This is a genomic window from Legionella longbeachae, from assembly GCF_004283175.1.
GTDB classification, from domain to species: domain Bacteria; phylum Pseudomonadota; class Gammaproteobacteria; order Legionellales; family Legionellaceae; genus Legionella; species Legionella longbeachae.
The window spans coordinates 173014-221195 of the sequence record NZ_RXNW01000007.1 but is presented as its reverse complement, the minus strand read 5'-3'; the positions used below and the strand labels follow the sequence as shown (position 1 = coordinate 221195).

Genomic DNA, 48182 nt, shown 5'->3' with positions numbered 1-48182 from the left:
AATTTGCCAAGTGCCTCAAATGAAGAATAGAGACATTCGAGTTATGGCACGGCATATTCATGCCGATTTATTTCAAAAAGTGAAAATTAAAATGGAAACTGAGGAATTTAAAGAAAAATTTCGAGAATGTTTATGGAAAATTGAAGGTGTTATGAATGAATTAAAAAACTATCATTGCCTTTCAAAAGCGAAGTATCGTGGTCTTGATAATATGCAGATCCAGGCCTACATAGATGCTGTAGTGATTAATATTAAAAGACTTGTTAATTTTCTTTTGTTTTCAGTTATATCACATTGCATGATCAAAAATAGCGCATCTTTTACAACAGGCCGGTACCTTATCTATCTCAAAATAATACTATGCTTTTTCTACTTTCAAATAAAATTAATTTGCAATATAGATTAATACTATTTATCATATATCGATAATTGATATACGCTTACATTATGATAATTAATTTCCAGGATAAATTGACCGAAGATATTTTTAATGTGGTAAGCAGCCGGTATTCAATAAAGCTTCCAAGTGAATTACACAAAAAGGCACAACGAAAGTTGGATATGATTCACGCAGCAACACTTAGAGATACATTGAAAATTCCACCAAGAAATAAACTAGCGAAGTTATGTGGCAATTTATCAGAGTATTGGCGAATTAAAATTGATAAACAATGGGCTGTCATTTTCCGTTGGGAAAATGGATATGCTTATGATGTCTGTCTCAGTGATTATCATGACAAAAGAGAAAACAATGTTATCAACAAATAGATCCCCTACTCTCCCAGGTGAAATGCTTTTGGAGAGATTTATTAAACCTATGAATTTAACCCAAAAGGCATTTGCATCCCATCTAGGCTGGACTTATGCCAAATTGAATGAAATCGTTCATGGCAAAAGAGGGATCACACCAGACACAGCTTTAGATTTAGCTGATGCTTTAAATATGGAGCCCGAATTTTGGCTAAATCTTCAAAGAGATTGGGAGCTCTGGCATGCAAAACAAAAACACAAAATAATAGCAAAAATAAATGCAATTAAATAAACTCATGAGTCAAGAGTATAAATAAAAATTAATTAGTTAAAATAACGGAAAAAATTCTATGAAAAATATTATATTTGTTATCAGTCTTGATATCTTATTTATACTATTTTTGCTAATGGGCTTGAGTCTTTTCATAGCGGTAGATATGCCTTCTGCTGCAGATATATTTTTTAGTTTCAAATTAGGTTTACACTCATGGTCTTATAAAATTATTAAATTTGTTCCTTTTATAGAAAACAATGAGGCTGTTGCAGGATTTTCATTGATAATAACAGGTGTTTTTTGTGGCTTTTTCAGCTTTAATATTTTAAAAAAGCAAAAAGTAAATTAATGAGGGGTATTGACCCCACCCGTGTCAAAATTTACGGTTTAAGAAAAAACAAATTAATATCAGTTATCAAAGCCCTCAAAACTGGCTATTCCCCTAATATAATCATGCAGATCTCTAAGATTGTTACTTGTAGGTAATGGGAAATCCTCGCAGGGTAAGGCTTGCGTTAAGCTTGGTATCGAATGCTGTATTGTATTGGAATACGATGAAAATGACAGGAATTATTTCCCAACTTAAAAACAACGTGGGATTGCTACAAGGGGTATGCAAGCGATTGTAGCAAATGGTGTAAACTGCTTCGAGGAACCAAGAAACAAGATTAGTGAAATTGTTACGATACTTTTAGAGTTGCATAAAAGCAATCGATTCGTATCAATCGATTTAAACTCCAAAGCGTATGTACTATTTATAGAAAATTCTGAGCTACCTCAAAAATTCTACAACTTATTGATTTGATAGGTAAATATTAATTAACTCTTTGCTTGAATCACATCCAAGCTTTTCTTTAAGTTGGGCAATATATACCTCAACAGTGCGGTATGATATATCCATCTCACGACCAATTTCTTTTGCTGTCTTGCCTTTTGATAAATATTTAAGACAAATTGCTTGCTGCTCTGAAATACGAATCGGTATATCAGTATTGTATTTAAAGTAGATAAGTTCTTTATCAGTTAGGGCAACGGGCTTCGCTAGATTGAACTCATTCTTCTTCAGGTAATTGATGACCAAATCTATATGCTTATTGACATCTCCTTCGTTTGCAAGCAAAACAAAATCACTTATTTGATTATAATAATCGTCTCGATCGGCATGCAAAGTACTAAATAAATCTTCGTAGTATTTATCCCCAATAAGGGGCTCACAAGTTCCAGAACGTCTGATTTGAGTCTGAACTGACGTATTTAGAAATATGACACATCCATTATTTAAGTATTCTCGCACCTTGGGTGTATTTCCAATGTAACAATCTAGTCCGACTACAATCCCAGACTTTTTAGACAATGCATCTAATATTGATTCCTGTGTACGCTCATAATGTTCAAGGCCAGATTGCCCCAGAATTTCCTTAATGGAGAGGCCCACTTTATGCTCAAGCCCCATATCCGCATCAATAAATTGATAACCAAGTGTATCAGCTAAACTTTTAGAAAAAAAAGCTTTTCCTGCGGCAGGATGTCCTAAAATATAAATGCGCCTTAACTCATTCATTTGTTACTCCAAAATATGTTATTCATTAAAAATAGTATATCGCTCAATTTGATCGAATTATATACGAATAAATACTTATAGAATGCGCCGCCCTACTCTCACAAGACTCTTTTAAACCATCAGCTAATGAACTTATTTAATTAATAATACGGGTTTTAAGGGCATAATTCATCATTCAATTAAATACTGCTATTTATATTATTCTTTAAAGTAATTTAATGTGTTTTTTATCAATTTTCGTATCCATTAGGATTTTACTTACTAAGATAGTAATAAAGTCAACCATGCAGTAGATAAATTTCAGTATGTTGATACAATTCACCATTTCAAATGAAGCCTTAACCTATGGATACACCCGAAAATAAAGCTAGTTCCGTTTCAGCCACTCAAGAGCTAAGAGCACTGTTTGATATAGACAATAACAACAGGCAAGCTGCTTGGTATAATCGTTTCATAACTTGCCTTCCTCACGCTATCTTCACTAGTGGCGAACCTGAAATAATCTTCAACTCCTCAGGTTTCACCTACTATAATCTTGAGATTAGTGAAACCCTCCTTGAGGGCAAGAGAACCATAACAAGTTATGCCATTCCTGGGCTCATCGATACATTCTTGATCAACGAAGGGGTTGGCATAGTCATTGAGGCACGTAATCCAAAACAAGCTATCGATCTCAGCTATGGCGACGTCCTTGGTTTTCATCTCTATCGGACATTTGCTGAACCAGAGGATCATCCATTTAAAACAGATCAACCGCATGCTTCTATTATTCACGAAGGCACTGATATCCTCATCAGTGATGTTCCAGAACAGATATTGCCCACTACCTCAATAAAATTACTCGACGCGATAATCCAGCATTTCGGTATTAACGACGCCCTGGTCAAGCTCGTCTATCTCCCAGAAACTAATCAGCATGAATTAGTCTTCTCAATTGATAAAAATCAATATACCCCCAGCAAAATACAAGCATTGCTCCAAAAACTAGGCTGGTTTTTACCAAGGTATTATTCATATTTGGTTTGTGATTTGAACAACGTATCCCCTGCGGCAGAGACCAAAATATGAACATTTCCGGACTCTATTGTCTTAAAAATAGAAGCTATAATTAAAAGCGAATATAAATACTCTGCAATATGTATATTTGGACTGAGGCGTTATGAATAGGAATATTATATATGAATAAACCTATAAGATCCTTGTTTCTTTTTCATCCCTTTGTTTCACTATCTTTACCCCTTCCATTTTGTTTGCTGATGATACTCTGCAAAGGGTTCAAACCAAATTGACTGCCCTGCAAAAGGATGTGGTTGTTGGTGTGATAAAGATCAAAATGCTAAATGTAAATGTACTCAACCCTTGGATGAAAATAACACTAATATTAAAACTGATAATGATAAATAGGGATAAGTAGATATCATTCTATCTGTGATTGCTTTGATTATGCGGCCTCATTTGTCCTGTTTTCTGAATAGATTAACTGGACAAATACTGATTTCAGTTAAGTCTGGAGAATACTGTTCCATCAATTATGGATGGTTCTATATTAAAATTAAAGGAATAAAAAGAGTTTTAATACCGACGTTAATGTTGTCAACGTTAATCGCTACATCATCATTTGCCAGTTCTGAAAACATCCCGGTTAATAATAAAATAAATACGGTCATTACCCCAAAAATTTTTGAAATGGCAAAACGCAATAAAAATTGGAAACAATCACTTGTGACAGGTGAAAATGCGCAGGTTGTTTTTATGAATATCACACCTAAGACCAACCCCAACAATGAGATTGGAATGGAAACCCATAAATTTGATCAGGTCATATTTGTTGTAGAGGGTAAGGCTAAATCGATTCTCGATGGTAAGAACTCAACTGTCACTTCAGGTGATATGATCTTTATTCCTCAAGGGATTGCTCATAATTTTATTAATCTAAACGCGAAGAAACCATTTAAAATAATAAGCGTCTATTCAGCTACAGATATTCCTAAAAATGCAGTATATAAACACAAATCTGATATGCCACAAGAGTAACTTGGTGGCATATAGACTCAGATCTATTCTTCACATAGAAGTTTTGATTTAATGCACCGTAAAGAGTTGGAATTGTATTAAATTAAATGGCCATAAATATGGCCTCAAGCAACTAAAGCTGTATTTTCCTAGGTAAATGATAAACTTCGCTCATTTTCTGATGTTTGAGTCAAATCATCATGCTTTAGGCATTTTCGAGCCTGCTCCTCGGTTAATAAGCCATACACCAAAGAACGGCCGGTGATAGCAGACCATATGTTATTCCCTAAATTAAATTGCCAGCAGTCCCCAGGGTAATTAATAAAACCTGCTTTTGTAGCTGCTTGGAGAAGTATACTTCTATTTTTTTTCTCTTGATCAGTGAGCATCTCACCTTTATAGTGAGTTGGAGGTGTTTTAGTCCAATCGGTAAAATTAAATCCCATTGGAATAAGTTCTTTTGTATTTAAATCAACGGGAAACAGCTCCACAGCCCCACCAGTAGTATGAGGAGGGGTAATATTATCCCGAACAGGACACATTAGCTTTTCCAATTCTTTTTCAATTTCTTCGTCAGTCTTGGGAGAATTTTGTGCTCTAGCTTCTTCGATCAATCTATCCCTATACTTTAAAAAACGTGCTTTTTGATCCTCTGGTGTTCGATAGGCTTCAAAAATATAAATACCCCAGTTACTTGGTAAATTTTCGGTTAATTGAATGAGCGCGGAGCGCACTTCTGGGCGCATCCAAAGCCTGAACTCAGTATTGCGTAATTTCAACTTTTCGATAATTTCATCTGGAAGTGGTTCGATTCTGTTATGAGGATGTTCTTTTAAATCGATAAGAATACTCTCCCCTACTTCGATTTTTAAACCGCTTTGATATATATCACTTGATAAAGGATAAACGCCGTTTTGAATATAATCAGCTTCTGCATTATCAATCAGTTTCTTAAAATAATTGTTGTCCGAAGCCAATTCGTTTAAATGATCTGAAATAGGTTGGGGTAAAGTATGTGTTGCTTTTCGATTAGGGATGAACATTTTGTACATTTCTACTCCTTAGAAAAAATAATGTAAAAACAATAAATTAGAAGTGCGTAATAATACTATTCTTTAAGATATTGTAAATAGTCAGGCAAGATTCCCAGACAATTGTTCCAGATAATTCTGGCTAGATACCTTCTGCTTGGAAATTGGTAGTGGAAACGGAGAATTTTGGCAGCATAGCGCAAAACAAGAATTGCAATCTAATGTTTGCATTACTGATTTATCCGAAAAGATGTTAGAGGAGTGCAAGCGAAATCTATCAAATGTAAAAATAAAAGCTCACTATCAACTAGCAGATATAGATAAGCTTCCGTTTGGTGGAGAAACATTTAACGGCGTTTTGGCACATAACGTCATTTATCATGCTGAGCCCCCCAAGGAAGCACTTATTAAAATTTATGATATTTTGCAATCAGGTGGTTTTTTGTGTATGTCGGTTTTAAATTATGGTGCAAATAAATCTATTTGGAAAATAGCTAATTCAATTGAATCTCAAGTTCCTGCTCAATCCTTTACCTCTAGATTTACTAATATTGAGGCTGATAACTTCTTGGGTAATATATTCAACCAAGTAGAAAAAAGAGAATACTTTAATACATTGCGATTTGAATCCCCTGAGCCAATTATAAATATGGTTAAATCTTCACCGGCCGTAAAACCATTACGATTATCGGATAACTTGTTCACTTTATTCAACGCAAAGATTGAAGAGCAAATTGAAGATAATGGCTATTTTGAAAGTGAACTTAATGCTAGTTTGTATCTTTGCAGGAAAAATGGATAACTATTTCATGAGTTCAATTAAAAGCAGCGCGAAAAAATAAAATTGACAGACATCTCCACCCTATTCATTTTTGAAAAACAAACTGAGATTCAGGATAAACAATTTTCTTACTGGTTAGGGCTACACATTCTGGATAATATTTACGACTGTGCTTGGAGCCACAACCAAATAACTTTTCTTCATTATAAAAAAAATGGTTCTTACCAAGTTTGATTGAATTGATTGGATCATAAGAATTATTCCCAATGATTTATTAAAGGTATGACATTATTAAATAGCATAATTGTTCTTGATAAACTTCTTATTTGTATCAAAGTGCTGACTTTCGTCTAATATTATTATTGTTTCCAAACTTTAAGGAGAAAGAAAATGAACAAAAAAGGATCTATCTTGTGTACAACACTTCTTTTAACCAGCGCTATGGCTTTTGCTGATACGGGCAGTCAATCTAATGACACAAATACTAATGGTCAAAACGCCACAACATCCCCTTCTCCTGACACCAATGGAACAACGTCTACTTCTGCGCCCTCTCCTGATACCAATGGAACAACGTCTACTTCTGCGCCCTCTCCTGACACCAATGGTACAACGTCTACCTCATCCCCCTCTACTGACACCAATGGTACAACGTCTACTTCTGCGCCCTCTACTGACACCGGTGGTACAACGTCTACTTCTGCGCCCTCTACTGACACCGGTGGTACAACGTCTACTTCTGCGCCCTCTACTGACACCAATGGTACAACGTCTACTTCTGCGCCCTCTCCTGACACCAATGGTACAACGTCTACTTCTGCGCCCTCTACTGACACCGATGGTACAACGTCTACTTCTGCGCCCTCTACTGACACCGATGGTACAACGTCTACTTCTGCGCCCTCTACTGACACCAATGGCACAACGTCTACCTCTGCCCCTTCTATTGATAATACAAATGGTCAAGGAACTTCCAACACAAATATTAACGAATCCAGCAGCAACGCGAGTGCCACAAACGTGGATGTAAATGCCAATGTAACAGAAGTAAATAATAAAGTGAGCATTACTGGAGTAACAACCGCGCCTACTTTTACTAATGTAGAGTTGCGTAATAACCTGTACTACTTACCAGAAACCGTAACTCCTATAAACGGTTTTTATTTCTTAAATATTGATTCTACAGAGCGTGTTTGCAGTCTCAAAAAAGTTACAAAAGTAAAAGTTCTCTCAACCCCAAAAACTATCACTGTTGTGATAAAAGATCATGAACATATTTTATACTGTTATGAGAGACACTATTTTAATTTCTAACATCTATTAATCTATGAAATAGCAACGCCCCTCCTATTAATTTTTCATCAAATTATAGGGGGCTTTTATTCCCTGGTTTTATCAGGAAAAGGCGTGCTTTAAGTTAAAATATCCCATCTTAGCTGCTAACGTATTCGCTCGAGTCCAGCAAAAAGCAAGCTCTTAAACCTGCAGAGCACTTCATACCACGTTCGCTGATATCATTAGATTATTCTAGCTTGTAACCAGCTATTCCAATTGTTCTTATCTACTTCAGGCTTTACACAGGTTGTTTTTTTATACTGTTAGTATATAAGTTTGAACTGGTGAAGCCATTAAATGTAAGTAATGAATGAGCTATTACCACATAAGTCCACTGTAGGAGGATAAAATGAAAGCTCAGCTAGAACAAAAACCTATAATGAGGGGTAAAAGGGAGCCAGTATTGGAGCATGAAGTCTTAAAATCCTCTATTCCTATTGGCGGACGTTCATCTATCCCTAATATGGAGCATTCATTAGTCCCCCAGGTAGAAAGTAGCGTAAAAAGATTAGGTGAGAGTTTTGACTTTTCTTCCTCAACCTCCACAGGTGGTGTAACAGGAAGTACTCGAGTTACACAGAAAAAAACTGATACTAATGAAGAGACGATTTACTTTCAATTAAAACCTTCAATACTCGATAATAAATTTATGCGACGAGTAAAGGCCAATCATACTGATCGTGAAAATTTTGGTGAATTTATCGCTTCATGTATTGGTCAAAGTATTTCTGAAAGTATTGGCAAAAATAACGTAATTCCCAAAGTTTATCTGGTTTATGATACCGAAAGAAAAAGGGCTTTAGTTGCATCCAAGTACTTACGGGGTAATGCAGGCCATGCCGCAGTCACCTTGGATGGTTATATCAAAGCTAAAAATGATCTTCCCCCTGAGAAATCACATGCAACCTTTACTGAGGGAGATCAAGCTCAAGGAGGAAATATTGGTTTAGATGTTCCTTATATGAGTCCTTTAAAAGATACTTTGATCGATGCTATCGTTTTATCAGCTATCTTAGGAGATCACGATATTAATCCAGGCAACATGGTTGTGCTCACTAACATTGAAGATGGCCAGGAAAAAATATATGTAGCTCGAATTGATTTAGGTCATGCATTTAATGATTTGTTAAATGCCCCAGCTGTGATGGGTGGTACAGTGCTTAATCCTAAGCATCCAGTAATTGATTTTATAAATCGTGAAAAAATTGCGGGAGTTAATGGTTCTCCTTCTAAATTATGGCGAGATTACCCAGGAGTTTGCACCCCGAAAGAAATGGCATTGTTTGCTTCAAGACTAGAACAAATTGGGAATACCCATATTGATGCCATCGAAGAAGGGGCTGAAAATGCTCAAATAGCCTTTAAACAACTTATTGCCGATATGAAAGCGAATAAGGATTTTGAGGGAGTTCAACATGTCCTTAAATCCTTAGTCGAAATTCATAATAATATTTCTGCTGAAAAAATAAAACCGCCATTTAATGAAAACCACATTAAAGTAGTTTTGAATAAATGCGCCGATTTTGCCATTAATAATTGTCAAGATGCTTTACACGCTGCGATGGTAATGAAAATTCAATCTTCAGTACACCATTTAAGCGAAGACTCCAACACCAATGAGGTTTTTAGCGAATTAGATGAATTAGCAAAACAATTGGATGAAATTACTTGGATAAAATGTAATGCTAATACTTCTCCAGCAGAAGGAACTTTGAGACAACATATCATTCGAAGCAAAATTCAGGTTCTATGTGAGCAATCAGGAGACTGCAATATTACTAAAATAGCCAAAAACGTACTCTCTTTTATGGATGGATATAAAGCGGATATTAATAGCCAACGTATTGCCAATACTAAAGGATTGCAGAAACTAGAGCAATTAGAACCAAGGATAGAAGATGCTCTGAATGCTTTAGCCAATAAAAACATTAAAGAAGCTATAACCATCATAAATGGTTTAAAGAAAGACTTAAGGGCTAATTTTGGTGACAAAAACTTTATCGGTAAATCTATTGCCCTCGATGCTGTCAACAAAATAGAGCTGGATTTAAAAAAAGTTCAAATGAATGCATATAAAAGAGCTATATCAGAAGGAAGAATGGCATCATTAGAGTTAGATGAGTCAGAGCATCTTCATGCTTCTACTCTTAACTAATATTAATCATTAAAACACAATTTATTTAAATTATTATTTACTATTCCAAGGGGGGTGTAATGTTTCAAGGAAAAACAACAAATCACTATATAACTCAAAGTTTTACTTTATTTTCTAAACCAAGAAATAATGGAGTACATTACTTCTTGATCAGTAATCTTGGCAACAAAAATAAAGACGAGTTTCTTGCAGAATTTAAGGCTATCCCAAGCAGCACTAATCATCTCGATCTGGAGACCAATGATTTGCATATGCATCTTGATGAAACCATAGAGGCATTTTCACTTCTTCCAAGAAACACTAATTCTTTGAATTTAAGTTCTAATTGTTTAGGCGATTTAGAATTAGAAGATAAATTACCCAATCTATTTGCAGCCATTCCTGATCATGTAATCATTCTGAACCTCACAGGCAATTATTTTGCTATTAAAAATGAAGACCAACTTGAAAAGGCATTTCAAGCGCTCCATAAGAAAGTAATTTCAATTGACTTATCATTAAATGACTTTAATGAATATCCAATTGCTAAATTAATTCAACTCACTAATTCACTACCCCCTGCTCTTCAGTCCTTAAATTTATCAGCAAATTATTTAGGTGAAAAATCAGATGAGGAATTAAATGATTTCTTCTCAAAATTAGCAAATCATAAGCAATTAAAGTGTCTGGATCTGCGAGATAATTTTTTTAGTGATGAGCAGATAGATGGAATAAAAAACTCTTTATCTTTTGTAGAAAGGATTATTTTTTTTGATACTGATCTCCACAAGGGGAATGCTCCCATAATTACTATTGAACAATCGTTTGATGCTTGTGAAAAAAATTCGAACATGGTTCTAAGCTAAATAGAACCTATCAGCAAGAGCTGTATAAAAGTACAGCTCTTAATTTGGATCCCATGATCTAAATTTTTATTTAATTAATTGACGTGAAAAGCTATTCCCAATGCCTGTGCTGAGGTAGCAAAAGCAAAGAGCGTAGCATTATATTGGGAAGGCAAAGCATATTCTATCTTCAAAGTTTAATTCTTTATCTTGTGTAAATACCTCTATAAGTATTTAATTTATCTGGTAGCGTCACGACTAATTTATTAAAAGCGAACAAAGCTCTCTCTCTGTAAGGTGAAATCCAATTAGAATACTTGGTCAATTGCATCACTGCATATGTTTCAAAATTAAGGCGAAGTAGAACATCTCGTTTTACGCCATATTTTACTATTAATTCTTCCTGCTCCCGCATGAAAAGCCCCTGGCATAGAGATGTTCTTGATGTGGCAGAATAAAAGCTTATACAGTAAAATTTGTTGGTACATACTCATCCAAAAATATATAATCAATTTTTTGGGCACAAAATATCTTTGTTTCTCGTGATTTATATATGACGTATATTTGCAATTAAGGTATTTATAGGTCATCTCGACTCGATAACATTTGAAACTTTAAAATATTTGTAGCGGAAGTAGAAGAAAACTTTATGAAATATTATACGATTTTGTTGACCATTAACCGATTCATTATAGGCTTACTTACAATACTGTTGGTCGCTTGTACGCATCAGCAATCTAATGGTCCGGATCACTATGTGGTCAGAGGGAAAACATATCATGTAATGAAGTCTGCCAAACACTACAAGGCAAAAGGAGTTGCTTCCTGGTATGGGGCACACTCTCGGCATCAAAAAACATCGACCGGAGAGCGCTACAATATGTATGCGATGACAGCCGCTCATCCAACACTACCACTTGCTACACGAGTACGGGTCAAAAACCTGAATAATGGCCGGTCGATTGTGGTTCGTATTAATGATCGAGGTCCCTTTTTATCAAACAGGCTAATTGATTTATCCTTCGCTGCCGCTAAAAAGCTCGGTATAAATGGCATTGCCCCTGTTGAAATTGAAGTAGTTTAAAAATATCTTACTTAAGCTAAGAACCTGATTTATCCGATTAACTTATTAAATAGTCTAAGATATAGAAGCCCTCCTATTCATCAGGAGGCATTATGACTAGCGCAATTTGGAAAGATGAAATTTCATTTGGGCTCATATCCATTCTTGTTTTTACTAACGCAGAAGAGAAGAATGACTTGAAATGAAATTTCATCTAAAAATTCAGGTATAACCTCTGTCCTCTTTTATTCTACCATATTGATACTTAAGCAAAATTTGGAATAAGCTTTTGCACAGCGGACTTAGCTAATAAATATCTAATGCTTAGAATAGATTGTTTGCGTTCCTTGGAGGTTGGCACTGTAGCCATCTCTGAATGCCTGGAAAGATAATCATGTTGTTTAAAGACATGGAAAGAACTATCTGATGCTTCAGAAAATTCGCAGATAATCTCTTGCATTTCCTCATCAGTTACATGAAGCATATCAACTGGTTTTCTTCCTTTATAATCGAGTGCATCACAATCAGCGCCATGCTTTATCAATGCCTTAATCAACTCTGGGCAGTCACCTCTTAAGCACGCGATATGCAATGGAGTCATTCCATTTCTTAAATGAATGCAATTTACTTCAAGAGCTTTTTTATCAAGCAATGCTTCAATAATTGGTTTTTGCGCCAAGAAATGTTTTCTGGAATCAACATGATTCCACCCTTTACATAAGGCAAGCAAAATGGGGGTATAACCAAACTCCATACTGTAATCGTTGATATAATCACCATCTTCTATATAGTGGAGTGCGGTGTTAGTTCGTGAATTTGCTATATAATATAAAAGCTCTGTTTGCGAACTCATAAGGCCAGCATCAACATTGTCATGTTTAAAGCAACGTCTAGGTATCATTAACGACGAAGTACGCATTAGCGGTGGATGTACTATGACATGTTCATTATAAATCTCACATTCTGGTTGATTGCTATCCACAAGGCCGTGAAGCCTTATTTTCTTGAAATTTGAATCATAAGTGGTGTGGACAATATTTACTTTTTTATTCTTCAATAAATCACAGAAATATAGATAATGTTGATAATCTCTTTTGATCGCCAGATTCAACTTATTCAATGTGGTTTTTGGGATCAAATATTCATTAATCTGGTGCATATAAGGAATTACTTTTTTTATTCGAAGAGTAAACTCCTTTTCACTAAGCGTTTTGGAAAATACATCTAACAATTCAACAGAATGTTGCTCTGTTCTTTCGTTGTATCTATACTGATGTAACTCGCTCTTAATTTCCATTTTATTCACCCTAGTAAGTATTTTTTTCATATTTTCATTATAAAAACCCATGATTAAAATAAAGTTACTTTAAAATGAATAGTTGGAATACCGTATTATTGGGAAAATCATAAGTAGAATAGATAACAATAAACGATTACTGACAGGACAATTATCCCTGTACTATCCTTTGGATAATTACTAAGGCGTGTTGGCCATTCATCCCCACCACCTACGTACCGCGACTTGTTCCTGAGAGATCCTCACAAAATATACTCGCATCTGAGGGGCTGGATGTTGTGCTTGAATAGCGCATTGATAAAGAATTTTTAACAAACTCTGAAAGCTTTCTTTAGTCACAAGAAGCTTTTTTTTCAACACGTGTTTTCCAGGGAACACGATGGATAAAGCGAGAGCGGATTTAGCAGAATGCGCTTGAAGACTATTGATTTAATATGAAGCCCTGCAAGCCAGGCAGCAAAAGTAGCAATAGCAGCCACCAGTCATAAGATATTCATTCTTGTAAAACAAGTCTCGTTCCACGTGTAAATGTCCATTGCCCAATAGTCTATCTACTTTTTGAATAGTGCTACTTTACTTATTGGTATTGGATATTGACCTACCTAAACCCGTTAAATATAGTTTTAGATGCTCAACTCCATGTTTTTCAAAGTCATTAGCGTATTGCGCTTTAGCTTCTTCGACTTTTCTCATGCGCTCCATCGGATCCATCTTTTTGTATTGTTCAATTCCCATTGCATGAATTACATCTCGTTCACTTAATCTATGCATTAACTCATCCCAGAACAGTTTGCTTTCATAAGGTTCAATAAACTTCTTAATAAGTAGCTCTTCATACTGAGTTTTTTCAAAGTACTCATTGAGTTCTGTGGAAAATTCTATCTGGTCATCTGCTTCCATTTCTTTAAAATAGGATAAAAATTTCTGTTTTAATGCTTCATACTCATTATGTTTTGTTTCCTTTATGGTATGTGAGTGCAGTACCCAGTCGGCTATGTATAACATATCAAGTAATGTGCGATATTCTTTCTTAGTAATATTAATTTTCATAACTTATTCCTCTTCTTGTTAACTTGCAATGCTACAAGCCTTATTTTCCTTTAACTTTAAACCTTCACTGTATCCTAAATCACATCGGTTCAGCTTATGCAAATCATTCAGATTTTATACTTATCTTTGTTTCTTTCTAACAACTAATTTGAGCCAATTCGGTTATTTAAGTGTGTTTAACATTAATGTTGGTTTAATAATCACTGGGTATAATTTCGTCGCAAGTTATTCCGAGAAACCAAGGGTGATGTAGATGAAGTTTAAAATTGAAAAAAATATTTGATAAAAACTAATGGGTACAATACTAAATAAAAACAGAGCTTATGTAAATAAACAAGATAAATTGATTAACCAATCAGTGCTAAAAAACAAAAAGAAGGTGGATATAAACCCGATGACTGGGGTGTGGCTACCTTTGGCAAATTTTTAAGAAAAATGGGATCAATATCGTTGTGCAATCTTTAGTAAATGGCTCCACTTGAACTCAATAAATCAGTAATTGCTGTTAACGATTTGCGCGAACTCGGCATTTTATAGATGAATAGTATATTCCCTATAGGTGACAGTTTATATTTTGCATCCTCTAATGCAGTTAAAACGAGACTCAAGGTGTAATTGTGGCGTTTAAGTTTGCTAAGCAGGTGAAAAAGGATTTATTATTGACTTAGGTGGCGAAATGAATGACGCCCATTCTACTATAGAAATCACTCCTAATGGAGAAGCTTATTCAGTTTTTAAAGGATAATTGATAATAAAAAATTCGTAGTAGTAAGCACAAGTGTTTATCCGATCGGCAGAATTTATCCGAAAACGAGGACAAATTCTGCTGTTACTGTTAAACGCGAATTACGCACTAAAATTCCACTTAAATTTGGCAGCAAACATAGTGCTGCTTTGATATACAAATATAAATTTTAATAAAATTTCGACATTGGATTGGGCGGAGGAGTATCTTCAAGTAATTTGATCGGCTCTAAAAGATGATAATCTAATTTATGTTCTAAAATTTTTTTTGCTTCGGGCGAATCATTTAATTTTGATATATCTATTGATGGGCAAGTTAATTGTTTTTGTACCTTGAATAAACCAAAACCACAACCTCGCTCCCGCATTTCTTCCCGTATATCTTCCATTTTTTGAGAGTAAAGAATATTAGGTGTATAAACACTGATAGAATCATTTTCGTTTTTGGGGATTCGATATTTGGTAAAACCCACTACTTTTTGACCTTGTTTGAGTAGTGTTGAATTTCCATTATTACTATTTATCTCAGCCAAGGATGATTCTATAGATTTGGATAATACGTTTTTTTCAATTTTTTTAACAATTATCGCATTGTTTTTTTGAAAAAATTTATCATCTAATATACTCCCTGTTCAAAATTACGACCCATATTAACAGTAATTTTCAATCAATTGCAAACTTTTGATTCTTGACTGAATAGTATTAACTTGCCGGGTATTCGTACAAGAGAGTTCCCTATGATTAATCTTACTGAATACCCAGCTAAAAACTCCTATTTATTGAAGTAGTTATTATGCTCTAAATACTCTAAATGTTCTAACTCCGTTAGAGATTGCAATCTTTTTTTGAAGTCTATAAAAGCGCTTGAGGAGATAGGGTTTGGGGGGACGATGGTGCGCATGGCACTTACCAAACCTAATCCTTCATTAATTATTTGATCCAGGCTATCCATTTTTAATTGCGATGTTTGCAGATAATGGTCAGTTAATTTTTTTCTTGCTTTTCCCAGGGCTTCACTAATTGCATCTACATCATTTTCTTTGCCCTCATCATTGAGTAGCAAAAGTTCATTTCGTAAAAAATCAGCAATTTCATTCTTTATTCCCAAATTAATTTTAGGACTGGGAATTTTAAACAAATTCAAAATATGGGTAAGTGAATGCCAGAAGGTATTTCGTTGGTAATATTGATCCACACGCTCAATGATTTTTTCAATGGTATTAGTTTTATCATGATGTGCATTTGCAAGTTGATTAAGATTTTTTTCCAGAGAATCTAAATTTAAAATTTGGGATGGGGTTTGAGTAAATGAGAGAAAAGCTTTTTTTAAAAGGCTTCTTTGCAATTGATGCTCATTTTCAGAACGGACTACTTCTGATTTTAATAGAAGAACCAACTTTCTTATTTCCTGGCATTGTTGCATTGAATTTATCTCTTTAGATGCCAATATTGCATCTACTTCTTTAATGGCGAAGTTAATCAGCACTCGTTGGGATTTTACTAAAATTTCATTATGCTGGAGATGCTCCAGCAATACTCTTTTTACTTCTATTCCATATTTTGTGGCATCGGGAGCAATAAGGTTGATTTGATTCCAAATAAATCCTTTTTCATTTTTTTTCTCAAGAGTTTTCTTTACTGAATCAATTCTTTTTTCTAAATATTTAATGGCCTGTTCATCGGGTATATTTCGAGAAATTTGAACGCTTTCAAGCAGTATGTTTTTTATTTGATCGTTAATTTCGCTTTTCTTATCGCAATGATAATGATAATAATTAGCAATGGAAGTTAGTCTATATTGTAAGTTGGATAATCTATATTCTGGTTCTTTTCTAAGCAGAGGCTGTCCAAAATTGAATTGCTCATCACGTTCTATACCCCTAGGGATTGATAAAGTTTGAGGAAGTTTGTTTTTATTAAATTGAAATTGTTTGGCGAGTAAAGAACAAAAATGCGCTTCTTCTCGACTATGATTCATATTTTCTAGTTCTTTTGCAACTAAAACCTTGTTAGCGTCAAGTTGTTTTTGTTGGCTTAATAGGTTTATGAATTTTTTTTGTGGATTTCGATTGTCATAATTTTTTTCAAAAAACCAATTAAATGTAGCAGGATAAAGTTTTTTAAATAATTCTCGATGTTCTTGATTGATAAACAACGTGGAGTCTTGTACGTAGTCCTCTCGATTCAACAAAATTTTCCGCTTATTTATTGAGACTCCTTTGCTATAGCTCCCCTCATTTTTTTTCATGCAACATAAAAGTTTAAAGCGTTCTGAATCGGACAACTCTAAATGACTTTCGATGAGTTCGTTTTGTTTTCTTCCTTTGGTGCTTCTATGGACGATATAAAATTTGGAGTACATTTTGGGTAATGTTCCCGTTTCTCGACAAAAACGATTTAAATCATCATGCAAGAGTAAGGCCGTGTGGTTTTTTTCTGGATGCTCTAACCGATTTCCTACACCATGCTCTCCGTAGTAAATTTTTATTTTTGATTTGGTTTTTTCTGGTGCACTAAATACATACCTTCCCGCATGTTGTGGATCAAAACCTGGTCTGTATTCATGCAACATTAATGTTGATTCAAAATTTTCTACATTAGGTGGAATAGTATAAGAAGGTGCATGATCACGCCTCCCTGGCCCAGGAACTTGATCAATAAGAAAGAGATTGACTTTAATTTCTGGATAAAGGAGATAAATCACATTAGCCATTCGCAGGCATGCATCAGCTCCTCGACTAAACCCTTGTAAATTGATTGTTTGGGGGAGTATGCCCTCATTTTTTTCAATAATATTGTTAAGATAAACTGCTGCTTCAAACAGCAAATCCTCTACTCCCTCCCCAGCAAGAACCCCTGTCAACTGCTGCATCGCATTTGATATCTTTTTTGAAATGAAAGCGTTAATTGGTACCTTGGTATGTGTAACTGGATTGTAAAAATAAGTACCTGGAGTTGGATGTTTGCTTGTAGGTGACTTAGGGGCTGATCCTGGTCCATCAAACAATCGCGCAGCTATAGATGAGTTGTTTCTATTCGCTTGTAAAATTGTATTATGGAATGAATTGATAATATGAAAATCAGATTCGCGATGCTCGCCTGTACCTAAAAAGCTGAGGTTTACTATTTGGATTGTTTCTTTCTTCTTCATGACATATAAATAAAAGTTATAATGTATTATTGTAGACCAAAATAATTAATGATCAATATTAATACAAATTAATATCATTAAATTTGATATGTATGCAAAAAACATCCTGGACTTGGTGCTTCTAACTAGCCTTAACTCTTTCTGCATAGGGTCTAAACTATGGGGTCGCCCTTTTCTCTAGGCTTTTCTAGTTAAACAATGGAGAATAACAAAGATACAATCCAGATCTTGCGCAATAGTGGAAATCCATTTCTACAGGGGCATACTGTCTACAGCAACACAGGCTCCGCTTAAAATACAACTTCACAATCGGTTAAACGATGATTCATTCACATCTTTAATCCAAAAGTGTTTAAAGTGAGGGGTATACATCTCAAGCTCTTCAATGGCAAATAAGCGTTTAATTAAGTCCATATCACCACCTGCTAAAGCAAAAAAGCGAAAATTAAAATTTCCTTTATTTAAAAACTCTGGCTCGAGCCCCCTTTTTGATAAGGTTTCTAAAATAAGGGACAACATGGGTTCGCTTTGATAGGCTTCAGCCAACATATAATAGTTATTATTATCTTTACAAAATAAGTCAATTTGTGCTTGGTTCAGCAAAAGCTCTACACAATGAACGGCACCATGTTTTACTGCATAATGAATAGGAGTAAGGCCAGTAGTGGGTTCTGGTGTATTCAAATCAAAATCCGGATAATTTTCTATAATAGTTTTTAGGGTATAGACATCGTCGAAAGCAATTGCAAATAAGACAAGATTACGATGCTGGGAAGTATAATAATTTAAATCATTATTAAAGCGATTTTTTTCTACATTCTTCATTAATTTATCATCATTTTCATTGTTCGGAGTCAAAAAGCTCCAACTTCTCAAGTGAAATGGAAAATGGCCTGCATAGCAATATTCGTTATGATTGGAATCTTCATAATGATAACTCATTAACAAACTGGTAATGTCGTCAATGGTTAAATGTTTTACTATTTTGGTAAGAGAATTGGGGTCTATAAGAAAATAGTAATCATCTTTTTTGATAACCACACTTGCATGTTGCTCTGAAAAAACTTCTAAATATTGGCCTTGCTGGCAGCGCATTTCGATTGCCTGCGCTAACTCAGGACAAATCCAGTTGTTTCCATCAAAAGTGGGTTGAAAAAAATGGCTATAAGGAGAATAAGGTCCAAAAATGGAGTTATCTGAGATAAAAGAAAGCGCTTTTCTTTTATCATGGAATCCAAAAAAATCATAATAACGCGGCGTCATGGTAGATGGAACTGATAATTTTTTAAAAATATCTTGTCGGCTAGGCGATGTTTGCAGCCAGATAATATTCTCTGCCCATTGTTGGAAATAAAGCTTTTCTTTTTCATTAAGGGATAATTTTTCTCCAAGGTCAATAAAGTCTTTTAATTCACTATAGAATTTATCTAATGAAAATCCGTTCTTAAAAAAACTGTGGGCTCCTAAAAATCCATATGCATTGCAAATTCCCCGCTTTATTTGTTCTTCTATAGCGGGAAGTTTTTTTGAGATTGCAACATGAGTCCTGTGTCCATTAATTCGTTCCGCTGGATAGCGAAATGAGTTTTTAAATTGTTCAATAATATCTGGATTTACCCCGGTTAATTGGCTTAGAGAGTTATCTAGTGGTGTACTTAGCCACTCGACAGGCCGAAAACCATAAAAGTCTTCCTTATTTATAGATCTTTCAGCACCATGGGTTAATAAAAATTTTAACCCTTCTATTTCGTCTTCATTATCACCCATATTTTTTATCCAAAGGTGGAGAAGCGTATCGCCTTCAGTTAGGACTTGATTGATATTTGCTCCCATTTGGATAAGTAAATTTGCAGCATCATAGTGTTTGTTGTTTAAAGCAGATAACAGAGCAGTATTATTACGTAAGTCCCTGTAATGAATATTTGCCCCTTTCTCAATCAATGAAGAAATTGCTTTCAAGTTCCCTTTTTGAGCAGCAAGAATTAATGCGGAGGTATAATAAATACTTCCTGGTTGATTAATATCGATTTGTGGTAGATTGAGAAGAGCCTCAATCCCTTCATTGTTATCCGTCATGATATACCAATGTAAGGGAGGTAGCCCTTCTTTCGAGCGTTGAGAGAGAAGAAACTGTTTATCTTCTGAATTGAGGTTTCGGTTGAGATAATCTAAAATTGCTACGTTTTTCTTTTTAGCGGCAAATACATAATGAAATAATCCAAAATTATTTTGACCAATTTCTAATAAGGTATGCCCTCCCTCCCGATGTATAAATTCAAACAACTGCTCAGAATTAGAGTTTACTGCGGCAAGATGAAGAGGCAAATTATCAAAATCATCGGGTGATTGCAGTTGAGCCCTCCATTCTTCATTGTCCATATACTCCTTGAGTAATTGTAAACATTTGAGATTGCCACCTTTAGCCGCCCAGCCGACACAATTTCTTCCACATTGTGCATCTTTGATAGTAACGTTAACACCTAGTTTGAGATATTCAAGAACCTTATCTGCATTGCCATCCAAAAGCGCAGAATGCAATTTATTTCTACCTTCATTATTTTGATCAAGCACTTCAATTTGTTTCAAAGCATTCCATTCCTTCATTTAGGGTACTCCAAAAGAATCAATTGAATAATTAAATGCTCAATTATATCATTTTTGGTTAAATGATTCTTAATCGATGAAATGAGTTTTATTTATAAGATATTCCATAATGGAATGAGGTATCTACAGAATAATCAACTATCGAACGTCTGAATAAAAATTATAATTAATTATTATAGCTATTGGTGTTGTTACCGAATAAATTCTCTTATTAAGAGGAATTGCGCCTTTAATTCCCTAAAAAATTAGACCAATAAAATCGAAGTCTACCTAATTATGCCAATATTTCATATCTCATTCCCATTATTCAATGAGAAGTCATATGTACTTAATCTTCGCATCTCAAAATGTAAGTTAGATACAAAACAAAAGTTACTGGTTATTAAGATTAATCTTGCAACCAAAGCGAGGGTTATTATGCGTATTAAGATTGATGGCAAAAATAAACAACATGCTAAGGTAATTAAAGAGAGTACTACAATTGATGAGTTGGTATTTATCTGTAAAATTTCAAAACAAAACGAGGAGGAAGTGCGACAAGCGATTTTACGAATTTTGTCAAACGATATTGATCGGTTGAAAAAAATCCAAAGCTTTGTAAGAGGAACAAATGAGGAAAAGGAAATATCCAATGAGATGAAATCACTTAGAGCCTTGAGTGATGTGTTAAAAAGAGAGAGCTTGTCAACCGGCTTTAATAAATGGAAAGAAAACGAAGGAGCTGCAAGGCGACAATTAAATGATGTAAGTTTAAAGTTGATCGAGTGTATTGATAACATTGCCAGGTCATCATTTGAACAAAGGAAAGTCCAGGAAGACAGCAGCATCTCTTCGATGCTCATGTTATTTCAAAAAAATGCTCCAATCCCCGAGGTTGAGCTGAATAACTTAAATCGAAATGACAATAAACTGAATGACTTTGATTTAAATATCAGCCAGGGCCTCAATTATAGTAACACGGAAAGTATTTCAAGCAGCAGCTCCAACAGTTTTGTAGACAATCTGCAGACAACTCAAACTTTCAATAAACTTCAGGTTATTGTAAACCCTGAGTGCAGTAAACAAATTCTGGATTCTATTGCGGGGAAAAATGATGCTGATTTTATCCGTTACAACAAAACAACGAATCAATCCTCCTCTGTGATAATACCACCTAATTTGAACTCCCAAGACTTGTTGAAAGACTTAACAAACAAAATGCATGAGTTTGAGCAATTAAAGCATCCAAGTCCTCCATGGGATTACAAGCGATTGGATCCAAAAAATGAAAATGAAAAATCCATTATTAAAATCGATTTTTACCCGGAAAAAATGCCTGTAGGACCAGAGTTGACAAAAATGTTAGCTGAGAAAGAAGCCTATTCATTAGTGGTCAGGAAACTTAGTATTTTATGTGGTACGCTAACTTTATTGGATTCACCGTCATTTTTAACTGAAAATGCTGAAAAAAAGCAGGAAATTAGGAACTATATTACCGCATTATCTAACGCAATCGTATCCGATGCAATTCAATCTGAGGGTAAGGTTGATATTAAGAAAGATTTCGAATCATTTATCAATAATTTGAGCGCGGATATTGGCAAGTTATCAGGGATAAAACCACAAGATATCAATAGTAGAATAACTGATCCTATTAGAAGAGCTGAACGTTACTTTACTGCAGAATACAATAAAGACATGGTATTAATGGCAATAACACATCGAAATGACGGCGCAAAAGTAGTACAAATGGATATTGAATTAAATCAGCTTGAGTTACAACAGAAAAAAGAATATATCAAAATCCATGATCCTCATGATTCGCCTCAATGGTTTTTAGATCTGATGCCAGCTGAGCAAGATTGGTATCGGCAAAGAGTACCGAAAATACTGGAAGATAAGCAAGGTTGGGAAAATTTTGAAAAACTATTCAAGTCATCAGCAATGCAACATGCCCCGGGTTTATCGAATGCCAGAGCAAACTTCGGTATTTTACAACATCCCGATGGAGCAGTAGAAATATTAACCGTAGGTTTACAATCAGGTGTGCCTGCAAACTATGAAATGGCGCAAGAAGAGATGGCAAAACACGCAATAGCCAACATAGAACAAATGAGAAATATTGCAATCAGAGTTTCTGGACATAATTATCAACAATTATGGGGAGATTATTTTGGGGATGATCAACCAGGCATACCGATTTTATTTCAATCATTGTTAAGTCCTGAAACCGTAGGGACAAAAGCAGATCAAAAATTGGTAGATGCTCAGTCTTTAGCAATGGCCGGCACGTCGCGTGATTACGATGCTGCAAATTATAGCGTCATGTTGCATAATAATCCTACCAATGCATTCAGAGCAGCAGAAGCGTTGAAATCACAGTTAAATGCTATGAAGGCAAGATATAGTGAAGATTCAACTCGTGTCGATAACAACTGGATGAGTATGGGGGAAGTCAGGAGTGCTGCAAAACTGTTTGTAAATAAGATAATTTCAAAGTGCAGAAACAATTTATCAGTAGAAGATCAAGCGATTCTGCTCACTTTAACCAGTGATAAGCAATTGAGTGTTGATCAAAAGAAATCCTTAAGTGAATTGATAAAATCAGATAAATTAGGATTAACCGATGCTCAAAAAACAGGTCTACTCAAAATAATGGTTGCCGAAAATGAATGCAAAAAGTTGGCGGTGACAGCAACAAAGAACTTCAGTACGGACTGGCGTAATAAGGAAGAATATAAAATAGCGCTTAAACGTCTCCTTGTTGAAGGTATGGGAGGAGTAATTATTAATAATTGCAAAAGTGGAAAAGATCGGACTGGTTTAAGCGAGATCTACCAGCATGCAATGATTCACTCTTTAAAAAAATACGGTGATATTAGTTCTTATGATGCAAAAGGACCATCAAGACAACAGTTCTGTCAAATTATATATGAGCTATATTCTTCTGGTAAAATACAGGAGGCTGCCGGATTTAACACACCGGGTTCTGCTGGAGTAAAAGCGCCCCAGATCTCTGGCATTATTGACAACCAAATTATCCAGTTACTAGGAGATCTGCATAAAAAAGGTTGCGATATTGCTGGTTTGAACAAACCGCCCCAGTATACCAGGCTTGAAAAGGAACAGCTAAAGAATAAGGACAAGAGCAATAACAATACAGCGGATATTATTGTCACCTCGCAATTGAAGTTCTGATATAGACTATCCGTATGATTGGTAGTACGGAGTCAAGGTTGTTTATAAAATTCAAATCCTGTTTTGCATTTATTCCATAAAACAGGATTTATTTCATCCAATAAATCTATTAAACAGTGGGAGTTAGAACTTTTTATATTTTGTAATGAAACGTTTGAATATATCGGACAACTCATGCCGAAAAGCAATTATTATTACCAAAAATGTAATCAAAATGACAGTAACTACCATTTGAATGATATTAAAATTAAGGGCATCCTGCGCTACAAACCAACTTGTAATTGACCCTGCTACAACCATGAGTATCCTAACAATCCATCCCAATTTTTCATCCACTCTCGAAGAACTCATAATAATCTAGTATTGATTATTATTTTAGAAATCACAACCTGGAATGATTTTTTTCGTAATGTCTTACTATAATGTTTTAAGAGTTATATTAAGAACATAGGGATAATTATTTTAAGGAGCATTACAATGTCATTTGATCAACATACCTGGGTTGTTACTGCTGATACAACTACTTGCCGCATTTATGCATCAAAAGTAAAACATCATGATCTTACCTTGGTTAAAGAAATGGTTCATCCTCAAAGCAAACTTAAAGATATTGAGTTAACTTCTGGCAAAGCTGGCCATACAGAACACGGAACTTATACTCAGCAGTCTGATCCCAAGGAAATAGAGATTGATAGTTTTGCAAGGACAATTGCTGATGCACTGGATGATGGTAGAAATATGCATGCTTATGAAAAACTAATTGTAGTTGCACCGCCTCATATGAATGGACTCTTATTACACCATACGAATAAACATGTAACTAATCTAGTGATTCATAATTTTAAAAGTGATGTGATGCATTTCTCTAACAAGGAATTATATGATTTTTTAGATAAGAATTTGAGACCACATTAAAAACTCGAAGATATGACCAAGTAAAAAACCGAAATTCATCAATTTTGGTTTAGAAAGTTATTGCCAAAAATTAAGTGAGGACAATTGATTTCAAGCCAATGATCATACCTTATAAATACCGATGAGTTATAAAAGTTCGATATTTGCATCGATTTTGAAACACACTTATCAAATCATGCAAATATCAGCTTATGTTAACTTGTGCTAACCTTTCTAAAGTAAGTGTAATAAATCGTTAAACTCATTTTCAATCAAAAATTAAAAATATAGGAACAATCGGTGATTAATTTTTTACTAGTTTTTTTAGCTCTTATTTTGGTCTTACTCAATGCTTTTTTTGTTGCTGCTGAATTCGGAATGGTAAAACTTCGAGTAACTCGAGTAAAAGCAATTAAAAATATTTATGGTCTAAGAGGAAAGATTTTATTTCAAGTACATAAACATCTTGATGCATATTTATCTGCTTGCCAACTAGGAATAACCTTCGCATCCCTGGGCTTGGGTTGGATAGGAGAGCCTGCTTTTGCCCATCTTTTAGAGCCACTACTGTTCTTTATTGGGGTTAACTCACCCCAACTAACAACAATAATCGCATTTTTTGTATCATTTACATTTATTTCTTTTCTTCATATTGTTGTTGGGGAGTTAATGCCTAAATCGTTAGCTATTCGACAATCGGAAAGAGTATCTTTATGGACGGCTCTGCCTCTATATGGATTTTATTGGCTCATGTTTCCTGCAATTTGGATTCTCAATAGTTGCTCGAATTTTTTGCTAAGGGTTTTTAATCTGGATGCAGTTCACCAAGGTGAACACTCTTATTCTACAGAAGAAATTAAATTACTCTTAAATGCAAGTCATCTTCATGGTGAGCTTACTGAAGATGAAGTTGAAATTATTGAACATACCTTTGATTTGGCTGATCTTAAAGTGACTGAAGTCATGCGATTTACTGAAGAGATGGTCATGATCCCTATAAATAAACCTATGAAGCAAGTCATGGATATAATCATGGAGCACCGCTATAGCCGTTACCCTGTATATGATCCTGATAAAAAGGATGTCATTGGGATTATCCATGTAAAAGATATTTTGCCCGTCCTCTATCAACAAGGTGAGGTAAAAGAATTACGTTCATTACTTAGGCCTATGCTAAAAGTTTCACGCCATCTTCCTGCATTGGATTTATTACGCAAATTTCGCGAAGGGATGCCTCATTTTGCTCTTGTCTACAGTGGCCGTAAAACCATTTTAGGATTTGTTACACTCGATAATTTACTTCAGATACTTATTGGTCGTATTAAAGATGAGTTTCATCGTACTAAAGTGGATTGGGTATTAAATGATGACGGAAGTATATCTGCATCCGGAAATTGTTCTATTTACTCCCTGGAGCAAGCTATTGATCGTGATATTCATGTAGATAACAACATTGACATTTTGAATGGTTTGTTTTTTTATCGACTAGGTTATGTTCCTAAAGAAGGAGAGCAGATTGATTTTCCAGAATTCCATGCGGAGATAGAAAGTGCAACTGCTTCAAAAATTCTCAAAGTAAAAATTTACCCGAACAAATTAACTGATGAACACTAGAAATATGAGTTGCTTATGAATAAAAACACCACACGCTCTTCTGATGCTCTTTTAACGATTGTTAATCATAATGATTTAAAGGGCGAATTAACATTTCAGCGCATTTTACAAGCCCTTGGGGAAAGAGCATTCGGTGTTGTGCTGTTGTTTTTTGCTTTACCTAGTGCATTACCTTTTTCTACTATTCCAGGTGTTTCTGTTATTTTTAGTGTGCCTATATTATTATTTTCCTGCCAAATGGTATTTGCCAGGAAAACGTTATGGTTACCAAAAACTATTGCGGAACATACCATCCACCAAAAAAATATTTCAAAAATTATTCATGCAACAGTACCCTATTTGATAAAAATTGAATATTTCTTAAAGCCTCGATGGTCATTTATGACTTGCCGTTTAATGGAAATAATAAACGGAACTATTATTTTCTGTTTAGCGATACTTCTGATGCTGCCTATTCCCTTCAGTAATTTCATTTTTGCAGCATTACTTATTACTTTTAGTTTAGGCCTGATAGAAAAAGATGGACTATTTATTGTTTTAGGGTATGTTGGTGTCTTTTTTTATATCAGTTTTATTTATGTATTTATTGTGGCAATAATTAAGCATTTTTTTCATTAGATAAAGTTAATAGTTCTCGTACTTAATTATCTTTTTAGTAAAAATTAATCTATTGGAGCATCTATGCCATTATTTACCCCTCAAGATCTTGTCCCATTAGCAAAAAGGAATTTGGGCCTAAGACTTACAGGAAATATAAAAGAGGCTAACTTTGGTGGATTTGGCGATGCAATACCTTTATCTCATCTTGGTGGAGCTAAAGATATTATAGAGTTTTTAACATTGGCTTTTTTTAGTGATCTACCGAAAGATCAAATGGAGGTTATTTATAATCGTTATAAAGAAATTGATATTCACTCAATTGATTGCATGCCGCGATTGATATTATATTATGCAGCACAGAATAATATAGGTGATGCTAGAGAGAGGTTATCTCATAAAAAAGATGCTCCAATATCGAAGCTTTACTTTAAATTGAAACTCGCATCGATTGAGCATGAAGCAAAAAAACTAGTATCTTATTATAACGCTAACTCAATGATAGCTCCTTTAGAATTAATCATTAGTCAATTTCCTCATATAGCCCAAGAATTAGCCCATAATTTTAATGAAAAATTTTTTTTGCGCTTAAAAAAAAATTGGAATGCATATGCAACTAGCGATGATATGGATTACCTATTTTTATCAGATAATTTTCCTCATACTCATAAATATGAGGTGGGTTATGATTTTAATAATTATCCACTTGGTAAAGTTGGCCGTCATCATTTTGAAGCTGTAAATGTTATAAGGCAGATTATGTTTTTAGGTGGTGAAAATCGTAGTCCAGATACTGAGATACATTTAGAGCATCGCATTTACAACTCTATGAAAACAATTTTGAAAGATATGGTGTATACATCATTAAATCAGCAACAACAAAATATTGAAATAAAATTATCACAACATCCAGAATATCCTATTAATTTTAAAAAAGCTTGTAATGACATAGTGATGTTGGTTTTTAAACTACAAGAAAGCGAACAACTTTCCTCTGAAGAATCGTTTGATTTGCTGAAAAGAACTGGGGATTTAATCGATAATCCTGCAGAGTATAAGTCATTTCTTAAAGCGGCAAATAGTTACCGAATGGTTTCTGGAGGACAGTTGTCAGCATACATGATGCTAATTGCCGGTTGGGCTGCTAAGATTATGACAGTAAATTTTATTGGTGATGCCTGGATTAAGTTTGCAACTGAAAAACTCGACTTAATCTCAACATCCAAAGAACTTGCTGATCTTAGCCACTCTTGTTCAATAGGTTTATAAGATAGGAATAGGATATTAGCCTCCAGTAGATGGATAATTTCCATTCGCCCTGAATTTTTCTGGATGTAGTAAATTTTCTTTTTATGATCTTTGGCAAAAACTTCTGTTACATTCGTTTGACATAGCTATGTAGCTAGTTTAGAGGGTTTGTGACTATGAACGCGCTTGGTAGCAATAATAGTCTAAAGAACATGGCCTCCATCAACCATAAACACTTTGCCTGTAATCCAACTTGCTTTTTCTGAAGCAATAAATAAAGCCATATGTGCAATGTCATTTGGTGTTCCAGGTGTTTGCAAGGGAATATTGCTAAGAAGATAACTCCATAATTCTGGATTATTAGTAGCGGTATCCTCATTCATTCCGGCCTCAATAACACCAGGTGCAATAGTATTTACTCTTATTCCATATTTTGCGAGATCCAGGGCAGCATGCTTCGTCCACTTATTTAATGCCGCTTTTGAGGCTCCATACCCAATACCTTTAGGCATGGTTATAGTTCCACTAATTGAAGAAATATTTATAATACAACCTTTATTTTCTCTATCCATCATATTCTTGGCGCAAAGCTGGGTTAAATAGAATGGAGAAATACAATTGATCTGGAAAACTTGCTGCATTTTTTCAGGAAGTAATTCAAAAATTGTTTCACGAGAAGATATTCCAGCGTTATTCACTAATATGTCTACATATCCTAAATAACCCAAAGCATGTTCAGCAAAAATTGGTACTTGATTCATATCGGAAAAATCTGCATAAAATGCTCGAGCTCTTGCTCCGGTTTTTGTGATAGCTTTAAGAGTTTTCTCGGCGCCTGCAGAGTCACTATGATAACTAATAACCACATCTGCTCCCTGTTCTGCGAAAGCTATAGCTATCCTTTGGCCTATGCTGCGATTTGCTCCCGTAACAATAACTTTTTTCTTTTTAAAATCCATGAGGGTCTCCAATGAATAAAGTTGGCTAAATCTTTATAAGTTATGAAATGTACAGGAAATTTAATTACTGCTAAAATAAATTGTAACTATTAATTTAATAAAAAATGGAACTTGTATGCGTTTTATTTCGTATCTCTTATTCTTTATTCTTGGAATTTCATCCGTTCATGCTGAGATCAAAATAGGAACTGTACATTATTTTCCTCCATTTATTATTAATAAAAATCAGGGATTTGATATTGAATTAATGAATTACCTTTGTCAAAAAATAAAAATAAAGTGTTCATTCGTTCAAATGAAGGACAGCGAATTATTCAAAGCTTTAGAAAATCGAAAGGTTAATCTTGTAATGGCGGGTATAATGATCCCTCCTCATAGTCAGGGAAACTATATATTTAGCCTGCCTTATTTGCCTGTTCGAGCTGTCTTTATTGTACCCGCCCAAAGTAACCTGAAACAAGAAACAGATCTTAATGGGAAGATTGTAGGTGCCGCAAATGATCTCAATGGAGAAGTTTTTGTCGATTATTTACAAACCAATTTTCAGAATCAATTACAAATTAAAAAATATGACTCGCCTGATACTTTGATTAATGATTTAGAGAATGGTACTTTATCGGCAGCATTTGTTCGTGAATTTTACGCAAATTATTGGCAAAATAATGGTTTGACGAACATTAGGGTACTAGGTCAACCCAGAGAAGTTGGAAACGGAATGGCTATTGTAGCTTTACCTGAAGAACAGGCGTTAATTGATAAGATCAATAAGGAACTACAATCCATTGAAAAAAATGGTGACTATCTCAAATTATATAAAACCTATTTTGGAGACAAATACTAAGGCCTATTAACACGCCTTAGTAACTGTAAGACAAATTATTTACATTGTATTATAGAAAAGAATTTTACCATGGAATCAACGGACGCTAATTCAATATTTTGCTAATATTTATATATAGTATTTTATTTGATCAAAAATATTTTTTGGAGTTTCAAAATGTCCGAAAAAATACGAAAGGGTTTTAGTAAATCGATAGACTGGAATGTAACTACTGATAAAAAACGAACAGAAACACTCAGCGAAAGCACAAAAACAATCGCCAGAGAATTGGATAAAAACCCAATACCCAATAGCAACGAATTAAACTCAGATAAGAAGAAGTAATACATATTCTTGACACTTCCCTAACATTTAAGACTTGCATTTTATTTATAAAAATTTATTATTGATGTATCTTAATTTTTGAAAAGGAATTGTACATGATGTTATTTAAAAGGTTTATCACCCCTAATATCCTCAGCAAAGCGATTAAGAATCCCCCTGCTACCGCTAATTTTTTTAAACAAATGGATTGGTCTTTAGCTAAAAAAAGCGAACAAGGACAACAACTTAGCAAATCTGTTCAAACTATAGTAAAGGAGCTTGAAAATACTTCATCCTCTGATGCTCCAGGCCCAATGTTAATAAAATAATAAACCGTCCCTGGTTATTTTTATTAGAGTATTGTGCAGAAGCTTTGTGATTTTTTTTGGGCTAAAGCCTCTAACTCTTCAAAATGTTCAGGGGCAGTTAACTTTAATGCATCGAAGTGTTCTTTATCCAAAACGTTAAGTTCACCCTCTTGAACAACAGCCACTATGTTTTTCTCTAGCTCATTAATTGCTGTTGATTTAATATCAGAACGAACAAAAGCGAGTTTAGAGGAACCAAATTTACTTGGATCAAGTACTCTTTTCATACTGGCAGCAATTGAAAGATCAGCATTCTCGTAGAGTTCTTGAACGCTGGTTGCTTTGCTATTAAGTTGACTTTGATTAATGAAATCCATGTATTGCAATAAATTGACTATATAAATTGTATTAGACTCACAGTCTACGACAACAGCAGGCTTATTATCATCAACCTCCTGATTTTGTTCTTTGCTGAATTTTTTCTCAATCGCTAATTCGTTATTTACAACACTGATAATTACTTTTTTTGACTGGTTTTCTTGGATAACTTGTGGGAAACGCTCACTAACACTGCGATAAGAGTTTAATACATACTCAGGAGGAGTGACAAAATCATTATTTTCAATTCCTCTTTTGATAACACCATCAACTGCTTTCTCTGGTTTTCGCGTTGAAACGGTTATTAAATAAGTTCCATCCTTTTTTAAGCCTATGTCAAGCCAGCTTGGCCAGATATTACACATTTCTTTGAAAACATTGGGAACTTTTTTATTTTGATCCATGCGGCGAGATAAAAATTCTCCACTCATATTATAAGTTACAACAGCTTCATCATGTGTTAAGGTACCAATATGCTTTTTATGGGTTCCCTTTACACATTCATCGTCATAATAAATTGTTCGTTTTCTATCCACAGTAAGAAGTGCAAGTTCATCTAATGCATATCCTGTTTGCTGTTGCAATTGCAATGCAAAACTTTCTGTTGTAATCGATTTGCCACTACCTGGTCCCCCTGCCATCAATACTGTAAAACGCTCTGGATAACTGTTTGAAGGTAACTCGGGAGAACCAATAAATGTATTCGCATTAATTGCCGATACTAATGGCAATGCTTCGAACTTACCTTTTCCAATGAGTGTTTCAATTGTATTTTCTGCAATAGTAGACAATACAGTATCCATCTCTTGTTTAAGCAATGCATCTGCTACGCGCCTCGCGGCTAACTCCGTTAGTTCAGAATTTGATAAAGAAATGATCTCTTTTTCTCTACGTTTTAAAAGTTCTGCTTTAGCCTGGTTAAAATAATGATGTATCTGTGGATGCTCTTCTCTTGTCGCGCTGTTAGTTACAATGGAGCAAACCCAATTAAAATATTTATCACGTTGTATTAATATGTCTGATTCGGGAAGGCATGGAATGATATATTGCCCATGGAAGTCTCGTACAAATTGACCAAAATCATTATTTTTAGGAGGAGTTTTTACTAACAATGGAATTAGAGCCCCAGTGACTTGTAATGAGCGTCGTTCAGTTTCAAAAACAATCAAATTACCGATTGATGAACCATCAAGACCTTTATAACGTCCAAACGCCTTCACCATCTCTGTTAGCTCTTCGTGCTTCTGGATTGAATTTTTAATTGCTGTAAATTCAACAGTATTATCTTGAAATATATCTGGAAATGATTTTTTTCCCGATAAAAGCACTGATTCAATAGAGCAAGAGCTTTCATTGAATTTCTTCCAATTGTAATTTGAATAGAACCGAACAATACTTGTATTGCCACCTAAATTTAGGTTTTTCGATAATTTTGTTAATTTATGTAATTTTGTAAACATAATGACCCTCTCTTCACTTGGTGGTTACATCATACAAAAAATATCTTAATTAAATATTAAGCAATGAGATCATTAATTTGCTTATGTGGATATATCGTTTAAGCTGAGGGTGATTGGATTAGTGGTAATTAATGAGCCGAAAAGGTATATGCATGCAGTCGGCCACAAAACATTTTTCTCCTGAGATTTTTTTCAAGCAGAGGTTGAGAAAAATTAAAAATTTTGCAAAAGTTTCTTGAAGAGCTAACTCACATATTCCTAAATATTGGACAACTTTTTTTAGGCCAGTTATTACCTCAATTCAGATTTCTTTAACTTCATATATCAAGAGGAAATAAATTTTTTTTATATCAATGGATTTTGATAAAGTTTTAAATAACGATTAGCTAAATGATATGAGGCGTAATCGGTAATATGTCCGGAGTCACGAAACATAGGTATACCATTAATGTCTGCGCTACATTGGCCGTTGAGGCATTGAGCCTGTTTGGGATCAATAATTATTAATTGGGAGTATTTTCTTTTAAGGCGTGCAAATAAATCATCCTGCCAATTTAATTGCATCGCAAAATCACATTCTTCAGGTTTGTATTTCTTTCTTAGTTTAATATGATAAAAAAAACAGCTATAAGAATTATTGATTACAATTGTTTTAAGTAAAACAGGTGTAGCACCGGAAGTAATAATCGTTTGTAAGGCATCATCCAATGCTTTTTCGATTCGTTGTTTCGTTGACTCTACTGATTCATTCGCGATGAGTTTCCCACCTAGATAACCATCCCAGTTTTGCCCTAAGATTACAAAATCATAATGATTATTTTTTATCATATTGTAATAACGCTTGATTTGTTCGTGGCATGCAGTATAAACCTCCTTATTCCAATTATATTGCTCAACTCCAGGTAGTGTGAGGCAGGCCGCAGTTGCATGAGCCAGAATGGATATATTCGCTTCTTTTGCAAGAGTATCCATAAATCCCCATAAATGATTCGCATGAGAATCACCAAACATGAAACCAGTTTTTGTATTGGTGTTTTTTGCACCAAGAACACAGTCAGTATTTATTTCGACGCTTTTATCTTGAAGACACAAGGGTCTGATTGGATATGAATGCTTTTTTAATTGCTTATCAATTTGGGTCATTTCATTGAAACGTTTGGGGTATCCCTCCTGTTTTTTGATCACGTAATCACCTAAATGAATTAGTACAGCAGGAAGTATGCATAAATAAATTAAGCTATAACCAAATCTAATAGTGTGGAACCTGCGTGCCGGTTTCTCAATAAATCGCCAGGAAAAATAAGCGATAATAAAAGTTAAAGTAAATGCACAAATTAAAACTAAGGGTGTCTCTTCAATTTTTAAATAACGAATGATCACAAATATCGGCCAGTGCCAAATATATAATGAATAAGAAAGTAAACCTATAAACACTATTGGTTTCAGGGAAAGGAACCGGTTTAGAAATGTCTGAGGATAACTTGTCCCTGAAATGATAAGTATGCTTGTTGCACAACACAAAAAAACAGCATACCCATTTGGAAAGCCAATATGAATATCTGCATTCATTGCTATATAAAATATACTTATAAGTGCAGCAATGTTTAGACTTTCCAGCAAATACCTATTCAATGAAAATTGATTTTGCCTAAAGACGATAGACGAACCGATTAAAAATTCAAAAATGCGGCTCAATAAGTGATAGTAGTGTTTTGTCGGCTCTTTTGTTGATAAAAATAGCGTTAAAATTAAAAAACATACTGTCAGTAAATAAGTTGTTTTTGCAATATGCTTTTTATTAACAGTTCGATAAATACCAAAGAGCATTATAGGCAGAATCAAATAACATTGCCATTCTATGGATAATGACCAAGTATGTAATAATGGTAATTGATTTGCATTTGGTGAAAAATAACCTTTTGTTGCTCGTTCAAAAAACATATTTGAAAGAAATAGTGACGTTTTTCGAGCGCTTTTGGAGTATTGGATCAAATCCTCAGGTAAATAAAAAATCAAGGAAAGCACAAAAGTACTTACTATCAAGCAAATAAATATAGGTTGTAATCGCCATAATCTTCGACTATAAAAATCAACGAACGAAAAACGATCATTTTGCAAAGAGCCATAAATAATACTGGTGATTAGAAATCCTGAAATAACAAAAAAAATATCAACGCCGATAAAACCAGAAGGAAATAATTTAAATCCTGCATGAAAAAAGATTACCAGTAAAATAGCAACCGCTCTTAAGCCATCAATATCTGGCCGGTACCTCATTGTATGTAGATCCCTTCGCTATCACACTGTGCTTTTGATTTTGTTGTTTTTTTAACGGTTATTGTCCAATCAGGGCCTGAACCAATATGATGAATTTGAGCAAAATTTCCTTGATTTTTTGCTAAAGCCAAATAAAGCAAGCTATTTAGATAAAGTAAATCTTTACCTTTGTGAGTCTCTCCAAATGTATTTTGGAATAACACCAGACCTACAAATCTGTTATGATGATTTTGATAGATCCTCACTTTATAGCATGCGCCATCCTTGACGCCATATTTTTCAAGTAATTGCTGATCAATATTGGTCCATAGATTTCCATATTGAGGATCAAGTATTACTATTGTGCCTTGTAATTTATCATTTTTGATTGAAGCTTTTTCATATGGGATTTTTACAATAGGCTCATTAAGTTTAGGGCCAACTTCTTCAAATGAAATCTTTCCAGAAGCTAATTTTGCAGCAGTGTAACCATATACATCTCTACCAAAAAATGTATATGAGGAACCGGAACCGATTAAACGATTCTTGGTTTCATCTATCTCCCGTACTTCTTTAATTCCAAATTTATCGTCAATAAGAGTTAATGTTCCATTATCAGGAGTTACAAAATATTGACCGTTCTTAGTTAGAGCTACTATAGAACGGCGCTTGGTCCCAACTCCAGGATCAACTACGCTTATAAAGACGGTGTCTTTTGGCCAATACGGGGCTGTTTGATAGAGTCGATAGGATGCTTCCCAAATATTATAAGCTGGTATTTCATGTGTTAAGTCTGAAATAGTAAGTGAGGGATCGACCGTGATCATAACCCCTTTCACCTCACTCACAGCACCATCCTTTATACCAAAATCACTTTGAAATACCACAATACCTGATTGTACCGTGCTGGTTAATAAGCAAAGAAAAAAAACCAGTAACAAGTTATTTAAGTTATAAAATATACTTCTTTTTCTTACCATTAATGAGTTCATTTGTTTTTTAGAGCTATGTATGATAAACATCTGATAGATTATGGTCTATACCCAATACTCTTTTTATTTCAATATTATTTAAGGCATGGCTCTGATAATCCAATCAATAAAAATGTTTTTTAATTTTCTTCATCAATTTGTACATTAAATGTAGTAGATGCATTACCGCATTTATTCATGACATTAACAAGGACATTGAAATTATCTTTGCCATCAGCTTTAATTTTTATTCAGCCATTATTTGAATCAATTGTAACTTGATTTACTTTATTGTGAGGATGTGCTTTTACAGAATAAATTAAATTTTTTCCTTGAAACGCTTGGCTTGTTGGAATCTCTGCTGTATTAAAGGCAACTACTTACCAATTCTTTATTGGAGTGGCGACTTGAGGTTTGCAAGAATTAGTATCATGATTTGCAAATACCAATGATGAAATTAAACTGATAAATATGCTCAATAGTACTTTAAACATTCCATCCCTCATGCACCTAAAAAATATTGTGCCGCAATGGGCACACTTATAAATGAGTGCTGTTGTAAATGTCTATTTTTGATTTAAAGCATCTAAACGCTGAACAGAAGGATCTAATCTATCTAATGCTTGAAAAGGAAGCATCCAACCAGGATATTCAGCTGGTAAAGCACTAACCTCATTTAACTGTTTTATTTCATCCGAGTTTAGCTTAAGCCTTACCGCTGAAAGATTATCTTGTAACTGATCAATACGCTTGGCACCAATGATCACAGAAGTTACAGCTGGTTTTGTGAGCAACCAAGCTAACGATACACGAGCAGAACTGCAATTATGATGCCGTGCAATAGGCTCAATCACTTCGAGAACTCGCCAAACCCTCTCCTTGTCTACAATAGGGAAATCAAAATTTGAGCGCCGGGAATTTTCTGGTTTTTGATTATCACGGTTAAATTTACCTGAAAGCAAGCCGCCAGCTAAAGGGCTCCAAACAAGTAAGCCCATTTTATCCTCTTCCAGTAAGGGGATAATTTCTCGCTCAAGATCGCGACCAGCAAGGGAATAATATGCTTGTAATGTATCAAAATGAACGAGATTTTTAAGTTGAGAAACTCCTAAGGCTTTGGCAATTTTCCATGCTGGCCAATTGGAACAACCTATATAGCGTACTTTTCCCTGTTGTACTAATGTGTCTAATGCTCGCAATGTTTCATCTATGGGCGTTATGGGATCATTTCCATGAATTTGGTATAAATCAATATAATCTGTATTTAAACGGCGAAGACTTGCATCCACTGCATCCATAATATGCTTTCTAGAAGCCCCAATATCATTGTAGCCCGGACCAACCCTGCCATATACTTTGGTTGCAATCACTACATCCTTTCTGGCGATGTGAAGATTTTTCAGTGCCTGACCAAGAACAGATTCACTTTCACCTTCGGAATAAACATCAGCAGTATCAAAAAAATTGATTCCAGCCTCATAAGATGTCCTTACAATTTCATCAGCATTTGCTTGTCCTACTGAGCCGATTGCTTCCCAAAACCCTCTTCCCCCAAAGGTCATGGTGCCTAAACAAAGTCGCGAAACGAGTAATCCAGTATTACCTAGCGTTTTGTATTCCATGAAAAATTCTCCCTTAAAACTCCATTTTAAAGTTAAATAACATGATTATAACTATAAAGCAAATCTAAATAACAAAGGATAATCCGGATACATCGGTTTTACTTTCTACCAAATATGGCGAGACCTTGGTTACGCAACCAATACTCATCATTCTCCAAAAGATATGCTTTAAGATCAGGAATATCATAAAGATTTTTATAACCTGTCGTCACAAAATAACGTTTGCCAAGGATATAAAAATCTTTAACATTTTTAGACGGACTTACTATAATGCGTCCATTAGGAATTATTTTCATAAGTTTATTCATAAAATGTACTATCTCTTTTTCTTTTTCTATACCGTTTTCTACTCCTAAAAGGTAGGGAATAAATGCGGTATGAAAATACTGCTTTTCATGGATTGTGGAAATATCATCTATTGTACCCACATGAAATTGAATTTTTTTATCAAGTTCAAAGTCTTCTTGTGTTTTCATTTGGATGGCCTTTTGAACTAATGTTACCATGTAATGAATATAGGCTCGTCTTAGGGAGTTTGGATGGAGAATCCAAAATAAAAATTGAATTAATTTCACCCCGGGTATATTGACTAGGGTAGGATACCAATACGTAAGTGAGGTAAACAATTCACCAATTGAGGCCAGAGGCGTGCCTTGAACCGTATATTCCCTATAATGATAATATTTTTTAAATGCCTTCATCCATGCAATTGTTACTGGATCTTTATCATAAGCGGTCACAGATTTTGCTCCAGCCAGAGCCATTAAAAAACTACTGTTGCCATGACCAGGGATCACTAAAATATTTTTTCCCTCTATATCAGAGCGAATATTGTATCGATACTTTTGATTCCCCGCTAAAGCCGATGAGAAATAACGCTCAGCCCCCATGGGATAGATTTGTACCTCTTTATTATCAGAGAGTCTTGTCACTCTACGTTCCAAAATCCATTTTTTCTCTTGCTTGCTTAAAATTGTTTCATAAGCGTGCATCATTACATCCTGCTTTTATTGAAATTGATTTAACTTGAATGGTTTTGCTTTTTTACTTGTAAATAAATTAAATATTCTTGCGTTTAAGTTACGTTTTGCTGCAAATTTTCTACCCAATATTTGAGAAGGTTTTTCAATAAAGAGATGAACTAACCAGGAAACTATGATGGCAACTGCACTAACTAAAATTAATGATACACCAGTATTAAACCCTTTATCTAATAAAATGCGAAGAAATACATAGCCGCCAATACAATGAATAATATACAAGGGGTAACTAATATCTGCTAAAAATTTAACTAATCGATTTGTCTTAAAAAAATGTGGAAAAGTATAAGCAAACATAAAGGTTAGTAATGCTAAGGCATAGCTCCACGCTAAAATCAAACTTTCTGCATAAGGACCAGCCCACCAGGTAATACAAAATAAAAGAAATAAAAACCCTGTTGTAAAATATCCGTGATCAGGTTCAAGTTTATGGCAGTAGAGATAGTGAAATACAACGCCAAGAAACATAAAAATAATGTATTGGGAGGGTAAAATAAAAATTCTACTCCAAATAAATGCATTGAAATTACTTATTGACCATTCGGGCAGCATATAAGATAGGTAACAGTTCAAAAGAAAGAACATTATGGGTATAAAGAATACTTTTATTGAGTAGTTACGAAACCAAAATCCCAATAAGGCTACGAGTAAATAAAATTTCATTTCAATTTCCAAGGTCCATATAATTGAATCTATATTTTTTGATTCAAGTATGTCTCGGATTCCTGGAAAATAGTGAATGACTATTTCTTGTTGGGAATAAGGCCAGGAAATTAAAAAATATTTGGTTCCTAAAATAAGGGCTACTAGGCTGATACTAAATCCAAAAACATAAGTCGGGATAATCCGCAAAAAGCGACTCCCTAAAAACCCGAGCATACTTGTTCTTTGTAATGAAAAAGGAATAACAAAACCACTTATCAGGAAAAATAAGCCTACCCCGTAAGAACCCCAATCAAACAAAGAAAATTTATTAAGCCATAATATATAAATCGGCGAATTAAAGTTTTGAGGATCAAGCATGGGTGCGTTAATTAAATGCGCTATTGTATCTCTTTTGTACCAAAAAGTGCTGAAATAATGGGAGAGGACAACAAATAAAGCCGCAATCCCACGTAGTGTATTTACAAACTCAATCTTGTTTTCGCATTGTATATTTTCTTGCACCTTATCTACCTAATTGTTTAGATGAGTTTCGGTCAAACTACTTATTTCTTTGTTTACTATAGTTCTAAATTGCTTTGCTTGGAGTTTTTTAGGTTGATTACCTACGTTATTTATTAACACACCCATATAAGTTTTATAACCTATATTGGTTATTAAATTATTGTAAGCAGGTATATCCAATTTTTGTAATTTCTTATTTTCTAGTGGCATCTTTGGTTTTATTCTTGGCTGCGATTTATTTTCATATGCATAAGCCATTTCGATGAGTTTTCCCTCACTGAACTGTGTTCCAATTAATTCCACTCCAACAGGCATTTGATTGTGGTATCCAAAATTAATAGTAATTGAAGGCAGGCTGGAATTAGAAGCAACAGGTGCAAGCCAGGTATTCACCTCATAAGGATCATAAGTCGCAATGCCTACAGTGCTTATGGGAATTAATAGAGCATCAAGTTTTTCTTGTTTCATCAGCTCTTCAACATAGGTTCTATTTTTTGCAAATAATTTTAATGCACTTTCATATTTTGACCCATATTTAATCGGCATTGATGTAAAAAATTTAATGCATTCTGGAACTTCACCGAAAACTCTTATTCTATTTGAAGCACATAAATCCTGGAAGTTCTTACGTACTGAGGGAGATGAACTTAAATAACGATCCACATCTTCCCTCATTCCCGCCATATTAGAAGAACGATCTGTGTTAAATTCAGGTAAGTCCACTTCACTAATGATGGTAGCTCCTGATTTTTTGAAGGTGACTAATGCTTGTTGAAATATTTTTAATATGTCATCAGGCATCTCTTTAAAGACATTTCTAGCTCCAACTTTATGCACAATTCCGATACGCTTTCCAATTAATCCATCTTCATTTAAATAAACGGTATAAGTTTTTTCTCTTGGAACAGTGGCGGTTTTCATATCCTCTGGATTTACCTTGGCGATAACATCTAAAACATGTGCAAGATCTTGGACTGTCCGGGTTAAAGGCCCTGCTGTACCATCCAAATTGCCAGAAGGAAAAATCCCGCTTTGGCTTATTAAACCCGTACTTGGCCGTAAACCGTAAATGCCATTAAATGCTGCAGGAATCCTGACAGAACCACTATTATCTGTACCAATTCCAATCACTGCGAAGTTAGCGCTGATTGCAGCAGCAGATCCTCCGCTTGAACCTCCTGGATTTTTTTTTGTATCATACACATTACCAATACGCCCTGTTCTACTGCTGATACCAAACATACCTGCAGCCAACTCATCCATCCCTGCTTTCCCCAAAATAATTGCCCCTGCTTTTCTTAACTGAGTGACTAAAAAGGCGTCGTGGCTAGGCTGGTTGCCTAATAATGCAAGGGATCCAGAACTTGTTGTTGCATCATATGTATTAATATTGTCCTTTAATATGATTGGAATACAATGCAATGTCCCCATAAGTTTTTGTGTCTTTGAATATATTTTATCGAGTCTTCTTGCTTGCCAGATTACATTTTGATTTATTTCTACAAAAGCATTAATCGGTGCAAATTCTCCCGCACTCAAATTGTATTTTTTAATGCGTTCAAGATAGAGATTAATTAATTGTTCACATGTTAACTCATGATTTTTTATTGCAGCATGAACCAGGCTAATGGTTGTTTCTTCTAAAGAAAATGAAGTGTTTTTAGGAGTAAAATCAACATTTCCTGCTTTAGCAACACAAGATAGAAAAAATACTATTAAAAGAATAAACCGAATAGCCCTATCCATAGCAGCAGCCTTTTATAATCAATAAATTTTGTATGGCTTATGAGTATAATGCAATTTGAAATCAAACATAAGAAATCTTTCGCATACCAAGAATAATGATGTTACATTATTGGTTCCATTTTTTTCGGCTGATCTTTAGTAAGTTTTTAAAGCTATTTATACTCATTTAACCATTTAATTTAAGGAAAAATTATGGCTAAAATTCTGTGTGTTCTTTATGATGATCCAATTCTTGGTTACCCAAAAAACTATGCACGTAACGACCTACCTATAATTGAGAAATATCCAGATGGACAAAGTATCCCTACCCCGAGGCATCTTGATTTTAAACCGGGTACTTTATTAGGTTCAGTATCAGGTGAGTTAGGACTGCGTCAATTTCTTGAATCTCAGGGACATCAATTTATAGTAACTTCAGATAAAGAAGGCCCAGACTCAATTTTCGAAAAGGAATTGCCTGATGCAGATATCGTTATTTCACAACCTTTTTGGCCAGCCTACTTAACTTCTAAACGAATTGCTAAAGCTAAAAAACTAAAGTTAGTAATTACTGCAGGAATAGGTTCTGATCATGTAGACTTGCACGCTGCAATGGAAAATAATATTACAGTTGCCGAAGTTACCTATTCAAACAGCATCAGTGTTGCCGAACATGTGGTTATGATGACTCTCTCCTTGGTGCGCAATTATTTACCTTCCTATGATTGTGTTGTAAAAAAAGGGTGGAATATCGCGGATTGTATCGAACGGTCTTATGACCTTGAGGGTATGACAGTAGGTTCAGTTGCATGTGGGCGCATTGGTTTAGCAGTCATGAAACGTTTAAAACCTTTTGACGTCAAATTACATTATACAGATCGCCATCGTTTACCTGAAAAAATTGAAAAGGAATTAGGTTTAATTTTTCATGAGAGTGTTGAATCATTGGTACAAGTCTGCGATGTAATTACCATTAATTGTCCGTTGACTCCTGAAACAGAAAATCTGTTTGATGAACAACTACTGCGTAAAATGAAACGTGGTACCTATCTTATCAATACAGCACGAGGTAAGATTTGTAATCAAGATGCAATTGTAAATGCTTGTGAAAATGGGCAACTAGCGGGCTATGCAGGCGATGTTTGGTTTCCACAACCAGCTCCCAAAGATCATCCGTGGAGGACTATGGCTCATCATGGTATGACACCGCATATTTCTGGTACATCATTATCTGCACAAGCTCGTTATGCAGCAGGAACTCGTGAAATTTTAGAGTGTTGGTTTGACGGCCGCCCTATTCGTGATGTGTACCTTATTGTTAATAATGGTAGACTGGCTGGTACCGGCGCACATTCTTATACTACAGGCAATGTAACCGTCGGAGCTGAAGAAGCTTAAGTTTGCCATATTACTAAAATGAATGTTGTTATCGCTTATTTAAGAACAACATTCATGGTCTATTTTATTAAAAGAATTTCCTGGATGTAATTTTTCGGCCAATTATGCAGGGTCTTAGGTAGAAATACTTAATATCTGCTAAACCCGACAAGAACAACCCCTACTCGCATATTCGTGATAGGTAGAATGCAATCCTTTTGAACCATAGTATGTATAAAATTCAATTCGACCTAAAATTAATTTTAAAACGTATATACTTATAGAAAAGAAATAATTAAAAATACAAAAGGCTAAAAAGCATTATGACTCATCACATTAAAGTGAGTATTTATCTATGCATTATTACCTTGTTTGTGGTTTTGTTAAGCCTTGTTGGTGCATCTATTATTAGTATTAATTACATTGGACTAAATAAAATCCTTAGTTCCAGTGCCCATAGCTCAATTGAGCAAACCTCTGAAATAATTAAATCGCATATTTCCGAGTATTTACTCCCGCTTAATCACGATCTTATTCAAATTCAATACATGCTAACTAATGGGATTATTGATGATCGAGATGAATTTGAATCCTTTATTTTTAATACTGTTCGTAAAAATCCAGGAATTTCAGCAGCTTACTATGCAACAATAACGGGAGATGTTTATGGGGTAGATCGCCAGGATCCGGGAATAATAGCGATAGACATTATTACTAACTCAACAAAACCTCCTTATAAAACCCGCAATGAATACAATTATCAAGGACAATTTCTAAAAAAGACAACACTAGACATAAATTATGATCCTAGAACCCGCCCATGGTATCAAGATGCAGTTAAAGCGCAGAAACTAGTCTGGACTAATGTCTACAAATTTCATTCATTCACTAAAAGCACTGATATTACATACGGAATTACTGCAACAATTCCCATTTACGGCGAGCATCACAAACTGGAAGGTGTATTGGGAATGGATATTGCAGTTAATAGTATGCAAAAATTCATCAATAAATTGCAAGTTACGCCAAACTCAATTATTTATATAACCAATGAAAAAAATCAAGTTATAGCTTATCGAAATCCCCAACAGCTTTTAGATATTCGTGGAAAAAAGTTAACCCCAAAAGATCTTCGATTTAAAATCCCAATCCCACTTGCTAAACTTGAATCGGATAGCCAGCAAATTCCAGTGACATTCTATGAATTTAATAGTAAGCAATTCTTTTTAGTGAACCAACCTATTTTTAACGCAAATTCTGAAAAAATTTGGCATATTACGATTATTGTGCCCGCTAGCGATGTTTTAGCTCCACTAAGAAATTTAAGTCTCAGAATATTATTCTTGACTGTCTTTATACTTATTTTAGGTGTTCTGATTGCTCGTTTTGTTTCGCAAAAAATATCACGTCCGATTATTAAACTATCAAAAGAGGCTCAAGAAATAACACAATTAAATCTTGAACCAAAACCTCTACTTAAAACGATGATCAAAGAAATTAGCTACATGGATAGAAGTCTTTCAAATATGCGGTTGAGTCTTGCCTCATTTCAACGCTATGTTCCAAGCTCATTAGTTAAAAAATTACTACAAAGCGGAAAAATTGCTAAGGTTGGTGGAGAATATCAAAACATCACTATTCTATTTTCTGATATAAAAGATTTCACAAAGCTCGCTGAAGCGACTCCTCCCAAACAGCTAATGAATTATCTCTCAAGGTACTTTCAGTTGATGACAGATACTGTTCTTATTCATCAAGGAATACTAGATAAATATATAGGCGATGCAATTATGGCGCTTTGGAATACTCCTCTGCCTGATGAACTTCACATATTTCATGCCTGCCAAACTGCTGTGAGTATGATGGAACAAGTTAGGCAATTTAATATTAAAAATCAAAAAGAAGACCTCCCCGAGCTTATTTTGAGAATTGGAATCCATACAGGTAAAGCTATTGTTGGTAATGTTGGTTCAGAAGAACGACTTAGCTTTACGGCTTTAGGAGATTCAGTGAATTTAACAAGCCGACTTGAAGCCATTAATAAGGCTTATAACACTCAGATTATAGTCAGTAAACCCATTTACGATGAAGCCAAAAACCACTTTTCTTTTCGTATGCTTGATGAAGTGGCCGTTCGAGGAAAACGGGAGAGCACCACCATTTATGAGCTTATTACTTCTCAAAATCATCAACATCTAAATCAACATAAAGTTGAATTTGAACATGCTTTCCATCATTACCAAAAAGGTAATTGGGATGAAAGCCTTAAGTTATTTGCAAAACTTACTCCAGCCTATCCCGGAGATCAATTGGCAGCACTTTATATAGAACGTTGTCACATATTAATAAAAAAATCACCTGAAGTTTGGGATGGGATATGGCGCCATGAGTCAGAACTCTAATTTCTTAAAGATTGTGGCTGTCTTCTTTTTCATTGTCATAATTTTTAATTCGTTTAAAAATGAACTGAGTTACAAAAATTATATTGAATTCAATCCTATTTTCAACGAAATCATCTATACTATTCTATGATTTAACTCACTAAGGATGGAGATAAAATGTATAAGAAAATCGCTCAAACAGTTTTATTCGCATGCACATTAGCGCTTAGTCCCGTTGTTTTAGCTCACTCATGTGGTTGTGGTGAAGGGTTGAAACATATGGTTAGCTCTTTAAAACTTGATGATAACCAAAAATCTAAAATCAAACCCATCTTAGAACAACTAGCCTCAACAATAAAAAACGATGCAAGCCAAATGAAGGATTTGGATCAACAACTGCAACAACAAGCTCAATCAGCTAATATGGATCAAGCAACAGTAGATGGCTTGATTGACAAAAAGACAAAACTTGTTGGGGACATGATGAAAGCAAAAGTTACCGCTCAAAATCAAATCTATTCTGTCCTTAATCCGCAACAAAAGACAGAGTTACAAAATAAAGTAAAAAAAATGGAAGATAAAATGGCAGAACAATTCAAAAGCTGCCATGATGATGATTAAATAAAACAGATAATCAGGAACAATATGTATTGTTCCTGAGCATCTAAATTATTAGGTAATTTAATGTTAGTAAACGAATATATTCGCTATGATATACATGAACTTGCCCAACTCATTAAAAATAAGAGCGTAAGTGCTCGTGAAGTTCTTGATTGTGCATTAACCAGAGTTAATGAGGTTAATCCGCTACTTAATGCTATTGTTTTAAGTTGTCCTGACTTTGCAATAAAATGCCTCGAAAATCTCCGTGGAGACGAACCTTATTATGGAGTTCCTTTATTAGTTAAAGATTTAGGGCATCATATTACTGGCGTTCACGGTTCGGAAGGATCGCGTTTTTTTGCGATGAATATTGATATATTTACTAGTGATTTAGTGAGGAAGCTTATTTCTTTAGGCTTTATACCTTTTGCAAAAACAAATACGCCGGAATTAGGCCTTTCTTACGTTACTGAATCCGTTTTACATGGGCCTTGTCGTAATCCCTATGATCTCAATCGAACTTGCGGAGGATCTTCTGGTGGCTCAGCTGCAGCAGTTTTAACAGGTATTGCTCCTGTAGCAACGGCAAGTGATGGTGGCGGTTCTATCAGAATCCCAGCCTCATGTTGTGGATTAATAGGTTTTAAACCAACCAATGGACTCACTCCATCAGGTCCATTAACTAATGAGCTTTGGTCTGGTATGGCAGTAAACTTTGTCTTAACTCGTTCACTCAGGGATTCCGAGGCATTATTTCATGAGTTAATAATCCATCCAAAGTTGACATTGACTTCGCCTTGGAAAGAATTAAATATCATTCGATTAGAGGGAGTTTTTTCTCCAGTACCAATAGATTCCCCATATCTTGTTGCTATGCATCAAGTCGAAGAATTATTAAATAAATTAGGGCACAAGGTTCAAATACGAAATTTAGCGTTGGACATTAAAACGATTGGGGAGTGCGCCCTTACTTTAATAGCAGTGGATACTTTTACAACAATAAAAATCCAGGAAATACAGTTAAAAAGAAAAGTCACTCTTGACGAACTTGAGCCTATAACCTGGGATTTTTATCACAAAGGACAAACCATTTCTGCATTTGAATATCTCATTGCTAAAAGAAAACTATATCAATTATTACGTCCATTACATCAGTTATTGGGTGAAGCAGATATAATTCTAACCCCTGCTTTAGCTAAACTTCCTTTATTAATCGGAGAGTTAACAACAAACGATGAATTTGAGAACTACTTACAAAGAAATCTTGAGTTCTCTCCATTTACCTCTTTGTTTAATCAAGCGGGCTTACCTGCTATGACAATTCCAGTTATGTTTCACAATCACCTCCCAATTTCAATACAAATTGGATCTGCTCAAAACAATGATTTGCTGCTTTACTCGCTGGCAAAACAGCTACAATCAATGCTACCTGATTTTAGTCAAGCGATAAACATTACAACAAATCCACCCTAATTTAAAAAATCGTCGACTTGCCTAATTTCTTCCAGCCATAACACCACCATCAACATTAATGATTTCCCCTGTAATCCAGCTTGCTTTATCGGATAAAAGAAACTCAATTGCATCTGCAACATCACTTGTTTTGCCTATTCGTCCAATAGGATGAAATTGATTAAAGTTTTGCAATGTTAACTCAATTTTATCTTCATCAATAAATGATTTATAAATTGGGGTCATGACTACTGCAGGTGCCACTGCATTTACTCTTATATTATATTCCGCAAGCTCTAAAGCTAAATGTTGAGTTAATGAATGAAGCCCTGCTTTTTGTATGGAATAAGCCGAAGAAGGTGTTGCTTTAACTGCTTGGTTAGCCCACATTGAACCTATATTAACAATTGCACCTCCCCTATTTTTTTTCATATTTTGAGCCACAGATTGAGTAATAAAAAAGAAAGCTTTGTTAACATTTATCTGTAAATCATAATCCATTACTGTATGATCTAAAAAACTTATAGGTTTGAAACTTCCCGCTGCATTAACGAGATATTTGATTTTACGATCTTCATTATTTATTTTATGAATAAACATTGACAGATCCTCTTCGTTATGAAGATCTATCATAGAAATCTCCACTCCCGCCTCATTTGCATTAATTTCTTTAGCAGCCTTAATAAGCTTTTGCTCATCTCTGCCTGTGATTAGTAAATCCATACCGTATCCTGAAAGTCGTTTTGCGGTTTCTAATCCCATACCACTTGATCCACCAATGATAATGGCTAATTCTTTACGAAACATTTATATTCACCTTATATTTTGTTCTATCCAATTAATTATTAAGAAGTTATAATCGTAAAAAAAGTAAGTACCCATTGGTACAGTAAGAACTTTTCGGTCCAACTTATTGAAATGTCTGAGAAAAAAAAATTAAAACAAAAGCATCCACCGCTCAAAGCGGCTACCATGGTGGAAACTATTTATGGATGTAAATGGTCTCTCACTGTCTATTCCCTCTTAAGAGAAGGAATCAACCGTCCTGGAGAAATGGTAAGGAGTGTCGAAGGCCTTTCAACAAAAGTTTTAAATCAATGCCTCAGGAAAAATGTTGATTTCGGTATTCTTGACAAGAAAACGTATCACGAAACTCCTCCTAGAGTTGAATATTTT

At 34.6% G+C, this 48182-nt stretch carries 41 protein-coding genes (1 of these 41 running past the window's edge); 24 read left to right on the top strand and 17 right to left on the bottom strand.

What is annotated here, in order from left to right; translation table 11 throughout:
• The 4 genes from EKG34_RS09145 to EKG34_RS09130 form a co-directional block, all read left to right on the top strand.
• Nucleotides 1-406, top strand: a 406-nt coding sequence (locus EKG34_RS09145; protein ID WP_207222378.1) for a transposase, incomplete at its 5' end; no start/stop codon positions are given.
• Between the two features lie 41 nt (nucleotides 407-447).
• The gene (locus EKG34_RS09140; protein WP_003637193.1) at nucleotides 448-768 is read left to right on the top strand and encodes a type II toxin-antitoxin system RelE/ParE family toxin; all 321 of its coding nucleotides are present in this window, start codon (nucleotides 448-450) and stop codon (nucleotides 766-768) included.
• A complete protein-coding gene (locus EKG34_RS09135; RefSeq protein WP_341273578.1) occupies nucleotides 698-1042 on the top strand; it encodes a HigA family addiction module antitoxin in 345 nt (114 codons plus the stop codon). The genes EKG34_RS09140 and EKG34_RS09135 overlap by 71 nt, the downstream gene beginning before the upstream one ends.
• Before the next feature lie 58 nt (nucleotides 1043-1100).
• On the top strand, nucleotides 1101-1373 hold the full coding sequence (locus EKG34_RS09130; protein ID WP_012979099.1) for a hypothetical protein: 273 nt from the start codon (nucleotides 1101-1103) through the stop codon (nucleotides 1371-1373).
• A gap of 444 nt (nucleotides 1374-1817) precedes the next feature.
• On the opposite strand, the gene EKG34_RS09120 is transcribed toward EKG34_RS09130, so the two are convergent.
• Nucleotides 1818-2585, bottom strand: coding sequence for a LuxR family transcriptional regulator (locus tag EKG34_RS09120; protein WP_003637197.1), 768 nt, complete (start codon nucleotides 2583-2585; stop codon nucleotides 1818-1820).
• A gap of 345 nt (nucleotides 2586-2930) precedes the next feature.
• Here EKG34_RS09120 and EKG34_RS09115 point away from each other — a divergent pair, with 345 nt between their 5' ends.
• A complete protein-coding gene (locus tag EKG34_RS09115) occupies nucleotides 2931-3653 on the top strand; it encodes a hypothetical protein (RefSeq protein ID WP_003637198.1) in 723 nt (240 codons plus the stop codon).
• Between the two features lie 477 nt (nucleotides 3654-4130).
• Nucleotides 4131-4619, top strand: coding sequence for a cupin domain-containing protein (locus EKG34_RS09110; RefSeq protein WP_035905258.1), 489 nt, complete (start codon nucleotides 4131-4133; stop codon nucleotides 4617-4619).
• Nucleotides 4620-4747: 128 nt separating this feature from the next.
• Here the strand turns inward: EKG34_RS09110 and EKG34_RS09105 are convergent, their stop codons facing one another.
• Nucleotides 4748-5650 (bottom strand): M15 family metallopeptidase, encoded by a 903-nt coding sequence (locus tag EKG34_RS09105; protein WP_003637200.1) that lies wholly within the window; start codon nucleotides 5648-5650, stop codon nucleotides 4748-4750.
• A 136-nt stretch (nucleotides 5651-5786) separates the two neighbouring features.
• Here EKG34_RS09105 and EKG34_RS09100 point away from each other — a divergent pair, with 136 nt between their 5' ends.
• The 4 genes from EKG34_RS09100 to EKG34_RS09085 all read left to right on the top strand — a co-directional run bounded on the left by EKG34_RS09100 (nucleotide 5787) and on the right by EKG34_RS09085 (nucleotide 10745).
• On the top strand, nucleotides 5787-6431 hold the full coding sequence (locus tag EKG34_RS09100; RefSeq protein ID WP_003637201.1) for a class I SAM-dependent methyltransferase: 645 nt from the start codon (nucleotides 5787-5789) through the stop codon (nucleotides 6429-6431).
• 369 nt (nucleotides 6432-6800) lie between these two features.
• Nucleotides 6801-7724 (top strand): hypothetical protein, encoded by a 924-nt coding sequence (locus EKG34_RS09095; protein ID WP_012979101.1) that lies wholly within the window; start codon nucleotides 6801-6803, stop codon nucleotides 7722-7724.
• 370 nt (nucleotides 7725-8094) lie between these two features.
• On the top strand, nucleotides 8095-9900 hold the full coding sequence (locus EKG34_RS09090; protein WP_003637203.1) for a hypothetical protein: 1806 nt from the start codon (nucleotides 8095-8097) through the stop codon (nucleotides 9898-9900).
• A 59-nt stretch (nucleotides 9901-9959) separates the two neighbouring features.
• Nucleotides 9960-10745: a leucine-rich repeat domain-containing protein gene (locus tag EKG34_RS09085; protein ID WP_003637204.1), complete on the top strand. Its 786-nt coding sequence runs from the start codon at nucleotides 9960-9962 to the stop codon at nucleotides 10743-10745.
• A 184-nt stretch (nucleotides 10746-10929) separates the two neighbouring features.
• Here EKG34_RS09085 and EKG34_RS09080 read toward each other — a convergent pair whose 3' ends face one another.
• The gene (locus tag EKG34_RS09080) at nucleotides 10930-11139 is read right to left on the bottom strand and encodes a hypothetical protein (RefSeq protein ID WP_003637205.1); all 210 of its coding nucleotides are present in this window, start codon (nucleotides 11137-11139) and stop codon (nucleotides 10930-10932) included.
• A gap of 234 nt (nucleotides 11140-11373) precedes the next feature.
• Between EKG34_RS09080 and EKG34_RS09075 the strand changes: the two genes are divergently transcribed.
• Complete coding sequence (locus tag EKG34_RS09075) at nucleotides 11374-11808, top strand: septal ring lytic transglycosylase RlpA family protein (protein ID WP_012979102.1); 435 nt, start codon at nucleotides 11374-11376, stop codon at nucleotides 11806-11808.
• A 244-nt stretch (nucleotides 11809-12052) separates the two neighbouring features.
• On the opposite strand, the gene EKG34_RS09070 is transcribed toward EKG34_RS09075, so the two are convergent.
• The 5 genes from EKG34_RS09070 to EKG34_RS09045 form a co-directional block, all read right to left on the bottom strand.
• Nucleotides 12053-13084, bottom strand: coding sequence for an ankyrin repeat domain-containing protein (locus EKG34_RS09070; protein ID WP_012979103.1), 1032 nt, complete (start codon nucleotides 13082-13084; stop codon nucleotides 12053-12055).
• A 573-nt stretch (nucleotides 13085-13657) separates the two neighbouring features.
• Nucleotides 13658-14134, bottom strand: coding sequence for a hypothetical protein (locus EKG34_RS09060; RefSeq protein WP_003637154.1), 477 nt, complete (start codon nucleotides 14132-14134; stop codon nucleotides 13658-13660).
• A gap of 914 nt (nucleotides 14135-15048) precedes the next feature.
• Nucleotides 15049-15411 carry a hypothetical protein gene (locus EKG34_RS09055; protein WP_003637152.1) on the bottom strand — a complete coding sequence of 121 codons (363 nt, stop codon included), beginning with the start codon at nucleotides 15409-15411 and terminating at the stop codon, nucleotides 15049-15051.
• A 239-nt stretch (nucleotides 15412-15650) separates the two neighbouring features.
• Nucleotides 15651-18029, bottom strand: a complete 2379-nt coding sequence (locus EKG34_RS09050) for a Dot/Icm T4SS effector Lem25 family protein (protein WP_012979105.1) — start codon at nucleotides 18027-18029, stop codon at nucleotides 15651-15653.
• Between the two features lie 303 nt (nucleotides 18030-18332).
• The gene (locus EKG34_RS09045) at nucleotides 18333-20633 is read right to left on the bottom strand and encodes an ankyrin repeat domain-containing protein (protein ID WP_003637148.1); all 2301 of its coding nucleotides are present in this window, start codon (nucleotides 20631-20633) and stop codon (nucleotides 18333-18335) included.
• Between the two features lie 417 nt (nucleotides 20634-21050).
• On the opposite strand from EKG34_RS09045, the gene EKG34_RS09040 reads away from it, so the two are divergent.
• From EKG34_RS09040 to EKG34_RS09015, 5 genes are all read left to right on the top strand, one after another.
• On the top strand, nucleotides 21051-23810 hold the full coding sequence (locus EKG34_RS09040; protein WP_012979106.1) for a hypothetical protein: 2760 nt from the start codon (nucleotides 21051-21053) through the stop codon (nucleotides 23808-23810).
• Nucleotides 23811-24287: 477 nt separating this feature from the next.
• The gene (locus EKG34_RS09030; protein ID WP_003637145.1) at nucleotides 24288-24725 is read left to right on the top strand and encodes a host attachment protein; all 438 of its coding nucleotides are present in this window, start codon (nucleotides 24288-24290) and stop codon (nucleotides 24723-24725) included.
• A gap of 279 nt (nucleotides 24726-25004) precedes the next feature.
• Nucleotides 25005-26318 (top strand): hemolysin family protein, encoded by a 1314-nt coding sequence (locus EKG34_RS09025; protein WP_003637144.1) that lies wholly within the window; start codon nucleotides 25005-25007, stop codon nucleotides 26316-26318.
• A 15-nt stretch (nucleotides 26319-26333) separates the two neighbouring features.
• Entirely contained in the window at nucleotides 26334-26936 is a 603-nt protein-coding gene (locus EKG34_RS09020) for an exopolysaccharide biosynthesis protein (RefSeq protein ID WP_003637143.1), read from the top strand.
• Between the two features lie 63 nt (nucleotides 26937-26999).
• On the top strand, nucleotides 27000-28184 hold the full coding sequence (locus tag EKG34_RS09015) for a hypothetical protein (protein WP_003637142.1): 1185 nt from the start codon (nucleotides 27000-27002) through the stop codon (nucleotides 28182-28184).
• A gap of 182 nt (nucleotides 28185-28366) precedes the next feature.
• Here EKG34_RS09015 and EKG34_RS09010 read toward each other — a convergent pair whose 3' ends face one another.
• Nucleotides 28367-29122 carry an SDR family NAD(P)-dependent oxidoreductase gene (locus EKG34_RS09010; RefSeq protein WP_012979108.1) on the bottom strand — a complete coding sequence of 252 codons (756 nt, stop codon included), beginning with the start codon at nucleotides 29120-29122 and terminating at the stop codon, nucleotides 28367-28369.
• 115 nt (nucleotides 29123-29237) lie between these two features.
• Between EKG34_RS09010 and EKG34_RS09005 the strand changes: the two genes are divergently transcribed.
• The 3 genes from EKG34_RS09005 to EKG34_RS09000 all read left to right on the top strand — a co-directional run bounded on the left by EKG34_RS09005 (nucleotide 29238) and on the right by EKG34_RS09000 (nucleotide 30595).
• Nucleotides 29238-29963 carry a transporter substrate-binding domain-containing protein gene (locus EKG34_RS09005; RefSeq protein ID WP_003637139.1) on the top strand — a complete coding sequence of 242 codons (726 nt, stop codon included), beginning with the start codon at nucleotides 29238-29240 and terminating at the stop codon, nucleotides 29961-29963.
• A 156-nt stretch (nucleotides 29964-30119) separates the two neighbouring features.
• Complete coding sequence (locus tag EKG34_RS18210; RefSeq protein ID WP_003637138.1) at nucleotides 30120-30287, top strand: hypothetical protein; 168 nt, start codon at nucleotides 30120-30122, stop codon at nucleotides 30285-30287.
• A gap of 95 nt (nucleotides 30288-30382) precedes the next feature.
• A complete protein-coding gene (locus tag EKG34_RS09000; protein WP_012979109.1) occupies nucleotides 30383-30595 on the top strand; it encodes a hypothetical protein in 213 nt (70 codons plus the stop codon).
• A 23-nt stretch (nucleotides 30596-30618) separates the two neighbouring features.
• On the opposite strand, the gene EKG34_RS08995 is transcribed toward EKG34_RS09000, so the two are convergent.
• The 7 genes from EKG34_RS08995 to EKG34_RS08965 all read right to left on the bottom strand — a co-directional run bounded on the left by EKG34_RS08995 (nucleotide 30619) and on the right by EKG34_RS08965 (nucleotide 41214).
• Complete coding sequence (locus tag EKG34_RS08995) at nucleotides 30619-32412, bottom strand: hypothetical protein (protein ID WP_003637136.1); 1794 nt, start codon at nucleotides 32410-32412, stop codon at nucleotides 30619-30621.
• Between the two features lie 345 nt (nucleotides 32413-32757).
• On the bottom strand, nucleotides 32758-34689 hold the full coding sequence (locus EKG34_RS08990) for an acyltransferase family protein (RefSeq protein ID WP_003637135.1): 1932 nt from the start codon (nucleotides 34687-34689) through the stop codon (nucleotides 32758-32760).
• Nucleotides 34686-35648 carry an SAM hydrolase/SAM-dependent halogenase family protein gene (locus EKG34_RS08985; RefSeq protein WP_003637134.1) on the bottom strand — a complete coding sequence of 321 codons (963 nt, stop codon included), beginning with the start codon at nucleotides 35646-35648 and terminating at the stop codon, nucleotides 34686-34688. The genes EKG34_RS08990 and EKG34_RS08985 overlap by 4 nt, the downstream gene beginning before the upstream one ends.
• Before the next feature lie 557 nt (nucleotides 35649-36205).
• Nucleotides 36206-37261 (bottom strand): aldo/keto reductase, encoded by a 1056-nt coding sequence (locus EKG34_RS08980; RefSeq protein ID WP_003637132.1) that lies wholly within the window; start codon nucleotides 37259-37261, stop codon nucleotides 36206-36208.
• Between the two features lie 98 nt (nucleotides 37262-37359).
• Nucleotides 37360-38253: a hypothetical protein gene (locus EKG34_RS08975; protein WP_003637131.1), complete on the bottom strand. Its 894-nt coding sequence runs from the start codon at nucleotides 38251-38253 to the stop codon at nucleotides 37360-37362.
• A 15-nt stretch (nucleotides 38254-38268) separates the two neighbouring features.
• The gene (locus EKG34_RS08970; protein ID WP_003637130.1) at nucleotides 38269-39468 is read right to left on the bottom strand and encodes an acyltransferase family protein; all 1200 of its coding nucleotides are present in this window, start codon (nucleotides 39466-39468) and stop codon (nucleotides 38269-38271) included.
• A gap of 9 nt (nucleotides 39469-39477) precedes the next feature.
• Nucleotides 39478-41214 carry an amidase family protein gene (locus EKG34_RS08965; RefSeq protein ID WP_012979112.1) on the bottom strand — a complete coding sequence of 579 codons (1737 nt, stop codon included), beginning with the start codon at nucleotides 41212-41214 and terminating at the stop codon, nucleotides 39478-39480.
• A 192-nt stretch (nucleotides 41215-41406) separates the two neighbouring features.
• Between EKG34_RS08965 and EKG34_RS08960 the strand changes: the two genes are divergently transcribed.
• The 4 genes from EKG34_RS08960 to EKG34_RS08945 all read left to right on the top strand — a co-directional run bounded on the left by EKG34_RS08960 (nucleotide 41407) and on the right by EKG34_RS08945 (nucleotide 47027).
• The gene (locus EKG34_RS08960; RefSeq protein ID WP_003637128.1) at nucleotides 41407-42591 is read left to right on the top strand and encodes an NAD-dependent formate dehydrogenase; all 1185 of its coding nucleotides are present in this window, start codon (nucleotides 41407-41409) and stop codon (nucleotides 42589-42591) included.
• 302 nt (nucleotides 42592-42893) lie between these two features.
• Nucleotides 42894-44972, top strand: coding sequence for an adenylate/guanylate cyclase domain-containing protein (locus tag EKG34_RS08955; RefSeq protein ID WP_003637127.1), 2079 nt, complete (start codon nucleotides 42894-42896; stop codon nucleotides 44970-44972).
• Between the two features lie 156 nt (nucleotides 44973-45128).
• Complete coding sequence (locus tag EKG34_RS08950) at nucleotides 45129-45572, top strand: Spy/CpxP family protein refolding chaperone (RefSeq protein ID WP_003637126.1); 444 nt, start codon at nucleotides 45129-45131, stop codon at nucleotides 45570-45572.
• Between the two features lie 63 nt (nucleotides 45573-45635).
• Entirely contained in the window at nucleotides 45636-47027 is a 1392-nt protein-coding gene (locus EKG34_RS08945; protein ID WP_003637125.1) for an amidase, read from the top strand.
• Nucleotides 47028-47048: 21 nt separating this feature from the next.
• Here the strand turns inward: EKG34_RS08945 and EKG34_RS08940 are convergent, their stop codons facing one another.
• Nucleotides 47049-47813 carry an SDR family NAD(P)-dependent oxidoreductase gene (locus EKG34_RS08940; RefSeq protein WP_003637123.1) on the bottom strand — a complete coding sequence of 255 codons (765 nt, stop codon included), beginning with the start codon at nucleotides 47811-47813 and terminating at the stop codon, nucleotides 47049-47051.
• Nucleotides 47814-47924: 111 nt separating this feature from the next.
• Between EKG34_RS08940 and EKG34_RS08935 the strand changes: the two genes are divergently transcribed.
• Nucleotides 47925-48182, top strand: the 5' portion of a protein-coding gene (locus EKG34_RS08935; protein WP_003637122.1) for a winged helix-turn-helix transcriptional regulator. 75 nt of this gene lie beyond the right edge of the window; the window shows 258 of its 333 coding nt (coding positions 1-258); its start codon is at nucleotides 47925-47927; its stop codon lies off the right edge, out of view.

What these genes read in the sequence shown, in the direction of transcription:
- EKG34_RS09140 (WP_003637193.1), top strand. Translation starts at nt 448, where the DNA reads ATGATAATTAATTTCCAGGATAAATTGACCGAAGATATTTTTAATGTG.
- EKG34_RS09135 (WP_341273578.1), top strand. Translation starts at nt 698, where the DNA reads ATGGATATGCTTATGATGTCTGTCTCAGTGATTATCATGACAAAAGAG.
- EKG34_RS09130 (WP_012979099.1), top strand. Translation starts at nt 1,101, where the DNA reads ATGAAAAATATTATATTTGTTATCAGTCTTGATATCTTATTTATACTA.
- EKG34_RS09120 (WP_003637197.1), bottom strand. Translation starts at nt 2,585, where the DNA reads ATGAATGAGTTAAGGCGCATTTATATTTTAGGACATCCTGCCGCAGGA.
- EKG34_RS09115 (WP_003637198.1), top strand. Translation starts at nt 2,931, where the DNA reads ATGGATACACCCGAAAATAAAGCTAGTTCCGTTTCAGCCACTCAAGAG.
- EKG34_RS09105 (WP_003637200.1), bottom strand. Translation starts at nt 5,650, where the DNA reads ATGTACAAAATGTTCATCCCTAATCGAAAAGCAACACATACTTTACCC.
- EKG34_RS09095 (WP_012979101.1), top strand. Translation starts at nt 6,801, where the DNA reads ATGAACAAAAAAGGATCTATCTTGTGTACAACACTTCTTTTAACCAGC.
- EKG34_RS09090 (WP_003637203.1), top strand. Translation starts at nt 8,095, where the DNA reads ATGAAAGCTCAGCTAGAACAAAAACCTATAATGAGGGGTAAAAGGGAG.
- EKG34_RS09085 (WP_003637204.1), top strand. Translation starts at nt 9,960, where the DNA reads ATGTTTCAAGGAAAAACAACAAATCACTATATAACTCAAAGTTTTACT.
- EKG34_RS09080 (WP_003637205.1), bottom strand. Translation starts at nt 11,139, where the DNA reads ATGCGGGAGCAGGAAGAATTAATAGTAAAATATGGCGTAAAACGAGAT.
- EKG34_RS09075 (WP_012979102.1), top strand. Translation starts at nt 11,374, where the DNA reads ATGAAATATTATACGATTTTGTTGACCATTAACCGATTCATTATAGGC.
- EKG34_RS09070 (WP_012979103.1), bottom strand. Translation starts at nt 13,084, where the DNA reads ATGGAAATTAAGAGCGAGTTACATCAGTATAGATACAACGAAAGAACA.
- EKG34_RS09060 (WP_003637154.1), bottom strand. Translation starts at nt 14,134, where the DNA reads ATGAAAATTAATATTACTAAGAAAGAATATCGCACATTACTTGATATG.
- EKG34_RS09050 (WP_012979105.1), bottom strand. Translation starts at nt 18,029, where the DNA reads ATGAAGAAGAAAGAAACAATCCAAATAGTAAACCTCAGCTTTTTAGGT.
- EKG34_RS09045 (WP_003637148.1), bottom strand. Translation starts at nt 20,633, where the DNA reads ATGAAGGAATGGAATGCTTTGAAACAAATTGAAGTGCTTGATCAAAAT.
- EKG34_RS09040 (WP_012979106.1), top strand. Translation starts at nt 21,051, where the DNA reads ATGCGTATTAAGATTGATGGCAAAAATAAACAACATGCTAAGGTAATT.
- EKG34_RS09030 (WP_003637145.1), top strand. Translation starts at nt 24,288, where the DNA reads ATGTCATTTGATCAACATACCTGGGTTGTTACTGCTGATACAACTACT.
- EKG34_RS09020 (WP_003637143.1), top strand. Translation starts at nt 26,334, where the DNA reads ATGAATAAAAACACCACACGCTCTTCTGATGCTCTTTTAACGATTGTT.
- EKG34_RS09015 (WP_003637142.1), top strand. Translation starts at nt 27,000, where the DNA reads ATGCCATTATTTACCCCTCAAGATCTTGTCCCATTAGCAAAAAGGAAT.
- EKG34_RS09010 (WP_012979108.1), bottom strand. Translation starts at nt 29,122, where the DNA reads ATGGATTTTAAAAAGAAAAAAGTTATTGTTACGGGAGCAAATCGCAGC.
- EKG34_RS09005 (WP_003637139.1), top strand. Translation starts at nt 29,238, where the DNA reads ATGCGTTTTATTTCGTATCTCTTATTCTTTATTCTTGGAATTTCATCC.
- EKG34_RS18210 (WP_003637138.1), top strand. Translation starts at nt 30,120, where the DNA reads ATGTCCGAAAAAATACGAAAGGGTTTTAGTAAATCGATAGACTGGAAT.
- EKG34_RS09000 (WP_012979109.1), top strand. Translation starts at nt 30,383, where the DNA reads ATGATGTTATTTAAAAGGTTTATCACCCCTAATATCCTCAGCAAAGCG.
- EKG34_RS08995 (WP_003637136.1), bottom strand. Translation starts at nt 32,412, where the DNA reads ATGTTTACAAAATTACATAAATTAACAAAATTATCGAAAAACCTAAAT.
- EKG34_RS08990 (WP_003637135.1), bottom strand. Translation starts at nt 34,689, where the DNA reads ATGAGGTACCGGCCAGATATTGATGGCTTAAGAGCGGTTGCTATTTTA.
- EKG34_RS08985 (WP_003637134.1), bottom strand. Translation starts at nt 35,648, where the DNA reads ATGGTAAGAAAAAGAAGTATATTTTATAACTTAAATAACTTGTTACTG.
- EKG34_RS08980 (WP_003637132.1), bottom strand. Translation starts at nt 37,261, where the DNA reads ATGGAATACAAAACGCTAGGTAATACTGGATTACTCGTTTCGCGACTT.
- EKG34_RS08975 (WP_003637131.1), bottom strand. Translation starts at nt 38,253, where the DNA reads ATGCACGCTTATGAAACAATTTTAAGCAAGCAAGAGAAAAAATGGATT.
- EKG34_RS08965 (WP_012979112.1), bottom strand. Translation starts at nt 41,214, where the DNA reads ATGGATAGGGCTATTCGGTTTATTCTTTTAATAGTATTTTTTCTATCT.
- EKG34_RS08960 (WP_003637128.1), top strand. Translation starts at nt 41,407, where the DNA reads ATGGCTAAAATTCTGTGTGTTCTTTATGATGATCCAATTCTTGGTTAC.
- EKG34_RS08955 (WP_003637127.1), top strand. Translation starts at nt 42,894, where the DNA reads ATGACTCATCACATTAAAGTGAGTATTTATCTATGCATTATTACCTTG.
- EKG34_RS08950 (WP_003637126.1), top strand. Translation starts at nt 45,129, where the DNA reads ATGTATAAGAAAATCGCTCAAACAGTTTTATTCGCATGCACATTAGCG.
- EKG34_RS08945 (WP_003637125.1), top strand. Translation starts at nt 45,636, where the DNA reads ATGTTAGTAAACGAATATATTCGCTATGATATACATGAACTTGCCCAA.
- EKG34_RS08940 (WP_003637123.1), bottom strand. Translation starts at nt 47,813, where the DNA reads ATGTTTCGTAAAGAATTAGCCATTATCATTGGTGGATCAAGTGGTATG.